The 55,330-nt window shown below is 67.0% G+C and carries 54 protein-coding genes, 1 tRNA gene and 1 pseudogene (1 of these 56 cut by a window edge); 32 read left to right on the forward strand and 24 right to left on the reverse strand.

Annotated elements, in window-relative coordinates:
- Positions 1-34 precede the first annotated feature (34 nt).
- Positions 35-1,558: pseudogene (locus Q9R47_RS20010) on the reverse strand (purine-cytosine permease family protein); the annotation flags it as partial.
- Positions 1,559-1,664: 106 nt separating this feature from the next.
- Between Q9R47_RS20010 and Q9R47_RS20015 the strand changes: the two are divergent.
- The 10 genes from Q9R47_RS20015 (at position 1,665) to Q9R47_RS20060 (ending at position 8,353) form a co-directional block, all read left to right on the forward strand.
- A complete protein-coding gene (locus Q9R47_RS20015; RefSeq protein ID WP_013595808.1) occupies positions 1,665-1,967 on the forward strand; it encodes an urease subunit gamma in 303 nt (100 codons plus the stop codon).
- Between the two features lie 41 nt (positions 1,968-2,008).
- The gene (locus Q9R47_RS20020; RefSeq protein ID WP_311234870.1) at positions 2,009-2,602 is read left to right on the forward strand and encodes a HupE/UreJ family protein; all 594 of its coding nucleotides are present in this window, start codon (positions 2,009-2,011) and stop codon (positions 2,600-2,602) included.
- 23 nt (positions 2,603-2,625) lie between these two features.
- Positions 2,626-2,973 carry an urease subunit beta gene (locus Q9R47_RS20025; protein ID WP_311234871.1) on the forward strand — a complete coding sequence of 116 codons (348 nt, stop codon included), beginning with the start codon at positions 2,626-2,628 and terminating at the stop codon, positions 2,971-2,973.
- A 55-nt stretch (positions 2,974-3,028) separates the two neighbouring features.
- Positions 3,029-4,747 (forward strand): urease subunit alpha, encoded by a 1,719-nt coding sequence (gene ureC, locus Q9R47_RS20030; protein WP_311234872.1) that lies wholly within the window; start codon positions 3,029-3,031, stop codon positions 4,745-4,747.
- 8 nt (positions 4,748-4,755) lie between these two features.
- Positions 4,756-5,256, forward strand: a complete 501-nt coding sequence (locus Q9R47_RS20035; RefSeq protein WP_311234873.1) for a GNAT family N-acetyltransferase — start codon at positions 4,756-4,758, stop codon at positions 5,254-5,256.
- Between the two features lie 104 nt (positions 5,257-5,360).
- Positions 5,361-6,095, forward strand: coding sequence for an urease accessory protein UreE (gene ureE, locus Q9R47_RS20040; protein ID WP_311234874.1), 735 nt, complete (start codon positions 5,361-5,363; stop codon positions 6,093-6,095).
- A 107-nt stretch (positions 6,096-6,202) separates the two neighbouring features.
- Positions 6,203-6,901, forward strand: a complete 699-nt coding sequence (locus Q9R47_RS20045) for an urease accessory UreF family protein (protein WP_311234934.1) — start codon at positions 6,203-6,205, stop codon at positions 6,899-6,901.
- 10 nt (positions 6,902-6,911) lie between these two features.
- Complete coding sequence (gene ureG / locus Q9R47_RS20050) at positions 6,912-7,607, forward strand: urease accessory protein UreG (RefSeq protein WP_311234875.1); 696 nt, start codon at positions 6,912-6,914, stop codon at positions 7,605-7,607.
- Between the two features lie 42 nt (positions 7,608-7,649).
- Positions 7,650-7,737 (forward strand) — tRNA-Ser (locus Q9R47_RS20055).
- A gap of 4 nt (positions 7,738-7,741) precedes the next feature.
- A complete protein-coding gene (locus Q9R47_RS20060; protein WP_311234876.1) occupies positions 7,742-8,353 on the forward strand; it encodes a DUF2939 domain-containing protein in 612 nt (203 codons plus the stop codon).
- Positions 8,354-8,406: 53 nt separating this feature from the next.
- On the opposite strand, the gene Q9R47_RS20065 is transcribed toward Q9R47_RS20060, so the two are convergent.
- From Q9R47_RS20065 to Q9R47_RS20090, 6 genes are all read right to left on the reverse strand, one after another.
- Complete coding sequence (locus Q9R47_RS20065; protein ID WP_311234877.1) at positions 8,407-8,703, reverse strand: BrnA antitoxin family protein; 297 nt, start codon at positions 8,701-8,703, stop codon at positions 8,407-8,409.
- Entirely contained in the window at positions 8,687-8,956 is a 270-nt protein-coding gene (locus tag Q9R47_RS20070) for a BrnT family toxin (protein ID WP_311234878.1), read from the reverse strand. Before Q9R47_RS20070 ends, Q9R47_RS20065 begins: the two co-directional genes overlap by 17 nt.
- 135 nt (positions 8,957-9,091) lie before the next feature.
- The gene (locus tag Q9R47_RS20075; RefSeq protein ID WP_311234879.1) at positions 9,092-9,331 is read right to left on the reverse strand and encodes a hypothetical protein; all 240 of its coding nucleotides are present in this window, start codon (positions 9,329-9,331) and stop codon (positions 9,092-9,094) included.
- 6 nt (positions 9,332-9,337) lie between these two features.
- On the reverse strand, positions 9,338-10,258 hold the full coding sequence (locus tag Q9R47_RS20080; RefSeq protein WP_311234880.1) for a GNAT family N-acetyltransferase: 921 nt from the start codon (positions 10,256-10,258) through the stop codon (positions 9,338-9,340).
- Positions 10,259-10,404: 146 nt separating this feature from the next.
- Positions 10,405-10,815 (reverse strand): VOC family protein, encoded by a 411-nt coding sequence (locus Q9R47_RS20085; protein ID WP_311234881.1) that lies wholly within the window; start codon positions 10,813-10,815, stop codon positions 10,405-10,407.
- A gap of 70 nt (positions 10,816-10,885) precedes the next feature.
- The gene (locus Q9R47_RS20090; protein WP_311234882.1) at positions 10,886-11,494 is read right to left on the reverse strand and encodes a TetR/AcrR family transcriptional regulator; all 609 of its coding nucleotides are present in this window, start codon (positions 11,492-11,494) and stop codon (positions 10,886-10,888) included.
- Positions 11,495-11,567: 73 nt separating this feature from the next.
- Here Q9R47_RS20090 and Q9R47_RS20095 point away from each other — a divergent pair, with 73 nt between their 5' ends.
- Entirely contained in the window at positions 11,568-12,179 is a 612-nt protein-coding gene (locus tag Q9R47_RS20095; protein WP_311234883.1) for an NAD(P)H-dependent oxidoreductase, read from the forward strand.
- Here the strand turns inward: Q9R47_RS20095 and Q9R47_RS20100 are convergent.
- The 4 genes from Q9R47_RS20100 to Q9R47_RS20115 form a co-directional block, all read right to left on the reverse strand.
- Positions 12,169-13,068 (reverse strand): NAD(P)/FAD-dependent oxidoreductase, encoded by a 900-nt coding sequence (locus tag Q9R47_RS20100; protein ID WP_311234884.1) that lies wholly within the window; start codon positions 13,066-13,068, stop codon positions 12,169-12,171. The two genes, Q9R47_RS20095 and Q9R47_RS20100, sit on opposite strands and share 11 nt — an antisense overlap.
- A 2-nt stretch (positions 13,069-13,070) precedes the next feature.
- Positions 13,071-13,514, reverse strand: a complete 444-nt coding sequence (locus Q9R47_RS20105) for an Rrf2 family transcriptional regulator (RefSeq protein ID WP_311234885.1) — start codon at positions 13,512-13,514, stop codon at positions 13,071-13,073.
- A 78-nt stretch (positions 13,515-13,592) separates the two neighbouring features.
- On the reverse strand, positions 13,593-13,808 hold the full coding sequence (locus Q9R47_RS20110; RefSeq protein ID WP_311234886.1) for a DUF3606 domain-containing protein: 216 nt from the start codon (positions 13,806-13,808) through the stop codon (positions 13,593-13,595).
- 131 nt (positions 13,809-13,939) lie between these two features.
- Entirely contained in the window at positions 13,940-14,869 is a 930-nt protein-coding gene (locus Q9R47_RS20115) for a LysR substrate-binding domain-containing protein (protein ID WP_311234887.1), read from the reverse strand.
- Between the two features lie 98 nt (positions 14,870-14,967).
- Between Q9R47_RS20115 and Q9R47_RS20120 the strand changes: the two genes are divergently transcribed.
- Both Q9R47_RS20120 and Q9R47_RS20125 read left to right on the forward strand, forming a co-directional pair.
- Positions 14,968-15,966, forward strand: a complete 999-nt coding sequence (locus tag Q9R47_RS20120; protein ID WP_311234888.1) for a tripartite tricarboxylate transporter substrate binding protein — start codon at positions 14,968-14,970, stop codon at positions 15,964-15,966.
- Positions 15,963-17,162 carry a M20 aminoacylase family protein gene (locus Q9R47_RS20125; protein WP_311234889.1) on the forward strand — a complete coding sequence of 400 codons (1,200 nt, stop codon included), beginning with the start codon at positions 15,963-15,965 and terminating at the stop codon, positions 17,160-17,162. Before Q9R47_RS20120 ends, Q9R47_RS20125 begins: the two co-directional genes overlap by 4 nt.
- A 32-nt stretch (positions 17,163-17,194) precedes the next feature.
- Here the strand turns inward: Q9R47_RS20125 and Q9R47_RS20130 are convergent, their stop codons facing one another.
- Entirely contained in the window at positions 17,195-18,262 is a 1,068-nt protein-coding gene (locus tag Q9R47_RS20130; protein WP_311234890.1) for a 2,3-butanediol dehydrogenase, read from the reverse strand.
- A gap of 88 nt (positions 18,263-18,350) precedes the next feature.
- On the reverse strand, positions 18,351-20,153 hold the full coding sequence (locus Q9R47_RS20135) for an NAD(P)/FAD-dependent oxidoreductase (RefSeq protein ID WP_311234891.1): 1,803 nt from the start codon (positions 20,151-20,153) through the stop codon (positions 18,351-18,353).
- A gap of 332 nt (positions 20,154-20,485) precedes the next feature.
- On the opposite strand from Q9R47_RS20135, the gene Q9R47_RS20140 reads away from it, so the two are divergent.
- On the forward strand, positions 20,486-22,447 hold the full coding sequence (locus tag Q9R47_RS20140; protein WP_311234892.1) for a sigma-54-dependent Fis family transcriptional regulator: 1,962 nt from the start codon (positions 20,486-20,488) through the stop codon (positions 22,445-22,447).
- A 21-nt stretch (positions 22,448-22,468) separates the two neighbouring features.
- On the opposite strand, the gene Q9R47_RS20145 is transcribed toward Q9R47_RS20140, so the two are convergent.
- The gene (locus tag Q9R47_RS20145; RefSeq protein WP_311234893.1) at positions 22,469-23,482 is read right to left on the reverse strand and encodes an AraC family transcriptional regulator ligand-binding domain-containing protein; all 1,014 of its coding nucleotides are present in this window, start codon (positions 23,480-23,482) and stop codon (positions 22,469-22,471) included.
- Positions 23,483-23,798: 316 nt separating this feature from the next.
- Between Q9R47_RS20145 and Q9R47_RS20150 the strand changes: the two genes are divergently transcribed.
- The 11 genes from Q9R47_RS20150 (at position 23,799) to Q9R47_RS20200 (ending at position 35,859) form a co-directional block, all read left to right on the forward strand.
- Entirely contained in the window at positions 23,799-24,995 is a 1,197-nt protein-coding gene (locus tag Q9R47_RS20150) for a methyl-accepting chemotaxis protein (RefSeq protein ID WP_311234894.1), read from the forward strand.
- Positions 24,996-25,015: 20 nt separating this feature from the next.
- Positions 25,016-25,384, forward strand: coding sequence for a response regulator (locus Q9R47_RS20155; RefSeq protein ID WP_311234895.1), 369 nt, complete (start codon positions 25,016-25,018; stop codon positions 25,382-25,384).
- The gene (locus Q9R47_RS20160; RefSeq protein WP_311234896.1) at positions 25,381-25,701 is read left to right on the forward strand and encodes an STAS domain-containing protein; all 321 of its coding nucleotides are present in this window, start codon (positions 25,381-25,383) and stop codon (positions 25,699-25,701) included. The genes Q9R47_RS20155 and Q9R47_RS20160 overlap by 4 nt, the downstream gene beginning before the upstream one ends.
- Positions 25,698-27,908, forward strand: coding sequence for a chemotaxis protein CheA (locus Q9R47_RS20165; protein ID WP_311234897.1), 2,211 nt, complete (start codon positions 25,698-25,700; stop codon positions 27,906-27,908). Before Q9R47_RS20160 ends, Q9R47_RS20165 begins: the two co-directional genes overlap by 4 nt.
- A gap of 43 nt (positions 27,909-27,951) precedes the next feature.
- Positions 27,952-29,742, forward strand: a complete 1,791-nt coding sequence (locus tag Q9R47_RS20170; RefSeq protein WP_311234898.1) for a CHASE3 domain-containing protein — start codon at positions 27,952-27,954, stop codon at positions 29,740-29,742.
- Between the two features lie 88 nt (positions 29,743-29,830).
- Entirely contained in the window at positions 29,831-31,486 is a 1,656-nt protein-coding gene (locus tag Q9R47_RS20175) for a methyl-accepting chemotaxis protein (RefSeq protein ID WP_311234899.1), read from the forward strand.
- A gap of 18 nt (positions 31,487-31,504) precedes the next feature.
- Entirely contained in the window at positions 31,505-32,071 is a 567-nt protein-coding gene (locus Q9R47_RS20180; RefSeq protein ID WP_311234900.1) for a chemotaxis protein CheW, read from the forward strand.
- Between the two features lie 89 nt (positions 32,072-32,160).
- A complete protein-coding gene (locus tag Q9R47_RS20185) occupies positions 32,161-33,408 on the forward strand; it encodes an EAL domain-containing response regulator (protein WP_311234901.1) in 1,248 nt (415 codons plus the stop codon).
- A 13-nt stretch (positions 33,409-33,421) separates the two neighbouring features.
- Complete coding sequence (locus tag Q9R47_RS20190; protein WP_311234902.1) at positions 33,422-34,222, forward strand: CheR family methyltransferase; 801 nt, start codon at positions 33,422-33,424, stop codon at positions 34,220-34,222.
- Positions 34,223-34,237: 15 nt separating this feature from the next.
- Positions 34,238-34,741, forward strand: a complete 504-nt coding sequence (locus Q9R47_RS20195; RefSeq protein WP_311234903.1) for a chemotaxis protein CheD — start codon at positions 34,238-34,240, stop codon at positions 34,739-34,741.
- A 44-nt stretch (positions 34,742-34,785) separates the two neighbouring features.
- The gene (locus Q9R47_RS20200; protein WP_311234904.1) at positions 34,786-35,859 is read left to right on the forward strand and encodes a chemotaxis response regulator protein-glutamate methylesterase; all 1,074 of its coding nucleotides are present in this window, start codon (positions 34,786-34,788) and stop codon (positions 35,857-35,859) included.
- Between the two features lie 36 nt (positions 35,860-35,895).
- On the opposite strand, the gene Q9R47_RS20205 is transcribed toward Q9R47_RS20200, so the two are convergent.
- From Q9R47_RS20205 to pilV (Q9R47_RS20230), 6 genes are all read right to left on the reverse strand, one after another.
- Positions 35,896-36,504: a GspH/FimT family protein gene (locus tag Q9R47_RS20205; RefSeq protein WP_311234905.1), complete on the reverse strand. Its 609-nt coding sequence runs from the start codon at positions 36,502-36,504 to the stop codon at positions 35,896-35,898.
- A complete protein-coding gene (locus Q9R47_RS20210) occupies positions 36,501-36,995 on the reverse strand; it encodes a type IV pilin protein (protein ID WP_311234906.1) in 495 nt (164 codons plus the stop codon). The genes Q9R47_RS20205 and Q9R47_RS20210 overlap by 4 nt, the downstream gene beginning before the upstream one ends.
- A complete protein-coding gene (locus Q9R47_RS20215) occupies positions 36,992-41,473 on the reverse strand; it encodes a PilC/PilY family type IV pilus protein (RefSeq protein ID WP_311234907.1) in 4,482 nt (1,493 codons plus the stop codon). Before Q9R47_RS20215 ends, Q9R47_RS20210 begins: the two co-directional genes overlap by 4 nt.
- Positions 41,474-41,480: 7 nt before the next feature.
- Entirely contained in the window at positions 41,481-42,059 is a 579-nt protein-coding gene (locus Q9R47_RS20220; protein ID WP_311234908.1) for a PilX N-terminal domain-containing pilus assembly protein, read from the reverse strand.
- Positions 42,060-42,124: 65 nt separating this feature from the next.
- Positions 42,125-43,162, reverse strand: coding sequence for a PilW family protein (locus tag Q9R47_RS20225; protein ID WP_311234909.1), 1,038 nt, complete (start codon positions 43,160-43,162; stop codon positions 42,125-42,127).
- On the reverse strand, positions 43,159-43,833 hold the full coding sequence (gene pilV / locus Q9R47_RS20230) for a type IV pilus modification protein PilV (RefSeq protein WP_311234910.1): 675 nt from the start codon (positions 43,831-43,833) through the stop codon (positions 43,159-43,161). Before pilV (Q9R47_RS20230) ends, Q9R47_RS20225 begins: the two co-directional genes overlap by 4 nt.
- Positions 43,834-43,868: 35 nt before the next feature.
- On the opposite strand from pilV (Q9R47_RS20230), the gene Q9R47_RS20235 reads away from it, so the two are divergent.
- On the forward strand, positions 43,869-44,156 hold the full coding sequence (locus tag Q9R47_RS20235; protein ID WP_311234911.1) for a hypothetical protein: 288 nt from the start codon (positions 43,869-43,871) through the stop codon (positions 44,154-44,156).
- A gap of 19 nt (positions 44,157-44,175) precedes the next feature.
- Here the strand turns inward: Q9R47_RS20235 and ribD are convergent, their stop codons facing one another.
- On the reverse strand, positions 44,176-45,300 hold the full coding sequence (ribD, locus tag Q9R47_RS20240; protein WP_311234912.1) for a bifunctional diaminohydroxyphosphoribosylaminopyrimidine deaminase/5-amino-6-(5-phosphoribosylamino)uracil reductase RibD: 1,125 nt from the start codon (positions 45,298-45,300) through the stop codon (positions 44,176-44,178).
- A 136-nt stretch (positions 45,301-45,436) separates the two neighbouring features.
- On the opposite strand from ribD, the gene pilV (Q9R47_RS20245) reads away from it, so the two are divergent.
- From pilV (Q9R47_RS20245) to Q9R47_RS20270, 6 genes are read left to right on the forward strand one after another with little or no spacing between them, the layout of a single operon-like run.
- The gene (pilV, locus tag Q9R47_RS20245; protein WP_311234913.1) at positions 45,437-46,096 is read left to right on the forward strand and encodes a type IV pilus modification protein PilV; all 660 of its coding nucleotides are present in this window, start codon (positions 45,437-45,439) and stop codon (positions 46,094-46,096) included.
- Positions 46,096-47,160: a PilW family protein gene (locus Q9R47_RS20250; RefSeq protein ID WP_311234914.1), complete on the forward strand. Its 1,065-nt coding sequence runs from the start codon at positions 46,096-46,098 to the stop codon at positions 47,158-47,160. The genes pilV (Q9R47_RS20245) and Q9R47_RS20250 overlap by 1 nt, the downstream gene beginning before the upstream one ends.
- Positions 47,157-47,756, forward strand: a complete 600-nt coding sequence (locus Q9R47_RS20255; RefSeq protein ID WP_311234915.1) for a PilX N-terminal domain-containing pilus assembly protein — start codon at positions 47,157-47,159, stop codon at positions 47,754-47,756. Before Q9R47_RS20250 ends, Q9R47_RS20255 begins: the two co-directional genes overlap by 4 nt.
- Positions 47,757-47,763: 7 nt before the next feature.
- Positions 47,764-52,173 (forward strand): PilC/PilY family type IV pilus protein, encoded by a 4,410-nt coding sequence (locus Q9R47_RS20260; protein WP_311234916.1) that lies wholly within the window; start codon positions 47,764-47,766, stop codon positions 52,171-52,173.
- Entirely contained in the window at positions 52,170-52,664 is a 495-nt protein-coding gene (locus Q9R47_RS20265) for a type IV pilin protein (protein ID WP_311234917.1), read from the forward strand. The genes Q9R47_RS20260 and Q9R47_RS20265 overlap by 4 nt, the downstream gene beginning before the upstream one ends.
- Positions 52,628-53,266 (forward strand): GspH/FimT family pseudopilin, encoded by a 639-nt coding sequence (locus Q9R47_RS20270; RefSeq protein ID WP_311234918.1) that lies wholly within the window; start codon positions 52,628-52,630, stop codon positions 53,264-53,266. The genes Q9R47_RS20265 and Q9R47_RS20270 overlap by 37 nt, the downstream gene beginning before the upstream one ends.
- Before the next feature lie 116 nt (positions 53,267-53,382).
- Here Q9R47_RS20270 and Q9R47_RS20275 read toward each other — a convergent pair whose 3' ends face one another.
- The 3 genes from Q9R47_RS20275 to Q9R47_RS20285 form a co-directional block, all read right to left on the reverse strand.
- A complete protein-coding gene (locus Q9R47_RS20275; protein ID WP_311234919.1) occupies positions 53,383-54,027 on the reverse strand; it encodes a DUF4142 domain-containing protein in 645 nt (214 codons plus the stop codon).
- A 157-nt stretch (positions 54,028-54,184) separates the two neighbouring features.
- Positions 54,185-55,054, reverse strand: coding sequence for a DUF2243 domain-containing protein (locus Q9R47_RS20280; protein ID WP_311234920.1), 870 nt, complete (start codon positions 55,052-55,054; stop codon positions 54,185-54,187).
- Between the two features lie 26 nt (positions 55,055-55,080).
- On the reverse strand, positions 55,081-55,330 hold the 3' portion of the coding sequence (locus tag Q9R47_RS20285; RefSeq protein WP_311234921.1) for a hypothetical protein. It continues 167 nt past the right edge of the window; only the last 250 of its 417 coding nucleotides appear in the window; its start codon lies off the right edge, out of view — the gene reads right to left on this strand; its stop codon occupies positions 55,081-55,083.

A 55,330-nucleotide genomic window follows, 5' to 3' on the forward strand; every position in this document is an offset into this window, starting at 1 on the left:
GACGAAGCTCGGCAGCGGCACGCTGGTGCTCGCGGGCAGCAACACGTTCACGGGCGCAGTAGCGCCCGCCGGTCGCCCACGCGATGGCCGGCGCGGCCACGAAGGCCGTCACCATCGCGATCACCGCCGAGAACGCCTGCGCCGTCGGCCCGAACAGCCCCAGGTGCGCCACCACCGAGAGCAGCGAGGCCAGCGCCATCGCGCCCACGCCCACGGGGTTGATGTCGTAGAGGTGCGCACGCTTGAACTCGATGCCGGGCGGCGACAGCCCCAGCGGCTTGTTCACCACCAGATCGGCCACCACGGCCATGATCCAGGCGATGGCGATGTTGGAGTACAGCCCCAGCACCTGCCCCAGCGCGGTGAACACGTTCATCTCCATCAGCATGAAGGCGATGAGCGTGTTGAACACCACCCACACCACCCGCCCCGGGTGGCTGTGGGTGAGCCGCGAGAAGAAGTTGCTCCACGCGAGCGAGCCCGCGTAGGCATTGGTCACGTTGATCTTGATCTGCGACACCACCACGAAGAGCGCGGTCGCCGCCACCGCCCAGCGGTAGTCCGCGAATACGTAGCCGTAGGCGGCGAGGTACATCTGGTTCGGGTCCACCGCGCGCTCGGGCGGCACCATGTGGGTGATCGCCAGGTAGGCCAGCAGCGCCCCGCCCAGCATCTTGAACACGCCCAGGGCCACCCAGCCCGGCCCGCCGGCCAGCACCCCGGCCCACCAGCGCCAGCGGTTCGCGGGCGTGCGCGCCGGCATGAAGCGCAGGTAGTCGGCCTGCTCGCCCATCTGCGTGATGAGGGCGATGCCCACCGTGAGCGCCGCGCCAAAAAGGTGCAGATCGAAGTCCGCTGACCCGCCGCGATCCCCCGAATAGTGCGCGATGCCCGCGAACGCACCAGGATCGCGCACCAGCACGTAGCCGAAGGGCACCAGCAGCATCAGCAGCCAGACCGGCTGCGTCCACACCTGCAGCCGGCTGATCGCCGAGACGCCGTGCGTGACCAGCGGGATCACCACCAGCGCGCAGACGAGGTAGCCCCAGGCCGGGGGAATGTCCAGCGCCAGCTCCAGCGCGTAGGCCATCACGGCGGCCTCCAGCGCGAAGAAGACGAAGGTGAAGCTCGCGTAGATCAGCGAGGTGATGGTGGAGCCGATGTAGCCGAAGCCCGCGCCGCGCGTGAGCAGGTCCATGTCCACGCCGTAGCGCGCTGCATACACGCTGATCGGCAGGCCCGCCAGGAAGATGATGAGCCCGGTCGCCAGGATCGCCCAGAACGCGTTCGCGAAGCCGTACTGCACCAGCAGCGTGGCGCCCACCGCCTCCAGGATCAGGAACGAGGCCGCGCCGAAGGCCGTGTTGGCTACCCGCCAGGCGGACCACTTGCGGAAGCGCTGCGGCGTGAAGCGCAGCGCATAGTCCTCCAGCGTCTCGCTGCCCACCCAGCTGTTGTAGTCGCGGCGCACCTTGACGATGCGCTGCGGCGCTTCGCCATCGGGCGGCGCGGCAGCCGCTTGGGGAGTATCGGCGGCGGGGACGGGGGCGGAATTCACTCCCCGGGAGGTGCAGCATTCATGCCATCGCCCGGCGCGGCAGCGATCCACTGGCAGGGTTCCTGCTTTACGATGCCGCCCAGTTGAGGCGACCGACGGACCACCCATGGAACTGACCCCCCGGGAAAAAGACAAGCTCCTTCTCTTCACCGCAGCGCTGCTGGCCGAACGCCGCAAGGCGCGCGGGCTCAAGCTCAACTACCCGGAAGCGGTGGCGCTGATCTCCGCGGCCGTGCTGGAGGGCGCGCGCGACGGCAAGACCGTGGCCCAGCTCATGAGCGAAGGCCGCGAAGTGCTCACGCGCGATGACGTGATGGACGGCGTGCCCGAGATGATTTCCGACATCCAGGTGGAGGCGACCTTCCCCGACGGCACCAAGCTCGTCACGGTCCACCAGCCCATCGCCTGACGCGGCCTGCCCCGCCCCCTTCCCCTGACCGGAGCACCACCATGCGCATTGCCCGCCCCTTCTTCGCCGTCCTGCTGGCCGCCGCCGCGCTGCCGGCGCTGGCCCATACCGGCGCCGACGCCGGCCACCACCACGGCTTCACCGCCGGCTTCCTGCACCCGCTCACCGGCCTGGACCACCTGGCCGCGATGGTGGCCGTGGGCCTCTGGAGCGCCCTGGCGGCGCGCAGCCGCCGCGAGCTGCTCGCAGCGCCCCTGGGCTTCGCCGGCATGCTGCTCGTGGGCGCGCTCGCGGGCCTGGCGGGCCTTTCGCTGCCCGCGGTGGAACCGATGATCGCCGCCTCGCTGCTGGTGCTGGGCCTGCTGGTGGCCACGCAGCGCCGCCTGCCCGCACCTGCGGCCGCGGCGCTGGTCGGCGTCTTCGCCGTCTTCCACGGCGTCGCGCACGGCCAGGAGCTGGCCGGCGACGGCGCCGCCCTGGCCACGCTGGCCGGCATGCTCGCCGCCACCCTGGCCCTGCATGCCGGCGGCATCGGCCTGGGCGTGGCCCTGCGCGGCGGCAACCGCTGGCTGCCGCGTGCGGCCGGCGCCGCCGTCGGCCTCTTCGGCATCGCCCTGTTGGGCGGCCTGGCCTGAACGACGCCCTGGGAGCGCACACCATGATTCCGGGCGAACTGCTGGTCGATGACGGCGAACACCCCCTCAACCCCTGCCGGCGCACCGTCACCCTGGTGGTGCGCAACAGCGCCGACCGCCCGATCCAGGTCGGCTCGCACTACCACTTCGCCGAAACCAACGGCGCGCTCGATTTCGACCGCGCCGCCGCGCACGGCATGCGGCTGAACATCACCTCGGGCACCGCAGTGCGCTTCGAGCCCGGCCAGCAGCGCACCGTCGAGCTGGTGGACTACGCAGGCGGCCGCACCGTGTACGGCTTCCGCGGCGACACCCAGGGCCCGCTGGACGCGGACCCCGCGGGGTCCGCTGCCGGCCTGCCGCAGTCCTGACGGGCCCTCGCCCATCGCATCCCACGCCACGCCCCCAGAAAGGCAAGACAGCACCATGGCCACCGTCTCCCGCCGCGCCTATGCGGAAATGTTCGGCCCCACCGTGGGCGACCGCGTGCGCCTGGCCGACACCGGCCTCGTCGCCGAAGTCGAGCAGGACTTCACCCTGCGCGCCGGCGGCTACGGCGAGGAAGTCAAGTTCGGCGGCGGCAAGACCATCCGCGACGGCATGGCCCAGAGCCAGCGCACCCGCGCCGAAGGTGCCATGGACACCGTGCTCACCAATGCCCTCGTCATCGACCACTGGGGCATCGTCAAGGCCGACATCGGCCTGAAGGACGGCCGCATCGCCGCCATCGGCAAGGCCGGCAACCCCGACACCCAGCCCGGCGTGGACATCGTCATCGGCCCCGGCACCGAGATCATCAGCTGCGAGGGCAACATCGTCACGGGCGGCGGCATCGACAGCCACATCCATTTCATCTGCCCGCAGCAGATCGAAGAGGCGCTCGCCTCGGGCATCACCACCATGCTCGGCGGCGGCACGGGCCCGGCCACCGGCACGCTGGCCACCACCTGCACACCCGGCCCCTGGCACATCGAGCGCATGCTGCAGGCCGCGGACGCGTTCCCGATGAACATCGGCTTCCTCGGCAAGGGCAACGCCAGCCTGCCGGCCGCGCTGCACGAGCAGATCGAAGCGGGCGTGATCGGCCTGAAGCTGCACGAGGATTGGGGCAGCACGCCCGCGGCGATCAGCAATTGCCTGGACGTGGCCGACGCCACCGACACGCAGGTGGCGATCCACTCCGACACGCTCAACGAGAGCGGCTTCGTCGAGAACACCATCGCCGCCGTGGGCGGGCGCGGCATCTGCGCCTTCCACACCGAGGGCGCGGGCGGGGGCCATGCGCCGGACATCCTGCGCGTGGTGGGCGAGGACAACTTCCTGCCCTCCTCCACCAACCCCACCATGCCGTACACCCGCAACACGCTGGACGAGCACGTGGACATGCTCATGGTGTGCCACCACCTGGACGCGGCGATCGCCGAAGACCTGGCCTTCGCCGAAAGCCGCATCCGCAAGGAAACCATCGCCGCCGAAGACATCCTGCACGACCTGGGCGCCATCAGCATGATGAGCAGCGACAGCCAGGCCATGGGCCGCGTCGGCGAAGTGATCCTGCGCACCTGGCAGACCGCCGACAAGATGAAGCAGCAGCGCGGTGCCCTGCCCGAGGACGGCGCCCGCAACGACAACCACCGCATCAAGCGCTACGTCGCCAAGTACACGATCAACCCGGCGATCGCCCATGGCCTGAGCCACGACGTGGGCAGCCTCGAGGTCGGCAAGTGGGCCGACATCGTGGTCTGGAAGCCCGCCTTCTTCGGCGTGAAGCCCGCGATGGTCCTCAAGGGCGGCAGCATCGCCCTGGCCGCGATGGGCGACCCGAACGCCTCCATCCCCACGCCGCAGCCCGTGCACTACCGCCCGATGTTCGGCGCTTTCGGCGGCGCCGTCGCGCGCACCTCGCTCACCTTCGTCTCGCAGGCGGCCCTGGCGGCCGGCGTGGGCGAGCGCTTCGGCCTCGCCAAGCCACTGAGCGCCGTGCGCGGCATCCGCGGCGTGCGCAAGCAGCACATGGTGCACAACGGCTACACCCCGCGCATGGAGATCGACGCGCAGACCTACACCGTGCGCGCCGACGGCCAGCTGCTCACCTGCGAGCCCGCCACCCGGCTGCCGCTCGCGCAGCGCTATTTCCTCTTCTGAGCCTGCCGATGAACGCTCCGCACCACGCCTCACCAGCCGCCTTGCGCATCCGCCTGGACGACCTGAGCGACCCGCGCATCGCCACCTTCCTGCAGGAGCACCTGGCCGACATGCGCCGCATCTCGCCGCCCGAGAGCGTGCACGCGCTCGACCTGGACGGCCTGCGCCACCCGGAGATCCGCTTCTGGAGCGCCTGGGTGGACACGCCGGAGGGCGACCACCTGGCCGGCACCGCGGCGCTCAAGCGCCTGGACGCCGGGCATGCGGAACTCAAATCGATGCGCACCGCCGCCGCCCTGCGCGGCCAGGGCATCGCCGCCCGCATGCTGGCCCACGTCCTCGAAGCCGCACGCACCGCGGGCCACACGCGCATCAGCCTGGAGACGGGCAGCCAGCCCTTCTTCGCGCCGGCGCGGGCGCTCTACGCGCGCCACGGCTTCGAAGACTGCGCGCCGTTCGGCAGCTACACGCTCGATCCGGCCAGCCATTTCATGACGCGCGCGCTCTGACCCTGACGACCACCCCTGCGCGCAACAGCCCCCCGTCCGGCCGCGCGCGCCCAGCGAGCGCCACGAAGCCGCAGAATGGTGCTTTCGCCGCCCAGGACCCCGACATGCTGACCGCCAATAAACTCCTTCCCCAGGGCCACGGCCTCGCGCCCGTGCTGCTCAAGCGCGCCGCCACCGTCGAACTCGACTGGGACGTGCGCCAGAAAAGCCGCTTCGCCGCCACGGACTCCGCCGGGCGCGAACTCGGCGTGTTCCTGCCCCGCGGCACCGTCGTGCGCGGCGGCGACGTGCTGGTGGCCGAGGACGGCAGCATGGTCCGCGTGGTCGCAGCACCCCAGGCGGTGCTGCGCATCACCCACTGCACCCAGCACGGCACGCCCTTCGACCTCATCCGCGCCGCCTACCACCTCGGCAACCGCCACGTGCCGATCGAACTGCGCCCGGACCACCTGCAGATCGAGTCCGACCACGTGCTCGCCGACATGCTGCGCGCCATGCACCTCATCGTCACCGCGCAGCAGGCGCCGTTCGAGCCCGAGGGCGGCGCGTATGCGACAGGCGGACATGGCCATGGGCACGACCACGGCCATTCGCACGATCACGGACACGATCACGGACATGGGCACGGTCATGACCATGGGCACGAACACGGCCATGACCATCCGCATCACGGCCACGGTCACGGTCACGGGCATGACCACGCTCACACGCACGCCGCTGAAGCCTGCGACCACGACCACGACCACGACCACGAGCACAGCCACGACCACGACTGCGGCCACCACCACGACCATGGCCAGGACCACGGCCACGCCCATCCGCATTCCCTCGCCCGCTGAAAGCGCGCATGGCGCCCGTGACCGACACCGCTCCCGCCGCCCCGGCCGCAACCGACGCGGGCCTGACGCCAGCTTCGGCACCAGAGCCGGTGCCGGCCCAGACACCGATGCCGCAGGCCCTGCCCGCAGCCAGCCTGCTGCAGCTCATCTGGCTCGCCTCGCCCGCCCTGCCCGTGGGCGGCTTCTCGTACTCCGAAGGCCTGGAGATCGCCGTCGAATGCGCGGGCGTCACCACCGAGGCCGCAGCCGCCGCCTGGCTGCAGGAACAGCTGATGCTCACCCAGGCCCGCGGCGACCTCGCCATCGTCCACCAGGCCCTCGCCGCCTGGCGCGCGGGCGATGCGGAGCGCGTGCGCGCCCTCAACGACTGGGTGCTGCACACCCGCGAGACGAGCGAACTGCGCCTGCAGACCGAGCAGATGGGCCGCTCCCTCGCCGACTGGCTGCGCAACCAGCATGCCGGCGATCCGGAGGCCCTGGCCGACGTCGCCCGCCTCGCCGCCCTGCCGCCCACCTACCCCGTGGCCTTCGCCCTCGCCGCAGCACGCACCCAGGCGCGCGCCGAAGACGTGCTGCTCGCCTGCGCCTTCGGCTGGGCCGAGAACATGGTCCAGGCCGCCATCAAGGCCGTGCCCCTGGGCCAGAGCGCGGGCCAGCGCATCCTCGCGCGGCTCGCCGCCGCCATCCCCGGCGCCGTGGCCCATGCCATGCAGCTGCGCGACGCCGAGCGCCAGGCCTTCTCCCCCATGCTGGCCGTGCTCTCCGCCCGCCACGAAACGCAGTACTCCCGCCTCTTCCGCTCATGACCGCATGACCATGAACACGAACACGAACACGAACACGACCGCCCCCACCCACACCTCGCCCCTGCACCACGTCCCGAACCGCACCAAGCCCCTGCCTCCGCTGCGCATCGGCATCGGCGGCCCCGTCGGCTCCGGCAAGACCACCATCCTGGAAATGCTCTGCAAGGCGCTGCGCGACCGGTACGACCTCGTCGCCATCACCAACGACATCTACACCAAGGAAGACCAGCGCCTGCTCACCGTCAGCGGAGCTCTGCCCGCCGAACGCATCATGGGCGTGGAAACCGGCGGCTGCCCCCACACCGCCATCCGCGAAGACTGCTCCATCAACCTCGAAGCCATCGACCGCATGCTCGCGCAGTTCCCGAACGCCGACATCGTCTTCGTCGAAAGCGGCGGCGACAACTTGGCCGCCACCTTCAGCCCCGAGCTGAGCGACCTCACCATCTACGTGATCGACGTCGCCGCCGGCGAAAAAATCCCCCGCAAGGGCGGCCCCGGCATCACCAAGAGCGACCTCTTCGTCATCAACAAGACCGACTTGGCTCCCCACGTGGGCGCCAACCTGGACGTGATGGAGGCCGACACCCGCCGCATGCGCGGCAGCAAACCGTTCGTGATGACCAACCTCAAGACGCAGCAGGGGCTGGATCAGGTGATCGAGTTCATCGAGAAGAAGGGGTTGCTGCAGGCGGGACGGGCCTGAGGAGCCGCCGCGCGCGGCTAGAATGCGAACCCTGCAGCCTGCGGAGACTTGGGTGAGCGGTTTAAACCAGCAGTCTTGAAAACTGCCGACGGGCAACCGTCCGTGAGTTCGAATCTCACAGTCTCCGCCAGATCATGAAAAAAGCGCCTCACCAGGGGCGCTTTTTTTTCGTCTGTGCTGCAGAAACCGTTCTAAATAAATTCAAAACCATATCCGGAGGAAGAATGAAAAAAGCAGCGGGCTTTAGCGCCTTGGCGGCAGTTGTGATCGCAGGATGGATGGCAGCCTCCCCCTACTTGACGATGCGGTCCATCGGGAAGGCAGTTCAGGAAAACGACTCTGCGACTATCTCCGAGCACGTGGACTTCCCCGCGCTGCGCGAAGATCTAAAAGGGAAGCTCATGGTGAAAGCGTCCCAAGAAATAGAGAAGTCTCAGAGCAGCAACCCATTTGCTGGGCTGGGACAAATGCTGGCCATGACGATGGTAAACCAGATGGTCGAGGGATTCGTCACTCCCGCAGGCGTAACGATGATGCTGCAGAAGGGCAAGCCCTCGATGCCCGTCCAGCAGACGTCGCAGGGGCAGCAGGGCGCATCGAACGAGCCAAGCGAAAAGCCCCGCTTCAACGTGAAGTACCAAGGATGGTCAAAGGTCAGGGTCAACCGTGAAGGTACTGACGGTGCCTTCATTTTCCGGCGTGATGGCTTGACCTCCTGGAAACTGGTTGCAGTGGACCTGCACTGACCGCAACTGCCCCTCTTCGCACAGGTGCATGCACATCGCCCGGTCGTCCAGTGTCAGGCCGCCAGCTTCCCGCGCCGCACTCCGTCGCGCAACAGGTCATTGACCCGGGTCTGCCAGCCCGGGCCGGTTTCCTTGATGGCCTCGAGCACATCGGCATCCACGCGCACCGTCACAGGCACCTTGGGACGCTCCACTGGAGGCCGCCCCATGCGGCGCAGTGGCTTCATGGCGGCCATGTCAGCAGCGATGATTTCCGCCGTGTCTTGATCCTGCGCGATGCCCGCAGCAATAGCGGCATCTTCCGCAGCGGTGGGCACGATCAGGCCCAGGTTCTTAGATCGCTTCGTCATACAGCTTCACCTCTCGGCTGTTGGCCTTGCGCAGGCTGATGATACGCATCACCTCGCCGCGCTGTACGAACACCACCACGTACAGCCGGCGGTCAATGACAGCGAATCCGATTTCTCGCAGTTCGCCGTAATCGCGCCTGCTGTCGGGCACGCACAGGACATCGCTCCATTCGATGCTGCCGGCCAGGGCGAGGGAAACGCCGTGCTTGGCGATGTTCACCTCATCCTTGCCCGTGTCGAACTCGATTTCCACACACTTATTGTATGTACGATAAATCTCGTGCGCAAGACTTTTTGTACATACGGTTATCCGTGTAATCGGCGCTTTCGCAGGACGTGGTTTCTCTTTCTGCAGGGTGACGCCATCGGGCAGGTTTTCGAGACGAGCTCAGTGCAGAACGGCCCTGTCGAATACGACCTGAGCGCCGTCAGCCTGCAGCAGACGGCGGACCAGAAGCTGGCAGCCATGAACCAGCGTGCCGCGCAAGGCTTCTTCTTCGTGAGCGACCTCTCGATCGACGATGGCAACACCTACACACTGTCGGCGCGCAACGCGGCCAGCCTGCGCAATCCGCTGGCCGGCGTCGCCTTCCCGAATGGAGGCCACGCTGAACAGCCCCCCGCGCACGGGGGCCTACAGGTGAAAATGCCCGGACGCCTCCGGCTGGTACACCACCCTCTCGACACGGATGCGGCGGGTTCTTTCACCGACCCGCCAATCCACGCAGTCCCCCTCCCGATAGCCCAGGATCGCGGCGCCGACCTCGGAGCACACCGACAGCTTTCCCATGCTTTCGTCCGCATCGTCGGGGTACACCAGGGCCACCTCGACCGGCTCGTCATCGAGGCGCACCAGCGCCCGTGAGTTCATCGTGACCACGTTGCGCGCCACCTGCTGCGGCTCGACCACGATGGCGCGCTCGATCTCGTGCTCCAGTTCCACCACGGCCGCGGCCCCCTGCTCCAGCAGGAACAGCAGTTCCATGATCCGAGCCTTGTCGATCTCGGTGATGTGGATGTCGCCGCGCCCGCCGAGGGCCCGGTCGCGCAGGAGCTTCAGGTAGCGCCCCGCGGTCACGGAGAAGGACTGCAGCGTCGTCGGCGTTTCGCTCTCGGGCTCGAAGCCGCAGCGCAGGAAGGCGCTCAGCGAGCGGGTGTTCTCCGTGTGGATTTTCGCGATGAGCTTCTCGGCCCGCAGGTCGAAGAAGGCCCGCTTCATCCCTTCGGCAATCGCGCTGCCGCCCAGCCGGCGGCCCCAGTTCTCGCGGTCGCCGATCACGAGCACCATCTCGCAGTCCGACCCGGATCGCGCGAGGCGGACGAACCCGACCGGCCTGTCGTTCCGGTCACAGGCCATGAAGAACCGTCCACCCTGGTTGAAGAGGTGCGTCAGGATGGGCATGTGCACCCGCTCGACCGCCCGCTCGATGGTGCGGGAAACGTCCCGCGAGTCGCTCAGGTAGCGGACGACCGCGTCGTCCTCCAGCCAGTGCATCAACGTCAGGGCATCGGAGCGGGTCACCTCCGGACACAGCGAAACAAAAGGCTTGCTCATCTTCACCACGCTTGGTTGCAAGAATGAAAGCCTTTCATGGCCGTGGCCATGCCGGTTCTTTCCTCGGGGGCGCAATTCTAGGACACGGCGGCAACCGCCGGACCGTTCTTGCCCCGTTGCAGGGGCTCATTCAAGGGAGGGAGCCCCTAGCTCACCACCCCATCGGCGACTTCGTTGGCCACCTCGATCAGGTTCTCATCGGGATCGTAGAAGTAGATCGACCGCAGCCGGGCGCGGGCCCCTGTGGCGTTCACCGGGCCTTCCACGATACCCACTCCGAGATGGGCCAGGTGGGCCATGACTTCGTCGAGCGGCGATTCGGTCAGAAAGCACAGGTCGGCCGAGCCCGGAGTCGCATGGCGGACGTTCGGGTCCACCACCGTGCCCACCTCATGCAGATTGATCTTTTGCCGCCCGAAGTGCAGCGCATACCTGCCGCGCTTGAACTCCCGAGACTCGAAGCCGAGCGTCCGCTCGTAGAAGGCGATGGTGCGCGGAATGCTCGCTACCGTCAGCACGGCATGGTCGAGACCGGTGATGCGTGGTGTTTTGGACATGGCACTACTGTATATGCGGTGCCTCACATCAACCCGGCGGCCGTGCCGGCGAAAAAGCGGGAAGCCAGCGTCAGCTCCTGCGCGTGATCCGCTCGATCGCGTCGTAGATCTCGTGTTCCGCATCCACCCGGTCCACCTCCCCCGCCAGTGCCGCGAAGGACACGGCCTCGGCCGTGCCCAGCAGGGCGCGCATGGCGGCCGGCTTCAGCGGCTTCTTCGCGAAAGGCTCGAGCGCGTGGCGGCACTTCTCCAGGAACAGGGCCTCATGCGCCTTCTTCAGGGCTTCCAGCTCGGGTGAGCCCGTCAGCGCCGCGCTCACGCCCGGCATCTCCCGGCCCATGGTCATGACGCAATCGACATAGCTCGCGGCGATGACCTTGGCCACCGCGGGAAGTGTCCTGGCACAGGCCGCGAGGGCCTCGTCCAGCAGTGCGTGCTGCCGGCCGTCGTACTCCTGGTAGAGCGCTGCGAGCAGCCCGTTGCGCGTCCCGAAATGGTCGTAGACGACGGGCTTGGTCACGCCCGCGCGCTCGGCCAGATGGCCCAGCGTGAGCGCATCGCTGCCTTCACCGCGGACGATGGACCACGCGACGTCCAGCAACTGGCGCTGCCGGGCCTCTTTGGGCAAGCGCCGCTGGATCGCACGGCCCGCGTCCGGCTTCGTCGGATGGCTTGACATGGCTAACCTACCAAAAGTAATTTATGGTGCTAATATACGAATGGTAGTTTAAACCTGCCTCGAAGGAGTTCCCATGCATGCCCTCATCGTCGTCAGCCACCCCGATCCACAATCGCTCACCCACGCGGTCGCGCAGGCGTTCGCCGAGGGCGTCCGGGCCCCTGGCCGGCACACTGCCGAACTGGCGGACATCGCGGCGGAAGGGTTCCAGCCTGCGTTCAACCCGGCGGACCGGGCCACGTTTTTCAGGAAGGCGGCTGCTCCGCCCGACGTGCTGCGCGAGCAGGAGCGCATCGACCGCGCAGGCGCGCTGGTGCTCGTCTACCCGGTCTATTGGTGGTCGTTCCCGGGGCAGCTTAAGGGCTGGATCGACCGCGTTTTCTCCAACGGGTGGGCCTACTCGGAAACCCCGGAAGGCCAGATCGAGAAGCGGCTCCGGCGCCTGGCCGTCCACCTGATCGGCATCGGCGGGGCCGGCGAGGGGACGTATGCGCGGCACGGCTACGGCACTGCGCTGCGCACGCAGATCGACCATGGCATCTTCGACTACTGCGGCGCGCAGGTGGCCACGTCCCGGGTCCTGCACGGCACCGACAGCGCGAGCGCCGCATCCCACATCGCCACCGCGCGGGAACTGGGTCGCGGCGCGTTCGCGGAGCACGCCGTGGATGGCGTCAGGGCGTGAACGTCTCCGGCCAGACCAGCGAACGGTGCACCTGCGCTCCCGCCATGGCCCCGCTGCCCACCGCCAGCGATACCGAATGGGGTACGCGCGCCACGTCACCGCAGGCGAACACCCCGGCCACCGAGGTCCTGCTCTCCGCATCGGTGCGCAGCTGGATGCCCATGGGCGTCTCCTCCAGCGCGCAGCCCATACGCTCGGCCAGGGCGTTCGACGGCGAGGTACGGCTCGCCGCGAACAGGCCCGCGAACGGCAGCTGCCGCCCGTCGGCCAGCACCACGTCGGCATGGCCCGCGATCCGGTCGATGGGCACCGGCTCGATCGCCACATTCCGGCGTTCCAGTTTCGCGCGGGTTTCGGCGTTCACTTCCACGGCGCCATTGACGAGCAGCGTCACGTCGCCCCATTCGGTGAGCAGTTCGGCCTGGTGGAGCGACAGCGGGCTGCTGCCGACGATGCCGATGCGCCCCTGGTTCAGCTCATAGCCGTGGCAGTACGGGCAGTGGAAGACGGATTGCCCCCAGCGTTCCGCCAGGCCCGGCACGGCGGGAAGCTGGTCGGCCACCCCGCTCGCGAACAGGATGCGGCGCGCGGTGTGCGCGATGCCGTCGGCCGTCGTGACCTCGAAGGCGTCCCACTGCCCCGTGATCGATTCGACCCGCCCTTCGCGCCACGTCAGCGTGGGATAGGCTTCCAGCTGGCGGCGCGCCTGGGCCGCGATCTCTCCGGGAGGCACGCCGTCCTGCCCGAGAAAACCGTGGGAGTGGCTGGCGAAGCGGTTGCGCCGCTCGCCCGCGTCGATCACCCGCACGGCACGCCGTGCACGGACCAGTTGCAGGGCCGCGGCCATGCCCGAGTAACTTCCGCCGATGACGATGACGTCGTGCTGCATGCTCATTTCCTTGTGCGCCTGACGGCCGCATGCCGGCGCGCGAAGTCGGCGGCAAGGTCGGCCAGGGTGATGTCGGAGAAACGCTGGAGCAGCAACGACTCGGCCTCGGCGAATGCGCCTTCGAACGCGGCGTTCACCGCCTGCTCGACCAGGCACTCCGGCGCCTCGTGGCGGTTGCCGATGGCGAACATCGCCGGCTCACCCAGCGCCTCGTGCAGCTGGCGCAGCGTGACGGTGCGCAGGTCGGCCTGGATGCGCCATCCACCGGCATGGCCCCGCTCGGACTGGACGATGCCGGCATCGCGCAGGAATCCCATGGTGCGCCGGACGACGACGGGATTGGTGCCCAGGCACTGGGCCAGGGCGTCGGAGGTCATGGGCCCCGGCTGCTCCGCCATGTGCAGCAGGGCGTGGAGGACCGACGAGAGGCGGCTGTCGCGTTTCATGCAACTTATGATGTTGCATTTAAGGCGAAAGGTCAACCCGGGGGCCGTCAAAGCCCCCGCTGTCGGCACTCCGTTGCTTTATCGATCGCCGCCGGGTGCCTGCTGCATGCGGTCTTCATTGGTGGAACTGCGTGCCCCCTTGAGGTGCATCTCGACGTCCGCCCCCTTGGTACCCACTTGGGCCACGGCATCCCGCAACTGGCTTTCGGTCGTGTCCAATTCCTTGACCCAGCGCGCGACGGAATCCGGGTCTTCAAGGTTCACAAGGTCTGGCTTGCCTGCGGATGGCTGCATGTTTCACTCCTGGTCTCGTTGACGATGTTGAAGAGAATCAAGAGTACGTGGCCCCGCTGGGCTCCCGATGTAGGCCGATGCACCGACGTGGGTTCAGCCCGGCGGCCCGTCGAACGTCCACGGCGGAGCAACTAGCATGCCCCTTCCGGCACCATCGCCGCGTCGGACTGCCGCACTGCCCCGGCCTGCGCCTCCAGCCACCCCGCGAATGCCTCCAGCGCCGGAAACGGAGGCCCGTCACGCTTCGAACAGATGAAGTAGCCGCGCCCGCAGGAGACGTCGATGTCGAATGGCATGACCAGCTCCCCGCTCGACAATTCGCGCTCCACCAGGCAAGCGGGCACGACGGCGACCCCCATCCCGGCCTTCGCCGCGATGATGAGGTGCATCGTCAGATCGAACCCCGGCCCGAGCCGCGGCGTGCAGGGCGCACCCGCCTTGGCGAACCAGCGCTCCCAGTTGTCGGGAAAGTTGGTGTGGTGCAGCAGGGTGGCGGACTGCAGTGCCTGCGGGGTGCGGTACTTCTGGCGCAGGCCCGGCGCGCACACCGCGATGAATTCTCGCCCGATCAGGTAGCGGGTCCGGATGTGCGCGGGCCATCTGCGCTGGGGCCGCTTCACTTCGATCCACAGGTCCACGTCGTCGCGCGTGAAATCCTCGTCGTGCTTGAACTGGCGCAGCTCGATCTCGATGCCCGGGAGTTCGGCCTTGAACGCGGGCATGCGGGGCATGAGCCACTGGATGCTCAGCGTGGGGATCACGCTCAGCCGGACCCGCTGCGGCAGGGCCGAGCGGCCCATCGTTTCCGCGGCCGATTCCAGCGCGAGCACGTGCCGCTCCGTGAGCCGGCGCAGCTGCGTTCCCCGCGCCGTCAGCGTGACACCCGTCGCGTAGCGCTCGAAGAGCCGCTCACCGGCAAGGTGCTCTTCCAGGCGCTGCACCGCGCGGCTCACGGCGGCGGGCGTCACGCACAGCGCATCGGCGGCGCGGCGGAAACTGCCGTGCCGGCAGACGGCCAGGAACGCATGCAGCTCCACCAGCGACGGAGAATGGATCTTCATGGCGGGCGATTACACCATGTCAACACCTGAGACGAATTTGTCGTTTGTTGCCGGCGCCCGGTTTTCTTAATCTCGCGGCTTCTTCACCGAGGTACCACATGCAGATCAAGAGACGCGACTTCATGGGCATGGCCGTCACCGCAACGGCAGCAGGGGGGATGGCCCCGCTGTCGTTCGCGCAGGCGCAATCCACCCCCTATCCGAACAAGCCCATCACGCTCGTGGTGCCGTTCGCGCCCGGTGGGTCGGTCGACAACTCGGGCCGGCTGATGGCCGACGGCCTGAGCCGCGAACTGGGCGTGCCGGTCGTCGTGGACAACAAGGGCGGCGCGGGCGGCGCGATGGGCTCCGTCTACGTGGCGAGGGCCAAGCCCGACGGCTACACGCTGATCGTGACGTCGCAGAGCACGCACGTGGTGAACCCGGCCGTCAACCCCAACCTGCCCTACGACGCGGTGAAGGACTTCGCTCCCATCACGCTCATCGACCGGCTCGCCAACGTGCTGCTGGTGAATGCGGACCTGCCGGTGCGCTCCTTCGCCGATCTGGTCAAGTACGCCCAGGCCCGTCCTGGCGCACTGAATTACGCGAGTGCCGGCACGGGGTCGGTCTCCCATCTGAGCATGGAGCTTTTGAAAAGCCAGGCGAAGATGCCGATGACGCACATCCCCTACCGCGGCGCCGGGGTCGCGGTGACCGACCTCATCGCAGGCCAGGTGCAGCTGACCTGGAACAACCTGTCCTCCAACCTGGCGAACATCCGCGCCGGCAAGCTGCGCGCCCTGGCCGTGGCCTCTCCGCAGCGGATTCCGCAGCTCCCCGATGTGCCGACCTTCGCGGAACTGAAGCTGCCGGATCTGAACCTGACGTCCTGGACGGGCCTGGCGGCACCGGCCAAGACACCGGACGCCATCGTCCAGCGGCTCTACCAGGCCATGCGCAAGGTGCTGCAGGATCCTGCCACGCGGCCAGTCTGGGAGGACAAGGGCATGATGGTGCCGGAGGACGTGAAGCCGCAGGCCTACCGGGCAGAGATCGCCGAGCGCATCCAGTTCTACCAGCGGATCGCCAAGGCCAACCACATCGTTCTCGAATGACCCATCCTCCAGCCCCCACCCGCGCCTACACGCGCATCGACCAGCTGCTGCCCTACGAACAGGAGATGGTCGCCGTGCGACGGCACCTGCACCAGCACCCGGAGCTCGCGTTCGGGGAGCATGCGACCTCCGACTTCATCGCGGGCAAGCTGGCCGAGTGGGGATATGAGGTCACCCGCGGCATCGGCGGCACGGGACTCGTCGGCAGCCTGCGCCACGGCGACGGCACGAAGAAGCTGGGCATCCGGGCGGACATGGACGCCCTGCCGATCCATGAGGCCACGGGCGCTTCGCATGCGAGCTGCGTTCCGGGGCTGATGCACGCCTGCGGCCACGACGGCCACATGACCATGCTGCTGGGCGCGGCGAAGTACCTGGCGCGGCACCGCCGCTTCTCCGGCACGCTGCACCTGATCTTCCAGCCCGCCGAGGAGCGCGGCTTCGACAGCGGCGGCAAGGCGATGGTCGAGGACGGACTGTTCGAGCGGTTTCCGTGCGATGCGGTGTATGCGATGCACAACCACCCGGGCATGCCCCCGGGGCGCTTCCTCGTGCGCAAGGGGCCGTTCATGGCGGCCGGCGACAGGGTGTTCATCCAGGTGCACGGGCTCGGCGGGCATGCGGCCCGGCCGCACCTGGCCGTGGACCCGGTGGTCGCCGCCTCCGCCATCGTCATGGGCCTGCAGACGGTGGTGGCACGCAACGTGGACCCGTCGGAATCCGCCGTCGTCACGGTGGGGCGCCTGCGGGCCGGGGATGCGCTGAACGTCATCCCCGCGGAGGCGGAGATCGGCATCAGCGTCCGGTCGTTCTCCACGGAGGTGCGCGCGCTGCTCAGGGAGCGCATCACCGCGCTCGTCACGGGCACGGCGGAGGCGCACGGGTGCCGGGCCGGGATCGACTACGTGGAGGGCTACCCGGTCGTGGTGAACGATGCCGCGGCCGTCGACCTCGCGACGCAGGTGGCCACCGACCTGGTCGGGCCGGAGGCGGTGGACGCGGAGTTCCCTCGGCTCATGGGCAGCGAGGATTTCGCATACATGCTGCAGCGCTGCCCGGGCGCGCTGGTGCGCATCGGCAACGGCCCGGCGGAGGGCGGGCGCGGCCTGCACAACCCGCGGTACGACTTCAACGACGGCATCCTGCCCTATGGCGCCGCCTTCTGGTGCCAGCTGGCGGAGCGGTTTTTGCGGTAGCCGGGAGCTCGCCGCGCTCCCGGTGCCCCTGCCTACCTCAACCGCGGCTGCACGATGATCTTCACCGCCGACTCGTTGTTGTGGATCAGCGTGTCGAACCCCTTCGCCACCAGGTCCTCCAGCTGGATGCGCTGGGTGATGAAGGGCTCCAGGTCGATCTTGCCCTGCTCGACGAGTTTGATGGTTTCCTGGTGGTCGTTGCAGTAGGCGATGGTGCCGCGCACGTCCAGTTCCTTCATCACCACGCTGTGGACGTTGATGGTGGCCGGGTGGCTCCAGATGGAGACGATCACCACCACGCCCGTGGGCTTGGTCACGGCCACGAGGGTGTCGAGCACCTGGTTGACGCTGGAGCATTCGAACGCCACGTCCACGCCCTTGCCGCCGGTGAGCCGCATCACCTCGGCCACCACGTCCACCTCGGAGGGGTCGAGGATGTGGTCGGCCACGCCGGATTCACGGGCCTTCTGCTTTCGCTTGGCGCTCAGTTCGGTGACGATCACGGTGAGGCCCTTGGCCTTCAGGATGGCGGACAGCAGCAGGCCGATCGGGCCGGCGCCGCCCACCAGCGCCACGTCGCCCGCCTTCGCGCCGCTGCGGGTGTAGGCATGGTGGCCCACCGAGAGCGGTTCGATCAGCGCGGCCTGGTCCAGCGGGATCGCATCGGAGATGGGATGCACCCAGCGGCGCTTCACGGCGATCCGCTCGGACAGCCCCCCGCCCCGCCCGCCCAGGCCGATGAAGTTCATGTTCTTCGACAGGTGGTAATGGTCGCCCGGCCCCGTGGGCACGTCGTCGGCGACGATGTACGGCTCCACCACGACGTGCTGGCCGACCTGGATGTCCGTCACCCCTTCGCCCACGGCATAGACCACGCCGGAGAACTCGTGCCCCATGGTGACGGGTGCCGACTCGCCCGAAATGGGGTGCGGGTGGCCGCAGGGCGGGATGAAGATCGGCCCTTCCATGAACTCGTGCAGGTCGGTGCCGCAGATGCCGCACCAGGCGACCTCGATGCCCACGGTGCCGGGCTCCACCACGGGTTCGGGAATGTCTTCGATGCGGATGTCGCCGCGGGCGTGGAAACGTGCTGCTTTCATGGTTCGGCTTTCTGGTCTTTGATGGGGGGATTCGATGGGACGGACAGTTCCTCCCATCTTGGTCCGAGGGGCGCGCGTCGCCTTTGCTTCAGCGCAAGTGATGCACCCGCTGCAGGCCATAGACCTGCACGGGCAGGCCTTCCTGGCGCGCCTTGAGCTGCAGCGCCAGGTACAGCGAGTAGTGGCGCGACTGGTGCAGGTTGCCGCCGTGGAACCACAGCGCCTGCTGCTGCGTGGGCTTCCACATGTTGCGCTGCTCGCCCTCCCACGGCCCCGGGTCCTTGGTGGTGTCGGAGCCCAGGCCCCACACTTTCCCCACCTTGTCCGCCACCTCCTGGCTGATCAGGTCGGCCACCCAGCCGTTCATCGAGCCGTAGCCGGTGGCATAGACCACCAGGTCCGCCGGCAGTTCGGTGCCATCCTCCAGCACCACGGCGTTTTCCGAGAGGTGGCTGATCTCCTTGCCCGCCTGCAGCTTGATGCTGCCGTCGATCACCAGGTCGCAGGCGCCCACGTCGATGTAGTAGCCCGAGGCGCGGCGCAGGTACTTCATGAACAGGCCCGAGCCGTCGTCGCCGAAGTCCAGCATGAAGCCGGTCGCCTCCAGCTGGCGGTAGAACTCCGCGTCGCGCTCGCGGATGCGGTCGTACACCGGCACCTGGAAGTCGGCCATGATCCGGTAGGGCAGCGAGGCGAAGGTCAGGTCGGCCTTCTTGGTCGTCATGCCGCCGGCCACGGCGCGCTCCGAGTACAGATCGCCCAGGCCGATCTCCATCAGCGAGTCGGAGCGCACGATGTGCGTGGACGAGCGCTGCACCATGGTCACGTCGGCGCCGTGCTCCCACAGGGCCGCGCAGATGTCGTGCGCGGAGTTGTTGGCGCCGATCACGACCACCTTCTTGCCGGCATAGCTGTCCGGGCCGTGGTGCTGGGACGAGTGCTGCTGCTCGCCCCGGAAGACGTCCTGGCCCCGGATCTTCGGCACGTTGGCCTTGCCCGACATGCCGGTGGCGAAGACGACGTGCTTCGGGCGCAGCACCAGCGTCTCGCCACCGCGCTCCACGGTGACTTCCCACTCCTGCCGGTCCTCATCGAAGCGCGCGTTCAGGCAGTTGGTGGACGGCCAGTAGTTCACCTCCATCACCCGGGTGTACATCTCCAGCCAGTCGCCGATCTTGTCCTTGGGCGCGAACACGGGCCAGTTGTCCGGGAAGGGCAGGTACGGCAGGTGGTCGTACCAGACCGGATCGTGCAGGCACAGCGATTTGTAGCGGTTGCGCCACTGGTCGCCGGGGCGGGCCTGGCGGTCGATGACGATGTGCGACACCCCCAGCTGGCGCAGCCGAGCGCCCAGCGCGATGCCGCCCTGCCCTCCGCCGATGACCAGCACGAAGGGCTGCTTCTCGCGGCCCAGTTCCCCGGCCTCCTGCTGCCGGCGCTCCTGCCAGGTCTGCCGGCCGCGCCGGATGCCGTGCTCGGCCCCCATCGGGCGGCGCGTGCCCAGCGGTTCCTCGTGTCCCTTCAGCTCCTGGGCGGTGGTCAGCAGCGTCCAGATGCGTCCGTCCCGGATGCGGACATGGCCGCCACCCCGGGCGTGCCGCGTCTCGGCCACGATCCAGGCGGACACCACGCCGTCGGCCTCCTCCACCGTCTCGCGCTCGTCCAGCGACAGGTGAACGGGTGCGGCGGCGTCCAGCTGCGCGGCCAGCATGTCGGCGATCTGCTCCTGCCCCTCCAGGGTCTTGATGTTCCAGGTCAGCAGGACGAGGTCGCGCCAATAGCACTCATCGGCGAACAGCCGGCTCGCGGCCGCGAAGTCGCGGTCCGCCAGTGCACGGTTGAGTCGGTCGAGCAGCGCCTGCGCGCGGGCTGCAGCCGTCGTATCGGTCATGGTTGTCTCCTTGGATGGTGGTCGTGCCCGCTGGTTTTTCTCCGGGCTGCAGGGCTCAAGGCAACCGCCGTGCCAGGCATGCGGCGCCCTGCCGGCCTGCACCGAAAGCCAGGCAAATCAAGGGGTTGCAGCGCACCCCTGGTGCAAACCCTTCCAGCGCCCGGCCGGCAGACCGGGGCGGCCGGGCGCGACAGGTGGCGCACCGTGCGACACCTGTCGCATTCCGCGTGCTGCAGCGCAGCAGTTGCAATGGGTAAATCTCGATGGGCGCGGCATGGCCCCGGGCACACAATCTCCTTCGGCACGTTCCACGACCGCATCGACTCCACGCCATGCCTCTGCAGTCCTACGCCTCGCACGTCCAGGAAATCGAAGCCTTCGGCCTGGGCTATTCCGCACGCGGGCAGGACCGCGACCGCGCCGTGCTGCGCAGCTGGCGCCGCTGCATCGACCACCACCGGCTCGACCCGGCGCAGACCAGCGAAGCCCACATCGTTCCCGAGGGCGAGCTGCGCGCGCACCGCGAGGAATCCGAGCCGCTGATCCACATCGCCCGCCATGCGCTGGAGCGGCTCTACCAGCAGCTCAAGGGGCTGGATTACGTGCTGCTGCTGGCCGACCGGCACGGCGTGGCCGTGGACTTCCTGGGGCACGAGGCCGACGCCGGCGATCTGCGCCGCGCCGGCCTGTACCTGGGCGCGCAATGGCGCGAGGAGCATTCGGGCACCTCGGCCGTGGGAGCCTGCCTGGCAACGGGCGAGGCGCTGACCGTGCACCAGAGCGACCATTTCGATTTCACCCACACCGGGCTGTCGTGCACGGCAGCACCCATCTACGACCTGCGCGGCGAACTCGCGGCGGTGCTCGACCTGTCGCTGCTGCGCTCACCCGCCGAGCGGGCCAGCCAGAACCTGGCGCACCACCTCGTCGTGGCCGCGGCGCGGCGCGTGGAGCAGGCCAACCTGATGGCGCAGTCCGGCCAGGACTGGGTGGTGCGCCTGGCGCAGTCGCCCGATTTCCTCGATGTCGATCCCGACGCCTCCATCAGCGTGGACGCGCGTGGCCGCATCCGCGCCATGACCCACGCGGGCGCCCGCCTGCTCACCGCCGCCGCGCAGCGGAGCTGGGACCAGCGCCGGTCGCTCATCGGCCAGCCGCTGGAGCGCTTCTTCGACGTGGACCTGCGCCACCTGCCCGAGCTGCGCCGCCACCGTCCCGCGCAGGAACGCATCGTCCGCGCCCGCGACGGCAGCATCCTTTTCGCGCACGCCATGGAGCCGCAGCGCGGGACGACGCGCGGCCAGCGTGCGCAGGGTGCGGCAGCCATCCAGGCCACGCCCCCGCTGCCTGCGGCGCTGCAGGCGCTGGACACGGGCGATGCCACGCTGCAGGCGCTGCTGCGCAAGGCCGCGCGGCTCGCGCCGCAGACGTTGCCGATCCTGGTGCAGGGGGAGACCGGTGCCGGCAAGGAATACCTGGCCCGCGCGCTGCATGCCGCCAGCGGCCGCAGCGGCGCCTTCATCGCGATCAACTGCGCAGCCATTCCCGAGGCGCTGCTGGAGAGCGAGCTGTTCGGCTACCTGCCCGGGACCTGGACCGGCGCCAACGCCAAGGGCCGCGAGGGCCTGATCGCCGCGGCGCACGAAGGCACGCTGTTCCTCGACGAGATCGGCGACATGCCGCCGGCACTGCAGGCCAAGCTGCTGCGGGTGCTCTCCGAATCCGAAATCACCCCGCTGGGCGCCCGCGCCCCGCGGGCCGTGTCCGTGCGCTGCATCTCCGCCTCGCACCGGCCGCTGGCCGAACTGGTGCGGCGCGGCAGCTTCCGCGAGGATCTGCTCTACCGCTTGAACGCGGCCGAACTGGCATTGCCCGCACTACGCCAGCGCAGCGACCTGCAGGCCCTGGCCGACCGGATGCTGGCCCCGCTGGGCCGCCATCTGCGCCTGGGCGATGCCGCCCGCGCCGTGCTGGCCGCGCACGCCTGGCCCGGCAACCTGCGCGAATTGCACAATGCGCTGCGCTACGCCGCGGCCCTGTGCGGGCAGGAGGGCGACGGCACGATCGAGCCCGAACACCTGCCCGATGCACTGCAGCAGCGCGCGCCGCCCTCCGCCGACGCAGCAGCCCTGCCCCCCCAGTCCGCGGCACAGGCGCTGGAACAACTGCTGGCGCAGTGCCAGGGCAACGTCTCCGAGGCGGCACGCCGGCTCGGCGTCAGCCGTTCCACCATCCACCGCCGCATCCAGCAGCTCCAGCTCGGTGTGCGGCATGCGCGATGGCGCGGGCCCTAGTGCGGCGGTATCCCCGCCCGGTCAGGCCCCCGGGGACGTCGCTCGCCACTGCGACTGGGACGCGGCCTTGCGCACGGCCGAGGGCCCGCCGCCCGTCCAGCGGCGCACGGCGCGGCGCAGGCTGCGGGCGCTGGAGTAACCGGCCTGCGCCGCCACGTCCTCCATGGAAACGTCCGAACCGCGGACCAGCGCCAGCGTACGGCGGCGTTGCTCATCGGCCACCAGGGTCCGGTAGCCGATCCCCTTTTCAGACAGCCTGCGCCGCAGCGACCGCTCGCTGAGGTTCAGGGCCGCCGCCACCGCCCCGAGCGGCGGGGCGGCCGTCGGGGAGCGGCGGATGATCTGCGCCACGGCAGCGTCCAGATCGCACCAGGCGCGGCTGCCGGGGTCCTCGCGCAGCAGTTCGCGCATCCGCGCCAGCACGCTGGGTTCCGCGGTCAGGATGGGACATGGCTGGGGCGCGAAGATCAGCCGGTTCGCCGGCGCATCGAACGCCACGGGGGCGCCGAAGAACTGTTCGTATGCAGGCACGGCGCCGGCCTGCGGCAGGGCCAGTTCCACCCCCAGGACCTGGCAATCAGCTCCGAAGACCTGGCGGGTGAAACGGTGGAGGGATGCGAGCGTGCTGAGGACCAGGAACGGCTCCAGTACCGGGTCGTCGAACCGCGCCCGCGCCTCCACGCTGAAATGCCGCTCCGTGGAATCGCACAGGAGTTCCAGAGGCGAACCCGCAGCGCGCTGGAATTCGACCAGGAAGCGGAACATGTCGTGCGAATGGGCGCTCGCCATCATGCCCAGGCCCACCTTGCCCAGCGACACGAGATTCAACAGGCTCCCCCATTCGAGCCCCTCCAGGGGACTCGGCGGGATCTGCCAGAAACGATAGGCCACCTCCTGGCATTGGTGGTAGGACACGAGCAGTCCGGGCGCATCCAGATCGGCCTGCATCAGGCCCAGGCCCCGCAGCAGCCGCTGCGGCGAGAGCCCCTTCGCGTCCGCCCTCGACAGCATCTGCCGTATGAAGACCGGCGCCATATCGGCACGGTGGATGTTGGCCGCAGGCCTCCCGACCTCGAATGCGCAGCCCTCTCTATTGTCAGTTGACCCAGCTTTTGTCATAGGAAGACATTTTTCCTATTTTTAGCATTTCTCAAAGCCCTTCAAGGGCTCATGGCATGTTGGCGAACTTGACATTGGCCGGTCATGTACCGCTTATACGTCAGTGCTGTCCTACATTCCGGACCGGCTGACCTTAAGCTGAGACCGAGCACCGTTGATCCAGCGGTATGGGAAACCTGGGGAGCGAAAGCCTCCCCGCAGGTGAGACGGGAACGAAAGGTGTGAGGGCTTTATGACCGCAGAGAGGCAGACGCTGCCATGGCTCGCCGCGCCTGCGGTGGGCGCACTGGGTGCCGCAGCCGCCCTGATTCTCTCGTCCGGCTCGCTCGCCGGTGTGCTGTGCGCGGTCGCGCTGGCAGCCTGCGGCGCCCTGGGCGGGTGGTTCACCCGCCGGAGCACGGGTCGGAAGACGCCGGAGGATCTCCACGCCCTGCTCGCGGGCTTCGAGACCTTCAGCGGCGATGTCGCTCCCGTCTGGGCAAGGCAGATCGAATCCTCCCGCGGCCAGATGGAGGAAGCCATCGCGGCACTCAGTGCGCGGTTCGCCAACATCGTGCAGCAGCTCGCGCGCACGCTGGACCAGTCCGGCGGCAACGGCACCGGCGCGCAGGATGCGGCGGCGGCCTCGGTCTACTCCCACAGCCAGCAGCAGCTGCAGCAGCTCATCGCATCGCTGCGTGACGCCATGGAAGGCAAGGCCGAAATGCTGTCGCAGATCGAGAACCTGCAGCGGTTCGTGGGCGAGCTGCAGGACATGGCCGAAGGCGTGTCCCGCATCGCGCAGCAGACCAACCTGCTGGCGATCAACGCGACGATCGAGGCCGCCCACGCCGGTGAGCGCGGCCGCGGCTTCGCGCAGGTGGCGCAGGAAGTCCGCGTCCTGTCGCGGCTGTCGGGCGAAACCGGGCAGAACATCACCCGCAAGGTCAGTGCGATCCATGCCGCCATCGACGCGACCCGCTCCGCCGCGCAGGTCTCGCAGCGGCAGGAAACCGTGGTGCTGGCCGACTCCGAGAACCGCATCGCCCAGGTGCTCGACCAGTTCCAGAACCTCACGGCGGACCTCGCGCAATCCGCCGACCTGCTGCGCAACGAAAGCCGGCAGATCCAGGCCGAAGTGAACGACTCTCTGGTGCAGCTGCAGTTCCAGGACCGCGTGAGCCAGGTCCTGACCCACGTGCGCGACAACATCGGCCGCATGCCCGAGGTGGTGCGCGAGCACCACGCGCGTTGCGCGCAGGAGGGCCGGCTGGAGCCCCTGCAGTCCGCCGCGCTCCTGCAGGAACTCGAAGCCACCTATGCGATGGCCGGCGAGCGCGCGGTGCACCGGGCCGGCGCGGCACCGCCGGACACCGCTGCCCCGGGCCAGGCACGGGCACAGGCACAGCCTGCGCCCCCGCCACAGCACGAAGAAATCACTTTTTTCTGAATTTCCCCTGAAGGACACCCATGGCGAAGACCATTCTGATCGTGGACGACTCCGCCTCCGTGCGCTCGGTCGTCGGCATTGCGCTCCGGGGCGCGGGCTACGACGTCCTCGAGGGCCGCGACGGCCTTGACGCACTCGCCCGCCTCACCGGCCAGAAGGTGCACCTGATCATCAGCGACGTGAACATGCCGAACATGGACGGCATCACCTTCCTCAAGACCGTGAAGGCGATGCCGGCCTACCGCTTCACGCCGGTGATCATGCTGACCACCGAGAACCAGGAAGCCAAGAAGCGCGAAGGCCAGCTGGCCGGGGCCAAGGCCTGGGTGGTGAAGCCCTTCCAGCCGCCCACGCTGCTGTCGGCCGTCGAGAAGCTGGTGCTGCCATGACCTCGGCCCTCACCACGCTGGCACTGGATGGCGAGCTCACCATCTACCGGGCGGCGGAGATACGCACCGGCCTGCTCGCAGCACGCTCCGACAGCCCCGAGGGCCTCGAAATCGACCTGGCGGGCGTGACCGAGATCGACAGCGCGGGCGTGCAACTGCTCATGGCGGCGTGCCGCGACGCGCGGGCCCACGGCCAGCCCCTGCGCATCACCGGCTGCAATGCGGTGGTGGCGGAGGTCTTCGACCTCTTCGATCTGTCCGGCTTCTTCGGCGAGGCCCTCACCCCCGCCACGCCGCTCCAGGAAAGCACGCCATGAACATGGAACAGGCCCTGCAGGCCTTCATCGCGGAAAGCGGCGAACTGCTCGAAGACATGGAGCGCGTGCTGCTCGGCGTGCTCCAGGAAGACGATCCGTCGGATGCGGTGAACGCCATCTTCCGGGCCGCCCACACGATCAAGGGATCGGCAGGCCTGTTCGGCCTGGATTTCATCGTGGATTTCACGCACGTGGCGGAAAGCGTGCTGGACAAGGTGCGCGACGGCGCCATCGTGCTCGACGAATCGGTGGTGGCGCTGCTGCTCGCCTGCGGTGACCACACTGGCCGCCTCGTGGCTGCCGCAGCCGCCGGCCAGACCGAAGCCGATGCGCAGCTGCTGGCCGACGCACAGCCGCTGCTGGAAGGGCTGAACCACCTGCTGGCGGACGCGTCCGGTGGCCTCCAGGCCGCCGCCACCGCCCACGCCGCGCCGGATGCGATGGCCGCGATGCCGGCGGGCGGCTCGCCGCCCCCGCTGCAGGCCCTGCCCGCCGGCCGCGCGCCGGACCACTGGCACATCTCGCTGCGCTTCGGCAAGGACGTGCTGCGCAACGGCATGGACCCGATCTCCTTCCTGCGCTACCTGAACAAGCTCGGAACGATCACGGCCATCGCCGCGCTGCCCGACGAACTGCCCGGGCTGGCGGAAATGGACGCGGAGTCCTGCTATCTCGGCTTCGAGATCGCCCTGCGCAGCAACGCGACCAAGGCCGCCATCGAAGGCACGTTCGAATTCGTGCTGGACGACTGCGTCGTGCACATCCTGCCGCCGGACAGCGAAGTCTCGCGCTACATCGACCTGATCGACGCCCTGGGCCCGCGCAGCGACGACGGCACGCTGCGGCTCGGCGAAATCCTCGTGCACTGCGGCAGCCTGACGCGGCGCGAACTGAATGAGGCGCTGCAGTTGCAGCACAGCGGCGCGGCCGAACCGCTCGGCCAGTTGCTCGTGGAGCAGCGGCGCGTGCAGCAGCCGGTGGTGGAGGCGGCGCTGGTGCGCCAGAAGCAGATCAAGGACACCCGCAGCGCCGACCACCAGTCGGTGCGCGTGGATGCAGAAAAGCTCGACCGGCTGGTGGACCTGGTGGGAGAGCTGATCACCGCCACCGCCACGGCGACCCAGGCGGGCCGCCATGTGCAGAACGTGGCCCTGCAGGAAGCGCACTCCACGCTCAACGGCCTGGTGCAGGAGATCCGCGACAGCGCCCTGCAGCTGCGCATGGTGCGCATCGGGGCCACGTTCAACCGCTTCCAGCGCATGGTGCACGACGTCTCGCGCGAGATCGGCAAGGACATCGTCCTGCAGGTGCGCGGCGAAGACACCGAACTCGACAAGACCGTCATCGAGAAGATCGCCGATCCGCTGACGCACCTGGTGCGCAACAGCATGGACCACGGCATCGAGCCGGCCGCGGTGCGCGCGGAGCGCGGCAAGCCCGCGTGGGGCACGGTGTCGCTCAACGCCTACCACGACTCGGGCAGCATCGTGATCGAGGTGGGCGACGACGGCGGCGGGCTATCGCGCGAGCGCATCCTCGCGAAGGCGGTGGAGCGGGGCCTCGTCGACGCCGGCAAGACGCTGACGGACGAAGAGGTCTACAACCTGGTCTTCGAACCCGGCTTCTCGACGGCCGAACAGATCACCAACCTCTCCGGCCGGGGCGTGGGCATGGACGTGGTGAAGCGCAACATCACGGCCCTGCGGGGCACCGTGACGCTCGACAGCCGCCCGGGTCTCGGCACCAAGACCACCGTGCGGCTGCCCCTGACGCTGGCCATCATCAACGGATTCCAGGTGGCCGTGGGGCGGTCCGTGTTCGTGCTGCCACTCGAAGCGATCGAGGAGTGCATCGAGTTCCGCGAGGACTCCGGCCACGACTACACGGAGCTGCGCGGGCGTGTCCTGCCGTTCATCCGCCTGCGCACGCTGTTCCACGTGCCGGGCGCGGCCGGGTCGCGCCAGAGCATCGTGGTCGTGCGCGAAGGCTCCCAGCGCTTCGGACTGATCGTGGACCGCCTCCTGGGCGAAGCGCAGGCCGTGATCAAGCCGCTGGCGCAGATGTTCGCCCATCTCCAGGGCATCAGCGGCTCCAGCATCCTGGGCACGGGCGAGGTGGCGCTGATCCTCGACATCCCGGCACTCGCGGCCCGCGCCGTGGCCGTGCAGCGCTCCGCCGCGGATGCCGTGCGCACCGCGCCGCACTGACCCCACGGGCACGACCCCAAAAACCGCCACCGAAGGCTCTCCCATGTTCAAGAATCTCAAAGTCGCGACCAGGCTCTACGCGGGCTTCGCGACCATCCTCGCCATCCTGCTCATCCTGAGCAGCGTGGCGTACGTCAACTTCGGCGCCGTCACCGACGCCAACCGCTGGAACGTCCACACCTATGAAGTGATGTCCGAAGTGGACAACGTGCTCACGGCCCTGGTGAACATCGAGACGGGAGAGCGCGGGTTCGCGCTGACGGGCGAGGACGCCTTCCTCGATCCGTACCGGGCCGGCCTCGCGAGCTTCAAGCAGCACATGGACAAGGCCCGGGACCTGACGGCCGACAACCCGAAGCAGCAGGAGCGGCTCGCCAAAGTGCAGGCCGCCCACGACGATTGGGTGGCCCGGGTGCTGGAGTCGGAGATCACCCTGCGCCGCGCGGTGACCGACGGCAAGGCATCCATGGACGCCGTGGTGGCCAGCGTGAGCGCGGCCAAGGGCAAGCAGGACATGGACCGCATGCGCGACCTGCTCGGCCAGGCCCGCAACGCAGAAAGCGAACTGCTGGTCGTGCGCACCCGGGAAGCGGAATCCAAGCACGCCGCCACCAAGGCGGTGCTCATCTTCGGCAGCGTGCTGGCCGCCGCGCTGGCGGCCATCATCGGCCTGGTGATCGTGCGCAACCTGCAACGTGTGCTGGGCGGCGAGCCCGCCTATGCCGCCGAGGTGCTGCAGCAGGTGGCGAAGGGCGATTTCACCGTGCAGGTCGCCACCCTGCCGGGCGACCGCAGCAGCATGCTGCACACCGTCAAGGAGATGGTGCGCATGTCGGGCGAGAGCGTCAACGACGTGGTGCGCGTGATGGGCGCCGTCGCCCAGGGCGACCTCACCCAGACCATCACCGCCGACTACCAGGGCGCCTTCGGCCAGATGAAGGAATACGTCAACAAGACGGTGGCGAGCCTCTCGGACATCGTGGCCGAAGTGAATGGCGGCGCGGAAGCGTTGGCGGGCGCTTCCGAGGAAGTGAGCGCCACGGCGCAGTCGCTGAGCCAGGCCGCCAGCGAGCAGGCCGCCGGCGTCGAGGAAACCAGCGCTTCGCTCGAGCAGATGACCGCCTCGATCTCGCAGAACACCGAGAACGCCAAGCTCACCGACAGCATGGCCACCAAGGCCGCCCACGAGGCCACCGAGGGCGGCGAGGCCGTCAAGGCCACCGTCGCGGCCATGAAGCAGATCGCCCAGAAGATCAACATCATCGACGACATCGCCTACCAGACCAACCTGCTGGCCCTGAACGCCGCCATCGAGGCCGCGCGGGCCGGCGAGCATGGCAAGGGCTTCGCCGTGGTGGCGGCCGAAGTGCGCAAGCTCGCCGAACGCAGCCAGGTCGCCGCCCAGGAGATCGGCGACGTGGCCAGCTCCAGCGTGGAACTGGCCGAGCGCGCCGGCACCCTCCTCGGCGAGATGGTGCCCAGCATCCGCAAGACCTCCGACCTCGTGCAGGAGATCACCGCGGCGAGCGAGGAGCAATCCTCCGGCGTGGGCCAGATCAATGCGGCCGTGGGCCAGCTGAGCCAGACCACGCAGCAGAACGCCTCCAGCTCCGAGGAACTCGCCGCCACCGCCGAGGAAATGAGCAGCCAGGCCGAGCAGCTGCAGCAGACCATGGGCTTCTTCAAGCTGGAAGCCAGCGCCCCGGCAAGGGCGACGGCAGCCCACGCCCCGGGCAGGAACCGCCTGGCCCGAAAGCAGGCACCGGCCCGCAAGGCCATGGCCAGCCTGCCCCGCGCGGAAGACATGGATGAATCCCAGTTCGCCCGCTACTGACCTATCCCGAGGCGCGCGTGCCATGTAGCGCTCCTGACACTGCTTTTCCATCCGCGACGACCTCGCAACACTTCACCGGAGGCCATCCATGTTCCGCCAAATGAAACTAGCCACCAAGCTCTTCGGAGCCTTCTCCATCGTGCTGGCCCTGATGGTCGGATTGGGCGTGTACGCCATCAACCAGTTGGCCACGGTGAACCGCTCCACCGAGGACATCGCGACCAACTGGCTGCCGAGCGTCAGGATGATCATGCTGTCCAAGTCGAACATCAACCGCGTGCGGGTGCTGGAGATGCGGGCCATCATGAGTGCCGGGACCGCGGAGGCGCGCGATGCGATGAAGGAGGCCACCGAGCGCATCGCGGGCACCCGCAAGCTCTGGGAGGACTACAGCAAGCTGGTGAGCTCCCCGGAAGAAAAGCGGATGTTCGACCAGGCGAAGGACGCCATGGAGGTCATGTACGCGGAGCACGACAAGCTGGCCGCGTTCATCCAGCAGAACAATCCGGAGGAAGCCCGGGCGGTGCTCGACGGCGAATCCCGCAAGGCCTACAACATCGTCCGCGGACTGTCGGACAAGCTCTCCGATCTGAACGTGGCGGGTGGCGACAAGGCCGCGGAAGGCGCCGCACTCACCTACACCCAGGCACGCACGCTCACCATCTCCATCCTCGGCGTCTGCGCCCTGCTGGCGCTCATCCTGGCGTTCCTGATCACCCGTTCGCTGGTCAAGCAGTTGGGCGGCGAACCCGCCTACGTGGCGGAGATCGCGACCAGCGTCTCCAACGGCGACCTGTCGCTGCAGATCGCAGCCAAGCCCGGCGACGACAGCAGCGTGCTGGCCGCCATGAAGAACATGGTGGACAAGCTCTCCCGCGTGGTGGCCGACGTCAACAGCGGTGCGGAGTCGCTGGCCGGCGCTTCCGAGGAGGTGAGCGCCACGGCGCAGTCGCTGAGCCAGGCCGCCAGCGAGCAGGCCGCCGGCGTCGAGGAAACCAGCGCTTCGCTCGAGCAGATGACCGCCTCGATCTCGCAGAACACCGAGAACGCCAAGCTCACCGACAGCATGGCCACCAAGGCCGCCCACGAGGCCACCGAGGGCGGCGAGGCCGTCAAGGCCACCGTCGCGGCCATGAAGCAGATCGCCCAGAAGATCAACATCATCGACGACATCGCCTACCAGACCAACCTGCTGGCCCTGAACGCCGCCATCGAGGCCGCGCGTGCCGGCGAGCACGGCAAGGGCTTCGCCGTGGTGGCGGCCGAAGTGCGCAAGCTCGCCGAACGCAGCCAGGTCGCCGCCCAGGAGATCGGCGACGTGGCCAGCTCCAGCGTGGAACTGGCCGAGCGCGCCGGCACCCTCCTCGGCGAGATGGTGCCCAGCATCCGCAAGACCTCCGACCTCGTGCAGGAGATCACCGCGGCGAGCGAGGAGCAATCCTCCGGCGTGGGCCAGATCAATGCGGCCGTGGGCCAGCTGAGCCAGACCACGCAGCAGAACGCCTCCAGCTCCGAGGAACTCGCCGCCACCGCCGAGGAAATGAGCAGCCAGGCCGAGCAGCTGCAGCAGGCGATGAGCTTCTTCAAGCTGGCCGGTGCGGCACCGGTGCGTTCGGCGGCCGGCAGCGCTCGCAGCACGTCTTCCAGGAAGCCCCTGCAGTCCCGCAAGGCGAGCGCCAGCCTGGCGCTGGCAGGCGCCACGGGCTCCGAGGGCATCGACGAATCCCAGTTCGCCCGCTACTGACCGGCCAGGAAGATCCGCATGCGCAATCCCACCCATGCCACCGCCGCCCAGGACGACCCGGATGCGGCCGCCACCGACGCCGCGCAGTACCTGACCTTCCAGCTCGGCGGCGAGATGTTCGCCATCGGCATCCTCGCGATCAAGGAGATCATCGAGTACCGCGATCCGACCTCCGTGCCCATGATGCCCCGCTCCGTGCGCGGGGTGATCAACCTGCGCGGGGCCGTCGTGCCCGTGATCGACCTGCAGGCGCACTTCGGCGGCGAGCCCGCCGCGGTGGGCAAGCGCACCTGCATCGTGATCGTCGAGGTGAAGACCGGCGACGAGCGGCAGGTGATCGGCGCCGTCGTCGATGCCGTGAACGAAGTCATCGACATCGGCGCCGCCGACATCGAGCCGCCACCCGCCTTCGGCGCACGCATCCGGGCGGATTTCATCCAGGGCATGGGCAAGGTCCGCGGGCGCCTCGTCGTGCTGCTGGACCTGGACCGGGCCCTGTCCGAGCAGGGGCTCGCCGAGTTCGCACGGCCGCCGTCCGGCGAGGCCGACACCCCCGGCACGGCCACGCCCTCCCCGGGACACTGACCGCCTTCCGCACGCACCGCCCACCGGACGTCTTCCCAAGCTCGCATGCACCACGCGCCACGCAACGCCACTCCCGACGGAGGCCCGGCATGACTGCAGCTCCACCTTGCGAGCAGGATCCGGACGCGCCTGCCGCCGCCCGGTCGATCCTGGTCATCGACGACAGCGAAGTGCAGCGGCGGCATGCCGTCCGGCTCTGCTTCGAACTGGGCGCCCTGGAAGTGCACGAGGCATGCCACGGGCGCCAGGCGCTCGAGGTGCTCGCACGGCTGTCGGCACTGCCGAGCCTCATCATCGTAGACCTCGAAATGCCCGAGATGGACGGCATCGAACTCATCGAAGTCCTGCAGCAGCAGGGAGTTCGCATTCCCATCGTGCTGCTGTCCGGCCACGGCGACGCCCTGCTCGACTCGGTGCAGACCATGGGAGCCTCGGTGGTGCGCGGGCTGCGCAAGCCGCTGGAGCGCGCCGATCTGCAGGGGGTGCTGCGCGAGGTGCTTTCGCCCGCCGAGCCGGTGATCGAACGCCGCCGCGCACCCCACCTGCCGATCGATCCACCGATGCTCGTGGAAGCCCTGCGCTCCGGCGGCATCGTTCCGCACTTCCAGCCGAAGGTGGATACCCGCACCGGCCTGCTGCGCGGGGTCGAGGCCCTCGCGCGGTGGCAGCATCCCCTGCTGGGCATGGTGCCGCCGGACGAATTCATTCCCATGGCCGAGCGGATGGGGCTCATCCACGACCTCACCCGGACCATGGTGGAGCAGAGCTTCGCGCAGTGCGCCGCCTGGCAGTCGCGCGGCATGCGGCTCACGCTGGCCATCAACATGTCTCCGCAGCTGCTGGCGAACCCCGACATCTTCGGGGAGATCTGCGCGCAGCAGGTGCGCCACGGACTGTCGCCATCGCAGGTGGTGCTCGAAATCACCGAAGGGTCGATGGTGGAGACCAGCAGCGCCGCCCACAGTGCGCTGGTGCGCCTCCGCCTGCGGGGCTTCGGCCTCTCGATCGACGACTACGGCACCGGTTTTTCTTCGCTGCAGCAGCTCTCGCGCATCCCTTTCACCGAACTCAAGATCGACCGCTCGTTCGTGCACGGCGCCCACCGCCGCAAGAGCCTGCGGGTCATCCTCGAATCCGCCCTGGAGCTGGCGCGTCGGCTCCAGCTGTCCACCGTCGCCGAAGGGGTGGAGCATCTCGAAGACTGGCGGCTGCTGCAGGACTTCGGCTGCACCACCGCGCAGGGCTGGCTGATCGCCAAGGCGATGCCGCCGGAGGAACTGCCCGGCTGGAACCGGGCGCACGGGGCGCGCCTGGCGACGCTGCGCGCCGCTCCCTGAAGACCGCACGCGCATGCAGCACAGAACCCTCTCCGACCTGGAATTCGGCCATTTCCAGCGCTTCATCTTCGACGCCGCCGGCATCACGCTGTCTCCCGCGAAAAAAGCCCTCGTCTGTGGCCGGCTGGCCAAGCGCCTGCAGGCGACGCGGCTCGCGAACTATGCGGAGTACTTCGCACTCCTGCAGAGCGGCCGCGACCCCGGGGAGGTGCAGATGGCGATCGATCTGCTCACCACCAACGAAACCTATTTCTTCCGCGAATCCCGCCACTTCGAGCTGCTGCGCGCCGCCGCGATGGAGCATGGCCCCACCCCTTTCCGGGTCTGGAGCGCCGCCAGCTCCAGCGGCGAGGAGGCCTACAGCATCGCCATGGTGCTGGCGGACTGCCGCGCCGGCCAGCCGTTCGACATCGTCGGCACGGACATCAGCACCCGCATGGTGGAGAAGGCGCGCACCGGCCACTACCCCGAGCCGCGTGCCCGCCAGATCCCCCAGCCCTACCTGCGCCGGTTCTGCCTGAAGGGCCAGGGGCCGCAGGCGGGGACGATGCTGGTGGCGCGCGAGCTGCGGCAGAAGGTGCGGTTCCTGCACGCCAACCTGAACACGAAGCTCCCGGACCTGGGCAGCTTCGACGTGGTGTTCCTGCGCAACGTCATGATCTATTTCAACGGCGACACCAAGCGCGAAGTCGTCTCCCGCGTGGTCTCGCACATCCGGCCGGGCGGGTACCTCTACATCGGCCACTCGGAGAGCCTGCACGGCATCCACGCCACGATGGAGCAGCTCGCGCCATCGGTCTACCGCAAGCCATGACGGCGGGGCCCGCGCATGTCGGCAGCCGCCACGCCCATGGACGTGTTCCTCCAGCCGGGGGAATACTTCGTGGGTGACGCCAGCATGCGGCTGCGCACCATGCTGGGCTCCTGCGTCGCCATCACGCTGTGGCACCCTGCGCGCCACATCGGCGCCATGTCCCATTTCCTCCTGGCCGACCGCGGGCGCCGGCCCCGGCCCGGCGAGCTCGACGGGCGCTACGGCGACGAAGCGCTGGAACTCATGGTGCGGGGCCTGAAGCGCGAGCGCGTGAAACTCGCCGAGTGCGAGGCCAAGATCTTCGGCGGGGGCAACATGTTTCCCACGCACCCCCGCTCCGCGGCGGACTCCGTCGGCACGCGCAACGGCCACGCCGCGCGCGACCTGCTGGCCGGGCGCGGCATATCGGTCCGCGGCGAACACCTGTTCGGCGAAGGCCACCGGCAGGTGATATTCGATGTCGCCAGCGGCGCCGTCTGGGTCCGCCAGATCCAGCCCGCGGTGCTCCGCGCGAAGTGACCGGCGCGCCCCCACCGGAAACCCAGAGACGAGACCAGAGACCCATGAAACCCATCCAAGTCCTCATCGTGGACGATTCCGCGGTCGTGCGCCAGGTGCTCACCGGCCTGCTGACGGAGGCGCCCGGCATCCAGGTGCTGTACGCAGCCGCGGACCCGCTGCTCGCCATGGAGCGCATGAAGCAGCAGTGGCCCGACGTCATCCTGCTGGACGTCGAGATGCCGCGCATGGACGGCATCACCTTCCTGCGCAAGATCATGGCCGAGCGGCCCACGCCGGTCGTCATCTGCTCCACCCTCACGGAGAAAGGCGCGAAGACCACGATGGAGGCGCTCGCGGCCGGCGCGGTCTCCATCGTGACCAAGCCGCGCCTCGGGCTCAAGCAGTTCCTGAACGAGGCCGCCGACGAACTGGTGTCGACCGTGCGGGCCGCCGCGCGCGCCAACGTCCGGCGCCTGGCCCGGCAGCCCCTGGCGCCTGCCCTGGCGGCGCCCACGGGCAAGTTCACCGCCGACGCCATCCTGCCGCCCGGCGCCGGCCGCGCGATGTCGCAGACCACGGAGCGCGTCGTGGCCATCGGCACCTCCACCGGCGGCACGCAGGCGCTCGAAGAAGTGCTCACCGCCCTGCCCCGGGTGAGCCCCGGCATCGTCATCGTGCAGCACATGCCCGAGAAATTCACCGCCGCCTTCGCCAACCGCCTCGACGGCCTCTGCCGCATTTCCGTCAAGGAAGCCGAGAACAACGACCGCGTGGTGCCGGGCCGCGCGCTGATCGCGCCGGGCGGGCGCCACATGCTGCTGCGCCGCAGCGGCGCCCAGTACCACGTCGAGGTGGTCGACGGCCCCCTCGTGAACCGCCACCGCCCCTCCGTGGACGTGCTGTTCCGCTCCGTGGCCAAGTGCGCGGGCGCCAACGCCCACGGCATCATCATGACCGGCATGGGCGACGACGGCGCCGCGGGCCTGCTGGAGATGCACCAGGCGGGTGCCCGCACCACGGCGCAGGACGAGGACAGCTGCGTGGTCTTCGGCATGCCGAAAGAGGCGATCAAGCGCGGCGGGGTGGACAGGGTCCTGCCGCTGTCGGCGATCTGGCGGGAGATCGGCGTGGCGTAGAAGGCCGGCGCCACCCCGCCGGATGATCGGCGCCGGTCAATTGCTCGCGCTGGAACAGCCGCTGTCGGAGGACGAGGCGGGCTTGCACACGCGCACGCGGCCCGTCTTGGAGAGGACGACGCGCCGCGTCTGCTCCCTCGACGGATCATCGGCAAGGTCGTTGCGCGCGATGGCCACGGAAAGGCTCGTGGGAGCGGAGTCCTTCGTCACGGGATAGCCCGACCCGTTGAACAGGATGTAGGGGCTGCGGCCCGCAGCGGTGTTGTTGCCGCTCATCGAAAAATACGATGCCAGTGCCGGCTGCGTGGAGACCACCAGGTCCTTGGCGGCATTGAAGCCATCCGACCCGTCGATGTCCACGTACACGACCCATCCCCCTGCCCAGGAGCTGCCATCCGCAGGAACCACTGCCGCGCGCAGGTTGCGTTTCATGGCTTCCGTCCTGGCCGCATTGATGCTGGCGAGCAGGCCGTTGGCAGCCGATGTGAGCTCCGAATTGCGTTGGATGCTCCTGAATCCCGGCACGCAGATGCGGAGCAGCACGACCACCACGGCCAGCGTCACCATGAGTTCGACCAGCGTGAAGCCCCGAAGCACCGCGGACGCCAGGGGGCGGCACCGCCGCTCGCGCGGACTCGTTCTCATGGCCAGCACAGCCTGAAGTTCGTGCTGCTGGCGGTGCCGGTGCATGCCTGGCCCCCCGTGCTCGTCATGGACAGGCTTCCAACGGCCGGGTCGGCCTTGACCGGCGTGGCCACGACCTTCACACATTCCGCCAGGGTAAGCGTGCTGTTGCAGGTCGTGGCGGAAAGCTGGTAGCTGGCGGTGTTCGGGTTGTCTCCCGCATACGTCTTGAAAGGCACCGCGAAGGTCGATGCGATGCCGCAGGCAGTGTTGGCCGTGGCCGTCGCGGTGCCCGAATCGTTGCTGAACCCGAGGTAGCAATTGCGCTGCGTCAGGAACCGCTCCTGCTGCTGCATGAGTTCGGCCAACGCAGCGCGCGCCTGCGCCCTCCGGCCCTTGCGGACGGACTCGGAATACGACGGATAGGCCACCGCCGCGAGGATGCCGACGACCGCCACGGCGACCATCAGCTCCACCAGAGTGAAACCCTGCACGGACCGGCGCTTCGTCATGGCGTGGTCGCTTTCTTGCGGAGTTCCCGGTAGTTGTAGATCTGCCGCCAGCTCAGCCGGCCGACGACTTCCTGGACCGGGGTGCTCTTGCCTTCCGCGGCACCGGTCGATCCGACCTGCAGGCTGCGCTTCAAGACCGTGCGCACGGCCTGCCCGGAGCTGTCGTATCGGGTCACGGACGAACTGGCGGGGTCATCGAGGACGACGAAGTTCCCCAGCAGGCCCACCTTGGACTCCGCCGTCGAGCCCCTGCCGAGGGGGACGTCCACGATGTACTGGCGCCCGGAGCCGGGCGTGGCACTGCACGCTCCGCCGGCGCTCGAATCGCCCGGAATGATCGTGCTGAACATCACCGACTCTCCCCCGAGATCGTTGAAACCGCTGACGGATCGCTCGCCGGACGTCGGAAGGTCCAGGTACCAGCCGGCCCGCTGGGTCGTGTCCCCGGCGCTCAGGGGCCGGCCCCACGTGAAACCGCCGACACGGACGGTTTTCGCCGCCGTGTCCACCGTGCCCGCGATCATGCGGTCACGTCCGGACACGGCGGCCGCCGGCGCAGCAGAGTCCATCGTGGGCGTGCCGTCGTCGTAGAGGGCATACACGCTCTGCGGTCGGGTGGATGTCCGGTCGGGCCTCTCGAGGTACTTGCCGGTGCCGATCAGGACGTAGAAGGTCTCCCTGCCGTTCACGACAGGGCCCGTCAAGAGCCGCGGCGCCGATGTGATCGGCTGCGCATGGCCGGAAGCGTCGGCGGCGATGAAGAAGGGATAGGGAATTCCGCCCGCGCTGAAGCTGCTCAGGCTGGCCACGTTCCACTGGGCGGTGGTCTTATAGCCATACGACGGGCAGGACGTGGCGGCGTTCCCCGCACTGGCGCACGTGAAATCCAGTTTCCACACCTTGCCGTGCAGATCGCCGGCATAGAGGTGGGTGACCTCCCCGCCCGGTGCGTAGAGCGGCGTGAAATTCACCATCCCCGTCGCCATGGTGGCCGCCAACGCCCGATCCACCGGGAAGGTCAGCTTGAAGTAATTGCTCCCCTCGATCCAGGGGCTCTCCCTGGTCTTGTCCAGCGCGAGCAGGAAGAGCGCCGGGCGGCCGCTGCCTCCGCCACTGTCGAACGTGCTGGAGTAATTGTCGGCTCCACTCGCCACGGCGGTGAACCAGCGGTAGGTGTCGGCACCCGTGCGGAACTTCAGAATCTGCGGACGTCCGACCACGAACCCCATGTCCGGATCGTCGTTCCCCGTGAACTCCCACATGGCGTTGCTGGCAGTGAAGCTTTCGGGTTCGGAGACATCGAGCGCGAAAACGCCCCGCCCACCCGCGCCGGTTCCGGAAACGAGCACCGTCTTCCAGTCCGTCCGGCTCCCGGCGCCGGCAGTGAAAGCCACCTGCGCCTCCCCCACGGCCGAAGGGGCATCCACGTAGGCCTGATGGTTCGCTGGATATCCGGGCGAAGTCAGGGCAGAGAGCTTGGGGCCCATCCAGCTGGGGATGTAGGCGAAGAGTTCGTCGCCGGCGGTGATTCCTTTCGCCGTATTCGTCTGGGCAGCGAAGGCATGCAGCATGCCGTCGTTCGCTCCGGCAAACACCACGGGCGCGCGTTTTCCATTCCTGGCCATGAACAGGCCGTAGCTGTTCCCGCCGAATGCCGTCGTGGGCGGCCCGGAAAAAGTGACGCCTGAATTCACGATGTCGCCCAGCAATTCCTTGCGGACCCGGAACCGTGCGCCGGTTCCCTCGTCGGTGCGTACCCCGCGCAGATAGTTCAGGCGGTCCGGTCCCAGCGAATCCACCGGTGCGCTCGGAGAGGCCCTGCTCAACGACACCTGCATCGGCTTGCCGTTCAGCTCGCTCCAGGTGAATCCGGTCGCGGCCTGGCTGCTCCCATGGCCCGCGAAAATCCTGCGGTCTGCGGCTTTCTTGATTCTCAAGCGCGCGGCAGCGCTCCATACCGCGCTCGTCGGTACCGACAGGCCCGCTGACTCCCCCGCTCCCCACCGGGTGACCTGCTCTGCGATGACGTCTCCCGTCCATGCGCCGACATCGAACTTCGCGGAGTAGAGGACATTGCCTGCACTGGCCTGCACGCTGGAGGCGGCGGCGCTGCCTGCAATGCTCCGCGCGCTGCCCACCGTGGCCTGGAACATGTCCCGGAACGCCCCGAGAACGCCACGGGCGTCGCTCTGCAGATAATACGTGGAGGCCTCTCCCGGAGCGCTTTCCTTCTGCCAGACGTCGTTGTCATCGGAGTCTGTCGCCTGGTCCCGGAAAGGATTGCCGTAGGAATTGTAGGGATCGGTCAGCCCTGTCGACGACGTAGCGGTTGAATTGAACCCGCCATATTTCGCAGCCATGAAGAACTGATTGGCGTAACGCCTTTTTTTTGCGTCGTTCTGCACGGCGAATTCGTTCACGTCGAAAACGAAGGTCTTCACCCGCAGTCCGGGGCGCTGCTTCGCGGGCGCAGCAGTCCATTGGGCTCCCCGTATATCGTGGGTATGGGCCCAGTAGGCATATCCCATGATCTGGCTCCTCAGGGTGGAGGAGGGAACGCCCGAATTGGCGGCATTCGGATTGGCCGTCCTGCGCTCCACGCCCTGGCCGTCGACATAGGCCATGGTCTGCTTCTTCTCGAATGCCTGGACCACCTGGTGCCAGGTCCTGAAATTCGTCGCGTTGTTGGCAGGATCATCGGCTGGCGGGATATTCCTCCAATTGCCGTCGTGCGTATTGACGTCCCCGATCACGACGATATTGCTGCTCATGCAGGCGTAGTTCTCGGAAGGCAGGCGCGCGCCGCCATAGGGGTCGATCTGGGTCCAGTCGGTATAGACGGGATATCCGTCGTAGAACTCGTTGGCCGGCGTGGGCGTACCCAGGCCGGAGATCGCATCCGGGGTGGGCGGAAGGCCCTGCATGTAACGCAGCGATTGGTAATACAGCTCGCCCACGGGATCGAATTTCTTGTACCGTCCCGGCACCGGCCCGGTCCGTCCGAACTGATTCAGATAATTGACGACCCCGCTGACACCGAACACCGCGTCGGATTCGGGATTTTTCTTGAAGACACCGGTATCGGCATCCCACTCGGCCCTGGCATTCGGGGCGGCCTCCTCGCGCCCCAGCGCATCGAAGTTTTTCTGGCCCACATACTTCATCGGCGCGCGCAGCACCCCGCCGTAGCGGCCACCGGCTTCACTGGCCGTCTGGTCCATGAGGTAGCCGAATGCCGCCAGCCGCAGCTGATCTGAGTAGTTCTGGACGACGCCCACGGGCTTGTAGAAGCCGCTCGGATACTGCATGCACAGGTCGAAATCGCGCACATCCTGCAGCAGATCCTCCGATTTATTGCACACCTGCACCCGCGAATAGAAGAAGCCGTCGGAATTGATCGAAGGCGTGGGCGCGGGGGGCTTCCAGCCCTTCTGGTAGGACCGCGTGTAGCAGTTCCTGCTGGAACCTGCCGGTGGCGGATCACCCATGATGTCGGAGCTGCAATGGATACCGTTGGAGGCGTTCAATACCATCCAGGCATCCCCATCCGGCACACCGAACCAGACCTCCCGTACGCCCGAGAATTCGCACATGTCGTCTTCCGCGCTGCAGAGCACCGTGTCTGGTGGACGTTTGGAGTTCACCGTGCTGACGGGGCCGTTGCTGATCGCGGGCCCGCCCAGGCTGTAGCCACCCGTATCCCTGCACGACCCTGCGGCAGAAGGCCCTGCACGGAAATAGATGCGATTGAGCGTATTGGCCACCCAGATGTCGTCTGATCCCGCATCGGCCTTCATGGAATCAGGTACCGCCCCCCAGTAGCTTCCTGCGCCACCGCCGTTCCGGGCGAGGCGTTTGGCCGGAAAGTTCGTCGAATTCCACATGCAGATGGGATCTCCATTGGGGAGAACGGCACGCTGGAGAACGGTCAAGGTGGGCGTGTCGATATACCGGTCTCCTCCGGACAATGCCAGCCGCAGCATGTCCACGGCGGAATTGCTGGCCCAGTTCAGGAAGTTTCCGCTGAAGGCGTCATTGCATTTTCGCGACGTGGCCTTTCCTATGGGATCGAATCGCTTGTAATCGGCGACCGTCTTCCCGGATTCCACCGTCTCACGCGGCGCATCGTTATAGCGATAACAACTTTCGGAATCGTAGTATCCGAGGTACTGCCGGGTATTGGCGTACGAGTCATCGGTATCGGTCTTCGGCTGATCCACATACTGGGCGCCCACGGTCGGAAACTCCACCGACAAGGCGAGAGCAATGGCGGGCTTGTCCTTGACTCCCATCGCGTAGAGCGGATCACTCGACAGGTTGATCGGTGGCGTGGCGACGGGCGCCCCCGCCCCGGCGGCGGGAGACCACATGCCTGCCGCCAGCAACCCTGCCAGGATGGCGAGCGCGGCAAGGAATGGTTTGCCGACGTCCCCCAACAGGCCCGGGGAGGATCGGAAAGACGGAAGCCGAGAGTTCATGGGGGCCTCAGTTTCGGTAGACGATCTGCAGGACGCTCTGGGTGCTGGAACTGGGGCCGAACCCCATCGCGGTCACCCGGTACACGTACTTGCGGTCCTTGGGCGCCGTGGTCCGTGCGCCGTCGGGGTCCGGCACCAGCTCGATCACATAGCGTGGCGGCGCGGACGGCTGGATGCCTGTCTGTCCGGAGGGGAAGGAACGTCCCGTGAACGTGCCGAAACCCACCGACGAGGGATTTCCGGACGAAGAGGCGAGGTCCACCGTCAGCCAGTCCGGGGCGAGCCCGGGCACGGAATAGCACAGCCCCCTGTTTTTGGTGTCCAACGAGTTGCCGCAACCCGGCAGGAATTTGGACACGTCCGTGCTGCCGCGCTGGAAGATGCCGCCCCTTCCGGCAGCAGAGCCTGCCGGCTCACCCAGGATGTCCAGTTCCGCATCGATCAACGCAGCCTCCGCGGACTGCCACGCCAGCTGCAGGTCCCGATCATTGCGCGTGGAGCGCTCGCCCATCATCGAGATCCGTATGCCTGCAACACCGAGGATGGACACCACCACCAGGATCAGCAGGACGGTGATCAGCGACATACCGGCCTGCGCGTCGCGGTCGGGTGGCGGCAGGGATGCTGGGGGATGTAACGGCGGACGGCGCATTATCCGGGCTCCTGCTGGCTGTTGCGCAAATGCACGGTGAAGGTGATGGAATGCCGCAACCGGCCGTCGCCCGGGGGAGCGAAGACCGAGCCGGGATCGTTGGCGGCATCCGCGAACATGCTTCCCGCCGCCCCGCCGCTCGATCCCTGGGTGGTCCCCAACGGATAGAAGGTCGGCGCCGTACGGTCCACCGCCGAGTTCGGCGCACCCCGCAGGACCATGCCGATGCGGATGCTGCGCACCCGGCGCCAGTTGGCAGCGGACACCAGCGGGTCGGCCACCGTGATCTGGTCGGCGCGCAAGAAGCGGTTCTGCACGCCCTCCTCCGTCGCATCGGAAGGCATGGCGGAGTTGCCGGCCCCGATGCCGTCCACGCCGTAGAGCACCTGGAAATCCTCGACACCGGAGATCAGCGGGCCGGTATCGACCGCTCCGGTCGCGGGATTCCAGCGGGTGCACATCAGGGCCGGCTCGCCATCGTTGCTCACGTCCACATGCAGCACGCTCGCCACGCGGTCATAGCGATCCTTGGCGCTGGGGCCCGGCGCATTGCCGGAGCAGTCGATCATCGCGCCGTCGGCCTGGGTGGCGTCGGTGTTCGACGTGGCCGGCTGAAACCGCAACACCAGCACGTCGCTGCCATAACCCAGCGAGCCGGCCGTGCGGGACATGCTGGCCTCGTACCACTTGTCCGAGCTCGACCGCGCCTTGTTATTGAAGCCATAAACAAAAGTATTGGGTGCCGCATCGGGGTCGAGTCCGCTGACCTTCGCGGTCCTGCCGTAGGCGGCCTGGAACAGGTCGCGGTAGCCCGTCTGCACGCCCAGGCGCTGGACGATGTCCTCGACGAAGCGGGCGTTGTCGCGCAACTGGGAGGCGGCATCGACGTTGACGAACCCCTGCCGGGCCACGACCAGCGCGGCGCTGGCGGCCAGAACGACCAGCAGGCTGATGGCCACGGACACCATGAGCTCCACCAGCGTCAGGCCACGCTGCGCGGGCCGCCCGCGAGAACCACCGACCGCTGCGCGCTTCATCGCGTCGGGGCCCCCAGCGGATTGCCGCCCGTGACGGGAAAGACGACATAGGGATAGCTGGCACGCTCCACGCCGGCGGTGGCGCTGCTGCCGTCCGGCGTGCGGCGGAGGGACCGGCGGCTCCATCCGACCTTGATCACCGCGATCTCGTCGATGCCCGGGGTGCCCGGTGTGCATTTCCATTGCGGCAGGCCCCGGGCGTCGTAAGGCGCGCTGTCGAAGCAGATCACCACCCTGGCACCGGGCAGCGCGGCGTCCAGCCGGGTGAGCCAGTCGGTCAGCTCGGAACGCGCCACGGCGGTTCCGTCCGGGCAGGCGGCAGACGACGAGACATCCAGGCAGTAGTTCGCCGTCGGCGGAGCGAGCGGACTGCTCAGATCGACGAGATAGGGGTTCAGGCCGGGATCCGGCTTGATCGCGGTCTGGTTGTTGCCCCGCATCATCTCGGACATCTCCCGCGCCAGGTTGGCCGCCTGGGCCTGCAGGCGTGCCTCCCGGGTCGATTGCAGCGCAAGGGCCTGGACACCGACCAGCCCGAGTACGCCGAACGACAGCAGCACGATCGAAACCAGCACTTCGACCAAGGTGAAGCCGGAGGCCCGGGCCACACCGCGCCGCCTCGAAACCGGCGGGCATGGGAGCGACATGCGCAACAACTTGTTAGCAAGCATGTCCAGATGTTAAAGCTCAACAGTGGAATGCGAACATGCCGTTGCGAAAGCTCAACAGTGGAATGTCACTATTTTTTTGGCAGAAAACCTTGACAGAACACTCATTTTATGAAAAGCAATGCTGCCGGCAGTTTGGCGAAAAGTTTTTACCGATCGCGCCACGCGGACATGGTCGGCATGGCCACCCCGGCGCCGCGGGTGCGCTGGCGACCGGCGCCCTCGCCACGGCGCAGGATGAGAAGAGCTGTGTGGCCTGCGGTACGCTGAAGGAGGCGTTCAGACGCGACGAGTGGGACAGAGTGCTGCCGTTGCCGGATGTCTGAAGGGATGCAGGACCGCCGATCAGATGAAGTCCGAGCGGCCCCGCACTTCGGCCACGGTACGGATGTCCTCGCCCACGAGGTCCAACGACCGAACGTGCAGATCGACACTGTCCGACAGTGCCTCCAGAGGGCCGAAACGGGCAATACCCCGCCCGCATCCCAGCAGCCTGGGCGCCTGGTAGAGCAGCACCTCGTCCACAGCCCCTGCCTGCACCAGCGCTCCGTTCAGCTCTCCACCCGCCTCTACGTGCAATTCGTTGGCACCTCTCTGTGCGAGGTTGCGCAGCATGGCGTGCACATCCACGCGGTAGCCGGACGGATCCGGCAAATGGACCACGGTGGCCCCTTGCGCCTTCAAAGCTGTCTCCCGCTCAGGATCCGGCCGTGCCGCATAGATCACCACGGCCCGGTCGCGCACCTGGAACAAAGATGCATCCGCCGGCGTGCGCAGCTGGCTATCCACGATCGCCAGCCATGGCTGGCGCAGCGTATCCACCCACCGTACGTCCATGCGGGGGTCGTCCGCAAGGATGGTGCCGATACCCGTCAGCACCGCGCATGCGCGTGCCCTCCATGCATGGACATCCCTTCGCGCCGCTTCTGCTGTGATCCACTGGCTAGCGCCATTCGGCAGCGCAGTCACGCCATCCAGCGACGACGCCACCTTCAGCCGCACCCACGGCACGCCCCGGACCATCCTGCTGAGGAAGCCGAGATTCAGAGTCTTCGAAGCCTGAGCGCCCGGGCCGACTTCCACGTCGATGCCGGCCGCACGCAGGCGCGCAAAACCCCTTCCTGCAATCAGCGGGTTGGGGTCGGCCATGGAAGCCACGACCTTCGAGATACCGGCCTGCGCGAGCGCTTCGCAGCATGGACCGGTCCGTCCATGATGCGAACAAGGCTCCAGGGTGACGTAAGCCACGGCGCCCTGTGTGGAGTGGCCGCGGTGCCTGGCATCCTGGAGCGCCATGATTTCAGCATGTGCTTCTCCCGCCCGCTGGGTGCTGCCCATCCCCAGAATACGTCCGTCAACGCTGGCGATCACGCAACCGACGCGGGGATTCGGAGAGGTACGAAACAGTCCTTCCTCAGCTTTCTGAAGCGCCAACTGCATCAATTCCTGCGGGCTGAACGAATCGGGCATCAAACTTCCTCATGGGCCCCGGTGGGAGCGTCTCCCCGCACCCTGGAGAACCTGGGCGGTTGAACGGTTGAACGGATGGCACGAACGGTCAGGAGCGGGAACCTCCAAACGCGCAAATTTTCGTAACATCCTGGGGATGAACCGTCGAATCATCGCAGGTCCGCTGCAGCGATTGCGCAGAGGGCACGCCTTCCCGGAAGAGCAGGGATTCTCGCTGGTCGAGGTCCTGGTTTCCATCGTGGTGCTTTCCTTCGGCATGCTGGGTGTGGTGGGCCTGCAGGCCTATTCCATCCAGGCCAATCGCGACGCCCGCGTGCAGGCCCAGGCAGCCAACCTGGCAAGGGAGCTGGCCGAAATGATACGGGGCAACAAAGTGGTGGGAGCCAAGACCACTACCGCCGATAACCCCTATCTGGGAGATTTTTCGGGGTCCATGTCATCTGCACCTTCCGAATACTGCCTCGCTGTCAGTAACGCCTCTACGGGGTGCAGCACTGCCAAGGCGGTGGCATCGGCAGAAATGACGGAATGGTTGGCTCGCGTACGGGCCGAACTGCCGGGCGCACGTGTGGTGGTGTGCTTCGACAACGCGCCCTACGACAGCAATGGCAAAGGCGAGTGGGATTGCCCCACCGCGGCCTCTAACGGCATCGCGGTAATCAAGATGGGGTGGACGCGCAACTCCACCAACCGCGTCGCGACAGGACAGGGCGTGCTCGAAATGGCTACCGGTGATGGCTCCGCCCCCGCTCTCATTTTTCCCGTGACGAGCGGCAATTCGCAAGGCGACACATGATGTCTTCCACACTCCAGAACAAAAAGGCGTCAGGCTGGCCTGCGCAGCGCCGATCGCGCCGTCGGCATCATCTCGGCCTGACCCTGGTTGAGTTGATGGTGGCCATGGCGATCAGTACTTTCGTGGTGCTGGCTGCGATCACTGCCTTGATCATTGCCCGGCAGGGCTTCACGAGCGTGGACGCAGAATCCCAGTTGCGTGAAAACGCACGGTTCGTGACGGAGGTGCTCCAGCGCATTGGCGTACAGGTGGGTTTCCTCGACGTGCAGTACGCTGCCACACCCGTCCCGCCCAGTACCGACAGCCTGGCGGCAGATCCCCCCCCGAATGTATTCGGCCTCAACAACAGCTCCCGCGGCACGAGCGATGCCTGGAATGCCGGCAGCGCCCGTTCGAGTGGGACCCTGGGGTACGGCAGCGACATCCTGGTCATGCGCTTCCAGGTCGCCGAAGCGCCCTGGAGAACGGCATCCGGCCCGACGTCGGATGGCGCGGTCATCGATTGTTCTGGAAACACCATCACTGCGCTGCCGGCTGACAGATATGACCGCATGGTGAGCATTCTCCACGTGATCACCAGCGACGACGGGGAGCCTGCCCTGGCTTGTTCTCGGACCGATGCTTCCGGCACCCTAGGAGAACCTCAACCGCTCATCAGCGGGGTGGAGAACTTCCAGGTGCTCTACGGCGTGGACGGCATCGGGCCAGGCAATACAGCGGCCCCCGCAGCGTCGGCCGTCGACACGGTTCCGGAGCGCTATCTCAGGGCAGACCAATTGACCGTAAGCGGCAACACCGCCGCCACCAACGCGAACTGGCGGCAGGTTCGCAGCATCCGGGTAGGGATGGTATTGCGCGGCCCCGTGGGATCTGCAGTGGACAACAGCAGCCGGACTCTGTACCCATTGGGCGGTGCGGCGGCCGGGGCTTCCGCTGCCGCGGGCTCCGCATTCGTATCGACCAACGACCCGGGAACTGCATTTTCTGCGCCCCAGGATGGCCGACTGCGCCAGGCGGTGACTTTCACCATTCACCTGCGCAATGCCCAAGTGGAGAAACGATGAAATACCGCACCCCACAGTCTGGCGCGTCTCTCATCATCGTGATGCTGCTGTTGATCGTCGTCTCTGTCCTCGGCGTGGGAGGCATCCAGATCGCGATGATGTCGGAGAAGGCGACCCGCAGCGACCGGGACAAGCAGATTGCCTGGCAGGCGACGGAAGCCGTGCTCCTGGACGCGGAATACGATATTTTGGGCGTGACTACCGGATCCGCCACCCGGCGGAACGCGATATTCAAACTGAAAGCCACCGATATTTCCAAATTCGTTGCCGGCTGCGGTACCTCGGGAACGTCCAAGGGGCTCTGTGCCTACGACCCTTCGGTGAAACCGGGTTGGCTGACCGTCGATTTCGACGCCACTGGCGACAGTGCCGCGACGACGGAGTTCGGCAGCTTCACGGGGCGCACTTTTCCATCGGGCAGCGCTGGCATTCAACCGGCCAAAGCGCCACGCTACGTCATTGAACCCATTCCCGACCCGTACTACGCAGCCACGGAAGGTCCGGAAAAGTCCAGGTACATATACCGGATCACCGCCATGGGTTTCGGCCCCAACGCCGACACGCAAACCGTGCTGCAGATGATCTACAGAAATTGAACCCATCATGTCCATTTATCGAACCATGGTGAACCTGTCCCGCAGACTTCGCCGCCCAGGCACCTGGGCAGCCATAGCGGCAATACCTGTGGGCATCATTTCCTTCGTGGCGGTGGGCGGATCCAGCCCACCCAATATTCCCATTCTTCAGTTGGCAAATGGCCCTCTTTACGCCAACTCCACCGCAGACAAGCCGGCCATGGCGCTTGCCCTTTCGGTGGAATACCCCACCGTGGGCGCCCAGTACACCCCCGGGGGGAATATCGACAACACCTACTCCAACAGCACGGAGTATCTCGGCTATTACGATGCCGAAAGCTGCTATCGCTATAACAATTCCCCGACGGAAACCGTCGCCCCAGGCCTCTCTGCGGCCGACTACAAACGCTTCGACCGCATAGGCGCCGCCACCAATCGGAAGTGCAGCGACGCCTTCAGCGGAAACTTCCTGAACTGGGCCAGCAGTTCGGCCATCGACATGCTCCGTCTGGCACTGTCGGGCGGAGATCGCTATATCGATACCAGCAATCTCACCATATTGCAGCGCGCCGTCCTTCCTAATGGTGACCCGGTATGCATGTGGAACAGCAACAATTTTCCAGCCAAGCAGCTGACCCGGGATGGCGGCGGCGCAGGCACCTACTGGGGAGCAGTCCCTACCGCCTTGGCAACGGCAGCCGGCAGCAATGACATCTGGGTCGCCAACACGCTGAACCGGATCTATTTCGGGACATCCAGGGCAGGCGACTGCAATAGTGGTCCCGGAAGCTACACCCTCGGTGGTCCTGCGGGTGGCAACGTCCTGGAGAACAATTCTCCAGCGACCACGACCTCGAATCTTCCGCCGGACGCCCAGCGCTGCATAGCCGGAGAGACGGGCACCTGCTCGTTCACTGGAATCAAGCAGATATGGTATGGCGCTGGCACCAAATGGAAAGTGGTGGCAGCGAGCGAGGGATTGCGATGCCCCCAAGGGTGCAACAGCGTCCTCGGCGACCCGCTTCCAGGTACCGGCAAAAATGTGTATTACGTTACCTACACCGGAACGTGGCGCCCGCCGGCAACCCTGACGAGCGACGGTTTCTTCTACGCGCGTGTCCAAGTATGCGACAGTTCCGGAACGACCCTGAACGATTCTCGTGACTACAATCTCTGCCGCCAATATCCCAGTGGATCCTTCAAACCGACAGGGGCGGTTCAGCGGTACAGCGAGCAACTCAGGCTGGCGGCATTTGGCTATTTGATGGATCCTACGGCGAGCTACAACAATGGCCGATACGGCGGCGTGCTGCGTGCACCAATGAAATATGTCGGAACGAAAACCTACAATGAGCAAGGCCAGGAGAATACGCCGGTGGGGGGCAACCCAGCCGCGGAATGGGATGCCACCACAGGGGTTTTCGTGCAAAACCCTGACAATTACACCAACACCAATGCCTCGCTGAACTTCGGAATCAGCGGGGTCATCAACTACCTGAACAAATTCGGCCGTACGGGACCGGTTCAAGGTCGGTACAAAACGTACGATCCCGTAGGTGAGCTGCATTACGAAACGTTGCGCTATCTGCAGGGGCTCGGCCCGAGCGCGGATGCGATCAGCAATATGACAACTTCCATGTACGACGGTTATCCTGTCTATACGACATGGACGGACCCGTATGGGGGGAGCCGATCGTCCACAGCCGACTACTCCTGCCTGAAAAGCAACATCGTCGTCATCGGGGACATAAACACGCACGACGGCAATCGACTTCCCACACCCAATGCGGCCAACAACATCATCGACATCAATGGATGGAGAAGTGTGGTCCAGTCTTTCGAGAAGAACATCACCAGTGCAACCTACGTGGATGGACGAGGCACCACGCGGCCCATCGCGAACCCCAACGGCGCCAACACGCGGGTACCCAGTGCATCCGGCACCAGTCAGATCATGGGATCTGCGTACTGGGCGCATACCCACGATATCCGCGGAAGCGACTGGACCGGCGCGCCCACGAAGCAACGACCGGGCCTTCGTGTGAAAACCTTTCTGTTCGACGTCAACGAATACGGCGACCAGAACGACACAAACACGCGCCGGTTCGCCAATCAGTTCTTCATGGCCGCCAAATATGGCGGATTTGAAACCGAATCCAACGCAAACTCGCGCCCTTTCAACACTCAAGGCAACCCATTCAAAAGCCAGGCAGGCGTGCGGTCGGAGAATTTGAGTACGGACGCCGGCGTTAACAACAATGACGTCTGGCAAAAATCCACCGCACCCGGCGAAGCGAGTACCTACTACTTACAAAGCAGCGCGCGCGGCGTACTGAATGCCTTCGAGGAAATCTTCTCTCGTGCCGCATCGACCGCGAGCAGCATCGCCGGCTCTGCCGCCTCTTCCACGAGCATCAGCACCAGCTCGGGCGCAGTCATCTATTCGGCCAAATTCGATACCACGAACTGGAGCGGTGACGTTGTTGCACAGACCCTTACAGTCAATGCCAACAGGGAACTCGCCGTCGGTTCAGGGACAGGTTCCTGGAGCGCCGCCACCCAACTGAACAACATGACGTCCCCGGCAGCGAACCGGAAGATCTATGTCGGGCAAGCAGCTGCCACGGCCAACCCCAAAGCCGTTGCCTTCACGTGGTCCACCATTGACAGCACGCTTCAGGCCCAACTCAACAAGGAGTCTCCGAGTGCGGCAACGGACGCATTGGGCTCGGCGCGCCTGGATTTTCTGAGGGGGGACCGCAGCCGCGAGGGCTCGCCCTTCCGGCGCCGAAGCGTCGGCTCTATTTTGGGCGACATCGTCAACTCCTCCGTTGTCTACTCGGGAGGTCCATCCCTCGCTTATGCGGGCACGGGCTACACCGCATTCGTCACCGCCAACGCGAGTCGGACCAAGGCCGTGTTCGTTGGAGCGAACGACGGAATGCTGCATGCATTCAATGCGCAGGACGGCAGCGAACTGTTTGCATACATTCCCAGCTGGATGGGCCCGCGGCTGTCCGCGCTGACCAGTACGACCTATAACAATAACCACCAGAGCTACGTGGATGCCTCCCCGGTGGTTGCAGAGGCACAGGTAGCCAACACTGGTGGTGCCACCGACTGGAAAACCGTTCTTGTGTCCGGTACAGGGGCGGGAGGCCAGGGCGTGTTCGCGCTGGATGTTACTAATCCGGCCAATTTCGACGGAACGAAAGCGCTCTGGGAATTCACGTCGAATGAAGATGCCGACATGGGCTACGTGGTCGGCAGGCCCCAGGTGTTGAAGCTTCGCACCAATGCCACGGGCACGCCTACGTACCGCTGGTTCGCGGTGGTGGCAAGCGGCGTGAACAACTACGTCAAAGCGGACAGCGCGGGAAATTACAGCGATGGCAACCCGACGCTGTTCTTACTGGCCCTGGACAAGGCCGTCGGAGATGCCTGGGCGCTGGGGACCAATTACTACAAGGTGGCACTTCCCATCGACAGCACCCTGAGCTCTACCCGCGCCACGGGTGCTCTGAACTTCACCCCGCTCTTCGGTGTGAACAAGGAAGTCACCAACATGTATGTCGGGGACCTGCACGGAAGCATCTGGAAACTCAACTTCCAGGGCGTGGCGGCCAGCAACTGGTCAATGACCAATCTGACCGCTTACAAGAACGCCGGCGGGCAACCTGCTCCCTTCTTCACGGCCAAGACTTCTGCAGGTGTGCGACAACCCATCACCGCACCCCCTACCCTGTTCGCCGGCCCTACGGTGCGGGGATTGCCGACTTTCTACGTGATGGTGGGAACCGGCAAGTTTCTTGAAAGCGCCGATACCACGTCCACACGGGCAGAAAGCATTTACGCGCTGTACGACACCGGTTTCTCAGGGGTGGTCGACGATGCGGGCTTCATTGCGGGACGGTCCCGGCTGAAACAAGGGAGCGTGGACACGACTGCGCTGACTGTCACCGTACCTGCATTCACGTGGGGGAAGGCGGTCAGCGATACCGACTCCGTGAGTCCGCGCTCTGGGTGGTATGTCGACATGCCGAGCAGCGGCGAAAGGCTCATCAGCAACATACTCAACCGCGGCAGTCTGGTCGCAGCATTCAACACGATCGTCCCAGGATCGGCAGGCAACCAGGGCACGTGCAACAGCGCAGCGGGTGGCGGCAATGCGTATACGATCAATGTAGGTGCGGGCTCCGGAGGTTATGAGAAATCCCAGGTCGGGCTGCTCGGCCCCGTCATGCTCTTCGACAATGAATCTGCGGAAACGGTGACCCCCTTCGACAGCGCGGGCCAGGCGATCCGCAGGAGTCCGCAGTCCCGGCTGAACCCGGGACAGGCGAACTCGGCCCAGGGCAGCGACGTGGTCATCAACGAAATCGTCGGAAGACTGAGCTGGCGGCAAATCAACAATTACCAGGACCTGAAGGCACAATGAAGAACGCTCGAACACACCATGGATTCACGCTCATCGAGGTGATGATCGTCGTGGCCATCGTGGGCCTGCTCGCTGCCATCGCCTACCCGTCCTACAAAGACTCGGTACTCAAGGGCAGGAGGGCGCAAGGACGCACGGCACTCGCCGAACTGATGCAGCAGGAGGAGCGTTACATGACGCAGAACAACTGCTATCTGAAGTTCACGAACACGTCAGGCACCGTGAGCGCGACCACCTGCGCGGGGGGAACTTCCTCCTCCGTGCCGTTCAAGACCTACTCAGGAGACAACGCTTCCAATCCCGCATACAGGCTCTCCGCCAAAGAATGCACGGTGGCCTCCGGAAATACCAATACCACCCTGGATCTGAAAAGCTGCGTAATGCTGGAAGCGGCTCCTACCCAGACCGACTCGGACGCAGGGGTTCTGCAGCTCAATAGTTTTGGGCAAAAGACATGCACCGGATCGAAACCTCAGCTCTGCTGGCCATGAGAGCGCGACGATCGCAACCCTCCGTGCCGGACAATCGCCGAGGTTTCACGCTCATTGAGCTTATGGTGACCTTGGCCATTGCGGCCATTCTGGCCACGGTGGCCGTTCCGAGCTTCGTCCAGTTCCGAAGAAATTCGCAGTTGACCTCGGTGACAAATTCACTGGTCGGCGCATTGACGGCGGCGAGGGCAGAAGCCATGAAGCGTGGCAAGAACACGTTCGTGGTTCCTGCCGGTAGCGGCAACGCTGCCACCTGGACTTCCGGGTGGCTAGTATTCGTTGACATCGACAGATCGCAGAACTACAACAGCGCACAGGACTTCACGGTTCTCACGCAGGAGCCACTGCCGGGCTTCATCAGCATCAGCGCAGGTGGTACGGCCGCGGAGTCCCCGCCCTACCTGATGTTCGACAGCTCTGGATTCCCCCGAGCGAAAGACGCGACCTTTTCCAATTCGACCATCACCATTGCCAGAACCGATGTCTCCAGTTCTGCGCAGACTGGTGAAACCCGCCGGATCATCATCAACCAGACGGGGCGAATTCGGAGCTGCAAGCCGACGAGCAGCACTGACAGCACCTGTTCATCCTCAGGCAGGTAGTAAAAACCAAATGATTGCTTAGGAAAGGAAGCGGCTTCGGACATCGCGCCCGCGGGGGATGCCGAAGTGGATGCAACTGAACACGCGCGTATAGGAGGCCAAGCGCCCCCACCGCATCACTTGCCGCTGGCAGCCGCCTTGTCCGCCCTCACGCCCACTTCCTGGGCCAGCGGTTGCGCCATCTCCAGATGCTGCTTGAGCTTCGGCAGCGTTTTCTGAGCGAACGCCTTCACTTCCGGGTCGCGCGCATCGCGGGCGCCCTTCTCGAAGAGTTTGATCGTGTCGCGGTGCGCCTGCAGGCCCATGGTCTCCATGTAGCGCTTGTCGAAGTCGGCGCCGTCGGCGCCGTTCAGCAGCTTGAGCTTGGCCTCCTGCATGAGGGACGGACCTTCGGGCACGCGCACGTTCTTCGATGCCGCCAGCGCAGCCAGCTCCTGATTGGCCTTGGTGTGATCGTCCACCATCTGCTGCGCGAACGCGCGCACCTTGGGGTTCTGGGCCTTCTGGAGCGCCAGCTGGCTGCTCTTGACCTCGGCATGGCCGTTGTGGGCGGCATCGTCCAGGAAGGACTTGTCCGCACGCTGCAGGCGCGATGCCTGCCCTTCGGCGCCGTCGATGGCCCGGGCAGCGCCGGCCCCCGGCTGCTCGTGGGTGGGGGACTGCGTCTGCGTCTGCGACTGGGTCTGGGCGGCAGCTCCGGCGGCATAGGCGACGCATGCCAGGGCGACCGAGGCGGAGATCATCAGGTGGCGGTGGTTCATGGGAGTGCTCCTTCTTGGGGTGGTGAAAGGGAGAGGGAAAGGGAAAGGAAATGTGGCGAGTCGCATGCCCTGGACCGATGGGCCTGATTGCAGCCGCTGCGGTCACGGAGGGCCCGCGCTTGGAAACGTGGCCGGCACGCTGGGAAGGCACCGCCCGTCATGCGGGGCGCGCCGCGCCCATCCAGGAGAAACATCCCCAGCGCAGCCGCGAATCGCTTACCAGCAATGCGCCGTGCCCATACAAACGGCCGGCCCGCGCGGGATCGTCCAGCCGCACAGCCCAGAGCGCGCCCGACCGGTCCGCCCAGACCACGCGCGCATCGGCGGCGGAGAGCCGGGCCATGGCATCGGCGGGGGAAATGCCCGGCCGGAACAGCACCATCACGTCGCCGCCGCGGTCGCCGGAGGTAGGCCACACGGAGGCCAGGGCGGCGCCGCCTACCAGCAGCGCGGCGGCCAGCCAGCGGCCCGCCGCCCGGCGGCCGGAGCGCTGCATCGGTGCCTGCGCGGCGGAGGGATGCGCGAGGGCGGCGTCGCCACCGGGTCCGTCGCCGGGGGACTTTTTCAGCAGGCGCCCGCCGACCCACAGCGGCACCAGACCGAACACCGCGAGCCAGCCGACATCCCACAGCAGCGGCACGTCCGCTACGTCGCGCACGCGGTGCAGGCCCAGGAGCCAGTGCGAAAGCACGGCATCCAGCAGATGCCAGAGGCCGAAACCGAACAAGGCACTGCCGGCAAGGCGGTTGTCCGCACCGGAGGCGGCGAGGAGATCGCGCGCCCTCCAGAGCCGCCACAGCCCGACGGCCGCGATGATGTACATCAGCGCATGGAACAGCCCGTCGGCCAGGATCTGCGCACGGATGTCCTGCAGCACTGGCGAACGCACGCGGCTCAGCAGATGGTGCCACTGCAGCACCTGGTGCAGCAGGATGCCGTCGAAGAACCCACCCAGGCTGAAGCCGATGCAGCCACCGGCCCAGGCCAGCGGCCGCAGGATACGGCCGTGGGAGGTGTATTCACGCATCGTGCAAGCCGGGCAAGATCCACCGGTCAGTTCTGACGGCTTCGGTCGCGCGTCTCACCGATCAGCGCGGCGCCCTGGCGCGACGAGGGCATCGGGCCGTCGGGCGTGTCGCCGCCGTAGTCGAGCCCCAGGCCCCGGGCCGAGCCGGAGGAATCGACCGATGCGATCGGGCCGGTCTGGACGCGGTCGGAATGCTGGTCGCCGGGGCGCTGGCGTTCGCGGTTGCCGTAGGTGCTCTCGTCGCCGCTGCCGCCGAAACGGCGCCCTCCTTCGCCG

This window comes from Acidovorax sp. PRC11 (assembly GCF_031844105.1).
Taxonomy (GTDB): Bacteria; Pseudomonadota; Gammaproteobacteria; order Burkholderiales; family Burkholderiaceae_C; genus Paracidovorax.

Excerpts from the sequence above, each read along its gene's own strand:
- Q9R47_RS20100 (WP_311234884.1), bottom strand. The coding sequence starts at position 13,068 with ATGCAGCACGACGTCATCGTCATCGGCGGAAGTTACTCGGGCATGGCC.
- Q9R47_RS20170 (WP_311234898.1), top strand. The coding sequence starts at position 27,952 with ATGTTCAAGAATCTCAAAGTCGCGACCAGGCTCTACGCGGGCTTCGCG.
- Q9R47_RS20015 (WP_013595808.1), top strand. The coding sequence starts at position 1,665 with ATGGAACTGACCCCCCGGGAAAAAGACAAGCTCCTTCTCTTCACCGCA.
- Q9R47_RS20225 (WP_311234909.1), bottom strand. The coding sequence starts at position 43,162 with ATGAAGCGCGCAGCGGTCGGTGGTTCTCGCGGGCGGCCCGCGCAGCGT.
- Q9R47_RS20110 (WP_311234886.1), bottom strand. The coding sequence starts at position 13,808 with ATGCAGCCATCCGCAGGCAAGCCAGACCTTGTGAACCTTGAAGACCCG.
- Q9R47_RS20210 (WP_311234906.1), bottom strand. The coding sequence starts at position 36,995 with ATGACGAAGCGCCGGTCCGTGCAGGGTTTCACTCTGGTGGAGCTGATG.
- Q9R47_RS20205 (WP_311234905.1), bottom strand. The coding sequence starts at position 36,504 with ATGAGAACGAGTCCGCGCGAGCGGCGGTGCCGCCCCCTGGCGTCCGCG.
- Q9R47_RS20220 (WP_311234908.1), bottom strand. The coding sequence starts at position 42,059 with ATGTCGCTGATCACCGTCCTGCTGATCCTGGTGGTGGTGTCCATCCTC.
- Q9R47_RS20200 (WP_311234904.1), top strand. The coding sequence starts at position 34,786 with ATGAAACCCATCCAAGTCCTCATCGTGGACGATTCCGCGGTCGTGCGC.
- Q9R47_RS20085 (WP_311234881.1), bottom strand. The coding sequence starts at position 10,815 with ATGTCCAAAACACCACGCATCACCGGTCTCGACCATGCCGTGCTGACG.
- Q9R47_RS20045 (WP_311234934.1), top strand. The coding sequence starts at position 6,203 with ATGCCGCAGGCCCTGCCCGCAGCCAGCCTGCTGCAGCTCATCTGGCTC.
- Q9R47_RS20185 (WP_311234901.1), top strand. The coding sequence starts at position 32,161 with ATGACTGCAGCTCCACCTTGCGAGCAGGATCCGGACGCGCCTGCCGCC.
- Q9R47_RS20260 (WP_311234916.1), top strand. The coding sequence starts at position 47,764 with ATGTCCATTTATCGAACCATGGTGAACCTGTCCCGCAGACTTCGCCGC.
- Q9R47_RS20265 (WP_311234917.1), top strand. The coding sequence starts at position 52,170 with ATGAAGAACGCTCGAACACACCATGGATTCACGCTCATCGAGGTGATG.
- Q9R47_RS20120 (WP_311234888.1), top strand. The coding sequence starts at position 14,968 with ATGCAGATCAAGAGACGCGACTTCATGGGCATGGCCGTCACCGCAACG.
- Q9R47_RS20080 (WP_311234880.1), bottom strand. The coding sequence starts at position 10,258 with ATGAGCAAGCCTTTTGTTTCGCTGTGTCCGGAGGTGACCCGCTCCGAT.
- Q9R47_RS20125 (WP_311234889.1), top strand. The coding sequence starts at position 15,963 with ATGACCCATCCTCCAGCCCCCACCCGCGCCTACACGCGCATCGACCAG.
- Q9R47_RS20255 (WP_311234915.1), top strand. The coding sequence starts at position 47,157 with ATGAAATACCGCACCCCACAGTCTGGCGCGTCTCTCATCATCGTGATG.
- Q9R47_RS20140 (WP_311234892.1), top strand. The coding sequence starts at position 20,486 with ATGCCTCTGCAGTCCTACGCCTCGCACGTCCAGGAAATCGAAGCCTTC.
- Q9R47_RS20035 (WP_311234873.1), top strand. The coding sequence starts at position 4,756 with ATGAACGCTCCGCACCACGCCTCACCAGCCGCCTTGCGCATCCGCCTG.
- Q9R47_RS20165 (WP_311234897.1), top strand. The coding sequence starts at position 25,698 with ATGAACATGGAACAGGCCCTGCAGGCCTTCATCGCGGAAAGCGGCGAA.
- Q9R47_RS20250 (WP_311234914.1), top strand. The coding sequence starts at position 46,096 with ATGTCTTCCACACTCCAGAACAAAAAGGCGTCAGGCTGGCCTGCGCAG.
- ureG (WP_311234875.1), top strand. The coding sequence starts at position 6,912 with ATGAACACGAACACGAACACGAACACGACCGCCCCCACCCACACCTCG.
- Q9R47_RS20275 (WP_311234919.1), bottom strand. The coding sequence starts at position 54,027 with ATGAACCACCGCCACCTGATGATCTCCGCCTCGGTCGCCCTGGCATGC.
- Q9R47_RS20145 (WP_311234893.1), bottom strand. The coding sequence starts at position 23,482 with ATGGCGCCGGTCTTCATACGGCAGATGCTGTCGAGGGCGGACGCGAAG.
- Q9R47_RS20020 (WP_311234870.1), top strand. The coding sequence starts at position 2,009 with ATGCGCATTGCCCGCCCCTTCTTCGCCGTCCTGCTGGCCGCCGCCGCG.
- Q9R47_RS20105 (WP_311234885.1), bottom strand. The coding sequence starts at position 13,514 with ATGAAACGCGACAGCCGCCTCTCGTCGGTCCTCCACGCCCTGCTGCAC.
- Q9R47_RS20095 (WP_311234883.1), top strand. The coding sequence starts at position 11,568 with ATGCATGCCCTCATCGTCGTCAGCCACCCCGATCCACAATCGCTCACC.
- Q9R47_RS20065 (WP_311234877.1), bottom strand. The coding sequence starts at position 8,703 with ATGACGAAGCGATCTAAGAACCTGGGCCTGATCGTGCCCACCGCTGCG.
- Q9R47_RS20135 (WP_311234891.1), bottom strand. The coding sequence starts at position 20,153 with ATGACCGATACGACGGCTGCAGCCCGCGCGCAGGCGCTGCTCGACCGA.
- Q9R47_RS20025 (WP_311234871.1), top strand. The coding sequence starts at position 2,626 with ATGATTCCGGGCGAACTGCTGGTCGATGACGGCGAACACCCCCTCAAC.
- Q9R47_RS20215 (WP_311234907.1), bottom strand. The coding sequence starts at position 41,473 with ATGAACTCTCGGCTTCCGTCTTTCCGATCCTCCCCGGGCCTGTTGGGG.
- Q9R47_RS20175 (WP_311234899.1), top strand. The coding sequence starts at position 29,831 with ATGTTCCGCCAAATGAAACTAGCCACCAAGCTCTTCGGAGCCTTCTCC.
- Q9R47_RS20280 (WP_311234920.1), bottom strand. The coding sequence starts at position 55,054 with ATGCGTGAATACACCTCCCACGGCCGTATCCTGCGGCCGCTGGCCTGG.
- Q9R47_RS20195 (WP_311234903.1), top strand. The coding sequence starts at position 34,238 with ATGTCGGCAGCCGCCACGCCCATGGACGTGTTCCTCCAGCCGGGGGAA.
- Q9R47_RS20130 (WP_311234890.1), bottom strand. The coding sequence starts at position 18,262 with ATGAAAGCAGCACGTTTCCACGCCCGCGGCGACATCCGCATCGAAGAC.
- Q9R47_RS20270 (WP_311234918.1), top strand. The coding sequence starts at position 52,628 with ATGCACCGGATCGAAACCTCAGCTCTGCTGGCCATGAGAGCGCGACGA.
- Q9R47_RS20115 (WP_311234887.1), bottom strand. The coding sequence starts at position 14,869 with ATGAAGATCCATTCTCCGTCGCTGGTGGAGCTGCATGCGTTCCTGGCC.
- Q9R47_RS20160 (WP_311234896.1), top strand. The coding sequence starts at position 25,381 with ATGACCTCGGCCCTCACCACGCTGGCACTGGATGGCGAGCTCACCATC.
- ribD (WP_311234912.1), bottom strand. The coding sequence starts at position 45,300 with ATGCCCGATTCGTTCAGCCCGCAGGAATTGATGCAGTTGGCGCTTCAG.
- ureC (WP_311234872.1), top strand. The coding sequence starts at position 3,029 with ATGGCCACCGTCTCCCGCCGCGCCTATGCGGAAATGTTCGGCCCCACC.
- Q9R47_RS20190 (WP_311234902.1), top strand. The coding sequence starts at position 33,422 with ATGCAGCACAGAACCCTCTCCGACCTGGAATTCGGCCATTTCCAGCGC.
- ureE (WP_311234874.1), top strand. The coding sequence starts at position 5,361 with ATGCTGACCGCCAATAAACTCCTTCCCCAGGGCCACGGCCTCGCGCCC.
- pilV (WP_311234910.1), bottom strand. The coding sequence starts at position 43,833 with ATGCTTGCTAACAAGTTGTTGCGCATGTCGCTCCCATGCCCGCCGGTT.
- Q9R47_RS20060 (WP_311234876.1), top strand. The coding sequence starts at position 7,742 with ATGAAAAAAGCGCCTCACCAGGGGCGCTTTTTTTTCGTCTGTGCTGCA.
- pilV (WP_311234913.1), top strand. The coding sequence starts at position 45,437 with ATGAACCGTCGAATCATCGCAGGTCCGCTGCAGCGATTGCGCAGAGGG.
- Q9R47_RS20150 (WP_311234894.1), top strand. The coding sequence starts at position 23,799 with ATGACCGCAGAGAGGCAGACGCTGCCATGGCTCGCCGCGCCTGCGGTG.
- Q9R47_RS20180 (WP_311234900.1), top strand. The coding sequence starts at position 31,505 with ATGCGCAATCCCACCCATGCCACCGCCGCCCAGGACGACCCGGATGCG.
- Q9R47_RS20090 (WP_311234882.1), bottom strand. The coding sequence starts at position 11,494 with ATGTCAAGCCATCCGACGAAGCCGGACGCGGGCCGTGCGATCCAGCGG.
- Q9R47_RS20235 (WP_311234911.1), top strand. The coding sequence starts at position 43,869 with ATGCCGTTGCGAAAGCTCAACAGTGGAATGTCACTATTTTTTTGGCAG.
- Q9R47_RS20155 (WP_311234895.1), top strand. The coding sequence starts at position 25,016 with ATGGCGAAGACCATTCTGATCGTGGACGACTCCGCCTCCGTGCGCTCG.